The sequence below is a fragment of the Paenibacillus yanchengensis genome (genome assembly GCF_042684845.1).
Taxonomy (GTDB): domain Bacteria; phylum Bacillota; class Bacilli; order Paenibacillales; family Paenibacillaceae; genus Pristimantibacillus; species Pristimantibacillus yanchengensis.
In genome coordinates, this window is sequence record NZ_JBHUMH010000052.1 from 1 (window position 1) to 57,671 (window position 57,671).

62 protein-coding genes and 1 rRNA gene are annotated in these 57,671 nt (G+C 39.3%); 61 read left to right on the plus strand and 2 right to left on the minus strand.

The window, feature by feature from the left end:
* A 5S ribosomal RNA gene (rrf, locus tag ACFSTH_RS21095) occupies nucleotides 1–81 on the plus strand; the annotation flags it as partial.
* A 53-nt stretch (nucleotides 82–134) separates the two neighbouring features.
* Here rrf and ACFSTH_RS13500 read toward each other — a convergent pair.
* Nucleotides 135–665 carry a transposase gene (locus ACFSTH_RS13500; RefSeq protein ID WP_377770712.1) on the minus strand — a complete coding sequence of 177 codons (531 nt, stop codon included), beginning with the start codon at nucleotides 663–665 and terminating at the stop codon, nucleotides 135–137.
* Nucleotides 666–875: 210 nt separating this feature from the next.
* Between ACFSTH_RS13500 and ACFSTH_RS13505 the strand changes: the two genes are divergently transcribed.
* From ACFSTH_RS13505 to rsmI, 10 genes are all read left to right on the plus strand, one after another.
* A complete protein-coding gene (locus ACFSTH_RS13505; RefSeq protein ID WP_377770710.1) occupies nucleotides 876–1,073 on the plus strand; it encodes a sigma factor G inhibitor Gin in 198 nt (65 codons plus the stop codon).
* Between the two features lie 135 nt (nucleotides 1,074–1,208).
* Entirely contained in the window at nucleotides 1,209–2,792 is a 1,584-nt protein-coding gene (locus ACFSTH_RS13510; RefSeq protein ID WP_377770708.1) for an aminotransferase class I/II-fold pyridoxal phosphate-dependent enzyme, read from the plus strand.
* A 108-nt stretch (nucleotides 2,793–2,900) separates the two neighbouring features.
* Nucleotides 2,901–3,572: a dTMP kinase gene (gene tmk, locus ACFSTH_RS13515; protein WP_377770706.1), complete on the plus strand. Its 672-nt coding sequence runs from the start codon at nucleotides 2,901–2,903 to the stop codon at nucleotides 3,570–3,572.
* A 33-nt stretch (nucleotides 3,573–3,605) separates the two neighbouring features.
* The gene (locus ACFSTH_RS13520) at nucleotides 3,606–3,935 is read left to right on the plus strand and encodes a cyclic-di-AMP receptor (protein ID WP_377770704.1); all 330 of its coding nucleotides are present in this window, start codon (nucleotides 3,606–3,608) and stop codon (nucleotides 3,933–3,935) included.
* A 16-nt stretch (nucleotides 3,936–3,951) separates the two neighbouring features.
* A complete protein-coding gene (locus ACFSTH_RS13525) occupies nucleotides 3,952–4,395 on the plus strand; it encodes a YaaR family protein (protein ID WP_377770702.1) in 444 nt (147 codons plus the stop codon).
* A gap of 42 nt (nucleotides 4,396–4,437) precedes the next feature.
* Nucleotides 4,438–5,415 carry a DNA polymerase III subunit delta' gene (gene holB, locus ACFSTH_RS13530; RefSeq protein ID WP_377770700.1) on the plus strand — a complete coding sequence of 326 codons (978 nt, stop codon included), beginning with the start codon at nucleotides 4,438–4,440 and terminating at the stop codon, nucleotides 5,413–5,415.
* A gap of 3 nt (nucleotides 5,416–5,418) precedes the next feature.
* Nucleotides 5,419–6,222 (plus strand): PSP1 domain-containing protein, encoded by an 804-nt coding sequence (locus ACFSTH_RS13535; RefSeq protein ID WP_377770698.1) that lies wholly within the window; start codon nucleotides 5,419–5,421, stop codon nucleotides 6,220–6,222.
* A 65-nt stretch (nucleotides 6,223–6,287) separates the two neighbouring features.
* Nucleotides 6,288–6,707, plus strand: a complete 420-nt coding sequence (locus ACFSTH_RS13540; RefSeq protein ID WP_377770696.1) for an initiation-control protein YabA — start codon at nucleotides 6,288–6,290, stop codon at nucleotides 6,705–6,707.
* Between the two features lie 87 nt (nucleotides 6,708–6,794).
* The gene (locus ACFSTH_RS13545; protein WP_377770722.1) at nucleotides 6,795–7,511 is read left to right on the plus strand and encodes a tRNA1(Val) (adenine(37)-N6)-methyltransferase; all 717 of its coding nucleotides are present in this window, start codon (nucleotides 6,795–6,797) and stop codon (nucleotides 7,509–7,511) included.
* On the plus strand, nucleotides 7,508–8,404 hold the full coding sequence (rsmI, locus tag ACFSTH_RS13550) for a 16S rRNA (cytidine(1402)-2'-O)-methyltransferase (RefSeq protein WP_377770694.1): 897 nt from the start codon (nucleotides 7,508–7,510) through the stop codon (nucleotides 8,402–8,404). The genes ACFSTH_RS13545 and rsmI overlap by 4 nt, the downstream gene beginning before the upstream one ends.
* 101 nt (nucleotides 8,405–8,505) lie before the next feature.
* Here rsmI and ACFSTH_RS13555 read toward each other — a convergent pair whose 3' ends face one another.
* Nucleotides 8,506–8,760 carry an AbrB/MazE/SpoVT family DNA-binding domain-containing protein gene (locus ACFSTH_RS13555; protein WP_377770692.1) on the minus strand — a complete coding sequence of 85 codons (255 nt, stop codon included), beginning with the start codon at nucleotides 8,758–8,760 and terminating at the stop codon, nucleotides 8,506–8,508.
* A 272-nt stretch (nucleotides 8,761–9,032) separates the two neighbouring features.
* Between ACFSTH_RS13555 and ACFSTH_RS13560 the strand changes: the two genes are divergently transcribed.
* From ACFSTH_RS13560 to dusB, 50 genes are all read left to right on the plus strand, one after another.
* Nucleotides 9,033–10,328 (plus strand): HD domain-containing protein, encoded by a 1,296-nt coding sequence (locus ACFSTH_RS13560; protein ID WP_377770690.1) that lies wholly within the window; start codon nucleotides 9,033–9,035, stop codon nucleotides 10,326–10,328.
* Nucleotides 10,329–10,394: 66 nt separating this feature from the next.
* A complete protein-coding gene (locus ACFSTH_RS13565) occupies nucleotides 10,395–11,168 on the plus strand; it encodes a TatD family hydrolase (RefSeq protein ID WP_377770688.1) in 774 nt (257 codons plus the stop codon).
* A 325-nt stretch (nucleotides 11,169–11,493) separates the two neighbouring features.
* Nucleotides 11,494–12,642, plus strand: coding sequence for a ubiquitin-like domain-containing protein (locus ACFSTH_RS13570; RefSeq protein WP_377770686.1), 1,149 nt, complete (start codon nucleotides 11,494–11,496; stop codon nucleotides 12,640–12,642).
* Between the two features lie 112 nt (nucleotides 12,643–12,754).
* A complete protein-coding gene (rnmV, locus tag ACFSTH_RS13575) occupies nucleotides 12,755–13,309 on the plus strand; it encodes a ribonuclease M5 (RefSeq protein ID WP_377770684.1) in 555 nt (184 codons plus the stop codon).
* Nucleotides 13,306–14,220, plus strand: coding sequence for a 16S rRNA (adenine(1518)-N(6)/adenine(1519)-N(6))-dimethyltransferase RsmA (gene rsmA, locus ACFSTH_RS13580; protein ID WP_377770682.1), 915 nt, complete (start codon nucleotides 13,306–13,308; stop codon nucleotides 14,218–14,220). The genes rnmV and rsmA overlap by 4 nt, the downstream gene beginning before the upstream one ends.
* Before the next feature lie 64 nt (nucleotides 14,221–14,284).
* Nucleotides 14,285–15,154 carry a sporulation peptidase YabG gene (gene yabG, locus ACFSTH_RS13585; RefSeq protein ID WP_377770680.1) on the plus strand — a complete coding sequence of 290 codons (870 nt, stop codon included), beginning with the start codon at nucleotides 14,285–14,287 and terminating at the stop codon, nucleotides 15,152–15,154.
* 160 nt (nucleotides 15,155–15,314) lie between these two features.
* Nucleotides 15,315–15,587, plus strand: a complete 273-nt coding sequence (veg, locus tag ACFSTH_RS13590) for a biofilm formation stimulator Veg (protein WP_377770678.1) — start codon at nucleotides 15,315–15,317, stop codon at nucleotides 15,585–15,587.
* 179 nt (nucleotides 15,588–15,766) lie between these two features.
* Nucleotides 15,767–15,955, plus strand: coding sequence for a small, acid-soluble spore protein, alpha/beta type (locus tag ACFSTH_RS13595; RefSeq protein ID WP_377770676.1), 189 nt, complete (start codon nucleotides 15,767–15,769; stop codon nucleotides 15,953–15,955).
* A gap of 109 nt (nucleotides 15,956–16,064) precedes the next feature.
* Nucleotides 16,065–16,922 carry a 4-(cytidine 5'-diphospho)-2-C-methyl-D-erythritol kinase gene (ispE, locus tag ACFSTH_RS13600; RefSeq protein ID WP_377770720.1) on the plus strand — a complete coding sequence of 286 codons (858 nt, stop codon included), beginning with the start codon at nucleotides 16,065–16,067 and terminating at the stop codon, nucleotides 16,920–16,922.
* A gap of 79 nt (nucleotides 16,923–17,001) precedes the next feature.
* Nucleotides 17,002–17,826 carry a pur operon repressor gene (gene purR / locus ACFSTH_RS13605; protein ID WP_377770674.1) on the plus strand — a complete coding sequence of 275 codons (825 nt, stop codon included), beginning with the start codon at nucleotides 17,002–17,004 and terminating at the stop codon, nucleotides 17,824–17,826.
* Between the two features lie 16 nt (nucleotides 17,827–17,842).
* On the plus strand, nucleotides 17,843–18,235 hold the full coding sequence (locus tag ACFSTH_RS13610; protein WP_377770672.1) for a RidA family protein: 393 nt from the start codon (nucleotides 17,843–17,845) through the stop codon (nucleotides 18,233–18,235).
* A 129-nt stretch (nucleotides 18,236–18,364) separates the two neighbouring features.
* A complete protein-coding gene (spoVG, locus tag ACFSTH_RS13615) occupies nucleotides 18,365–18,646 on the plus strand; it encodes a septation regulator SpoVG (RefSeq protein ID WP_377770670.1) in 282 nt (93 codons plus the stop codon).
* Nucleotides 18,647–18,766: 120 nt separating this feature from the next.
* Complete coding sequence (gene glmU / locus ACFSTH_RS13620) at nucleotides 18,767–20,176, plus strand: bifunctional UDP-N-acetylglucosamine diphosphorylase/glucosamine-1-phosphate N-acetyltransferase GlmU (RefSeq protein WP_377770668.1); 1,410 nt, start codon at nucleotides 18,767–18,769, stop codon at nucleotides 20,174–20,176.
* Between the two features lie 89 nt (nucleotides 20,177–20,265).
* On the plus strand, nucleotides 20,266–20,883 hold the full coding sequence (locus ACFSTH_RS13625) for a 50S ribosomal protein L25 (protein WP_377770666.1): 618 nt from the start codon (nucleotides 20,266–20,268) through the stop codon (nucleotides 20,881–20,883).
* A 153-nt stretch (nucleotides 20,884–21,036) separates the two neighbouring features.
* Complete coding sequence (gene pth, locus ACFSTH_RS13630) at nucleotides 21,037–21,597, plus strand: aminoacyl-tRNA hydrolase (RefSeq protein WP_377770664.1); 561 nt, start codon at nucleotides 21,037–21,039, stop codon at nucleotides 21,595–21,597.
* Between the two features lie 75 nt (nucleotides 21,598–21,672).
* Complete coding sequence (locus ACFSTH_RS13635; RefSeq protein ID WP_377770662.1) at nucleotides 21,673–21,903, plus strand: anti-sigma-F factor Fin; 231 nt, start codon at nucleotides 21,673–21,675, stop codon at nucleotides 21,901–21,903.
* Nucleotides 21,904–22,067: 164 nt separating this feature from the next.
* Nucleotides 22,068–25,574, plus strand: a complete 3,507-nt coding sequence (mfd, locus tag ACFSTH_RS13640; protein ID WP_377770718.1) for a transcription-repair coupling factor — start codon at nucleotides 22,068–22,070, stop codon at nucleotides 25,572–25,574.
* An 87-nt stretch (nucleotides 25,575–25,661) separates the two neighbouring features.
* Entirely contained in the window at nucleotides 25,662–26,798 is a 1,137-nt protein-coding gene (locus ACFSTH_RS13645; protein ID WP_377770660.1) for a peptidylprolyl isomerase, read from the plus strand.
* A 165-nt stretch (nucleotides 26,799–26,963) separates the two neighbouring features.
* Nucleotides 26,964–27,836, plus strand: a complete 873-nt coding sequence (locus ACFSTH_RS13650) for an SPFH domain-containing protein (protein WP_377770658.1) — start codon at nucleotides 26,964–26,966, stop codon at nucleotides 27,834–27,836.
* Nucleotides 27,837–27,845: 9 nt separating this feature from the next.
* Nucleotides 27,846–28,025, plus strand: a complete 180-nt coding sequence (locus ACFSTH_RS13655; protein WP_377770656.1) for a hypothetical protein — start codon at nucleotides 27,846–27,848, stop codon at nucleotides 28,023–28,025.
* A gap of 171 nt (nucleotides 28,026–28,196) precedes the next feature.
* Nucleotides 28,197–28,739, plus strand: a complete 543-nt coding sequence (gene spoVT / locus ACFSTH_RS13660) for a stage V sporulation protein T (RefSeq protein ID WP_377770654.1) — start codon at nucleotides 28,197–28,199, stop codon at nucleotides 28,737–28,739.
* Nucleotides 28,740–28,907: 168 nt separating this feature from the next.
* Nucleotides 28,908–30,581 (plus strand): putative polysaccharide biosynthesis protein, encoded by a 1,674-nt coding sequence (locus tag ACFSTH_RS13665; RefSeq protein ID WP_377770652.1) that lies wholly within the window; start codon nucleotides 28,908–28,910, stop codon nucleotides 30,579–30,581.
* Nucleotides 30,547–32,067 (plus strand): bifunctional methyltransferase/pyrophosphohydrolase YabN, encoded by a 1,521-nt coding sequence (locus ACFSTH_RS13670; RefSeq protein ID WP_377770650.1) that lies wholly within the window; start codon nucleotides 30,547–30,549, stop codon nucleotides 32,065–32,067. Before ACFSTH_RS13665 ends, ACFSTH_RS13670 begins: the two co-directional genes overlap by 35 nt.
* Before the next feature lie 209 nt (nucleotides 32,068–32,276).
* A complete protein-coding gene (locus ACFSTH_RS13675) occupies nucleotides 32,277–32,549 on the plus strand; it encodes an HU family DNA-binding protein (protein WP_377770648.1) in 273 nt (90 codons plus the stop codon).
* 2 nt (nucleotides 32,550–32,551) lie between these two features.
* Nucleotides 32,552–32,857 carry an RNA-binding S4 domain-containing protein gene (locus tag ACFSTH_RS13680; protein ID WP_377770646.1) on the plus strand — a complete coding sequence of 102 codons (306 nt, stop codon included), beginning with the start codon at nucleotides 32,552–32,554 and terminating at the stop codon, nucleotides 32,855–32,857.
* 173 nt (nucleotides 32,858–33,030) lie between these two features.
* Nucleotides 33,031–33,315: a sporulation protein YabP gene (gene yabP, locus ACFSTH_RS13685; protein WP_377770644.1), complete on the plus strand. Its 285-nt coding sequence runs from the start codon at nucleotides 33,031–33,033 to the stop codon at nucleotides 33,313–33,315.
* Nucleotides 33,312–33,932 (plus strand): spore cortex biosynthesis protein YabQ, encoded by a 621-nt coding sequence (gene yabQ / locus ACFSTH_RS13690; RefSeq protein WP_377770642.1) that lies wholly within the window; start codon nucleotides 33,312–33,314, stop codon nucleotides 33,930–33,932. Before yabP ends, yabQ begins: the two co-directional genes overlap by 4 nt.
* Before the next feature lie 5 nt (nucleotides 33,933–33,937).
* A complete protein-coding gene (locus ACFSTH_RS13695) occupies nucleotides 33,938–34,246 on the plus strand; it encodes an FtsB family cell division protein (protein WP_377770640.1) in 309 nt (102 codons plus the stop codon).
* Between the two features lie 98 nt (nucleotides 34,247–34,344).
* On the plus strand, nucleotides 34,345–34,842 hold the full coding sequence (locus tag ACFSTH_RS13700) for a S1 domain-containing RNA-binding protein (RefSeq protein ID WP_377770638.1): 498 nt from the start codon (nucleotides 34,345–34,347) through the stop codon (nucleotides 34,840–34,842).
* Between the two features lie 452 nt (nucleotides 34,843–35,294).
* Nucleotides 35,295–37,733 carry a stage II sporulation protein E gene (gene spoIIE / locus ACFSTH_RS13705; protein ID WP_377770716.1) on the plus strand — a complete coding sequence of 813 codons (2,439 nt, stop codon included), beginning with the start codon at nucleotides 35,295–35,297 and terminating at the stop codon, nucleotides 37,731–37,733.
* 287 nt (nucleotides 37,734–38,020) lie between these two features.
* Nucleotides 38,021–38,743 carry a vWA domain-containing protein gene (locus ACFSTH_RS13710; protein WP_377770636.1) on the plus strand — a complete coding sequence of 241 codons (723 nt, stop codon included), beginning with the start codon at nucleotides 38,021–38,023 and terminating at the stop codon, nucleotides 38,741–38,743.
* Nucleotides 38,730–39,653: a protein kinase domain-containing protein gene (locus tag ACFSTH_RS13715; RefSeq protein ID WP_377770634.1), complete on the plus strand. Its 924-nt coding sequence runs from the start codon at nucleotides 38,730–38,732 to the stop codon at nucleotides 39,651–39,653. Before ACFSTH_RS13710 ends, ACFSTH_RS13715 begins: the two co-directional genes overlap by 14 nt.
* Before the next feature lie 16 nt (nucleotides 39,654–39,669).
* Nucleotides 39,670–41,091: a tRNA lysidine(34) synthetase TilS gene (tilS, locus tag ACFSTH_RS13720; RefSeq protein ID WP_377770632.1), complete on the plus strand. Its 1,422-nt coding sequence runs from the start codon at nucleotides 39,670–39,672 to the stop codon at nucleotides 41,089–41,091.
* Nucleotides 41,092–41,140: 49 nt separating this feature from the next.
* Complete coding sequence (gene hpt, locus ACFSTH_RS13725) at nucleotides 41,141–41,680, plus strand: hypoxanthine phosphoribosyltransferase (protein ID WP_377770630.1); 540 nt, start codon at nucleotides 41,141–41,143, stop codon at nucleotides 41,678–41,680.
* A 98-nt stretch (nucleotides 41,681–41,778) separates the two neighbouring features.
* Nucleotides 41,779–43,773 carry an ATP-dependent zinc metalloprotease FtsH gene (ftsH, locus tag ACFSTH_RS13730; protein WP_377770628.1) on the plus strand — a complete coding sequence of 665 codons (1,995 nt, stop codon included), beginning with the start codon at nucleotides 41,779–41,781 and terminating at the stop codon, nucleotides 43,771–43,773.
* A 326-nt stretch (nucleotides 43,774–44,099) separates the two neighbouring features.
* Complete coding sequence (gene nadA / locus ACFSTH_RS13735) at nucleotides 44,100–45,038, plus strand: quinolinate synthase NadA (protein WP_377770626.1); 939 nt, start codon at nucleotides 44,100–44,102, stop codon at nucleotides 45,036–45,038.
* 33 nt (nucleotides 45,039–45,071) lie between these two features.
* Nucleotides 45,072–46,685 carry an L-aspartate oxidase gene (gene nadB, locus ACFSTH_RS13740; protein ID WP_377770624.1) on the plus strand — a complete coding sequence of 538 codons (1,614 nt, stop codon included), beginning with the start codon at nucleotides 45,072–45,074 and terminating at the stop codon, nucleotides 46,683–46,685.
* Nucleotides 46,678–47,553 carry a carboxylating nicotinate-nucleotide diphosphorylase gene (nadC, locus tag ACFSTH_RS13745; protein ID WP_377770622.1) on the plus strand — a complete coding sequence of 292 codons (876 nt, stop codon included), beginning with the start codon at nucleotides 46,678–46,680 and terminating at the stop codon, nucleotides 47,551–47,553. The genes nadB and nadC overlap by 8 nt, the downstream gene beginning before the upstream one ends.
* Nucleotides 47,554–47,557: 4 nt before the next feature.
* Nucleotides 47,558–48,334 (plus strand): type III pantothenate kinase, encoded by a 777-nt coding sequence (locus ACFSTH_RS13750; protein WP_377770620.1) that lies wholly within the window; start codon nucleotides 47,558–47,560, stop codon nucleotides 48,332–48,334.
* Nucleotides 48,334–49,233, plus strand: a complete 900-nt coding sequence (gene hslO / locus ACFSTH_RS13755) for an Hsp33 family molecular chaperone HslO (protein ID WP_377770714.1) — start codon at nucleotides 48,334–48,336, stop codon at nucleotides 49,231–49,233. The genes ACFSTH_RS13750 and hslO overlap by 1 nt, the downstream gene beginning before the upstream one ends.
* A 15-nt stretch (nucleotides 49,234–49,248) precedes the next feature.
* Complete coding sequence (locus ACFSTH_RS13760) at nucleotides 49,249–50,208, plus strand: peptidylprolyl isomerase (protein ID WP_377770618.1); 960 nt, start codon at nucleotides 49,249–49,251, stop codon at nucleotides 50,206–50,208.
* A 94-nt stretch (nucleotides 50,209–50,302) separates the two neighbouring features.
* On the plus strand, nucleotides 50,303–51,241 hold the full coding sequence (gene cysK / locus ACFSTH_RS13765; protein WP_377770616.1) for a cysteine synthase A: 939 nt from the start codon (nucleotides 50,303–50,305) through the stop codon (nucleotides 51,239–51,241).
* Between the two features lie 128 nt (nucleotides 51,242–51,369).
* Nucleotides 51,370–52,989 (plus strand): anthranilate synthase component I family protein, encoded by a 1,620-nt coding sequence (locus tag ACFSTH_RS13770; protein ID WP_377770614.1) that lies wholly within the window; start codon nucleotides 51,370–51,372, stop codon nucleotides 52,987–52,989.
* Nucleotides 52,986–53,564 (plus strand): aminodeoxychorismate/anthranilate synthase component II, encoded by a 579-nt coding sequence (gene pabA / locus ACFSTH_RS13775; protein ID WP_377770612.1) that lies wholly within the window; start codon nucleotides 52,986–52,988, stop codon nucleotides 53,562–53,564. Before ACFSTH_RS13770 ends, pabA begins: the two co-directional genes overlap by 4 nt.
* Complete coding sequence (locus ACFSTH_RS13780) at nucleotides 53,561–54,517, plus strand: aminotransferase class IV (RefSeq protein WP_377770610.1); 957 nt, start codon at nucleotides 53,561–53,563, stop codon at nucleotides 54,515–54,517. Before pabA ends, ACFSTH_RS13780 begins: the two co-directional genes overlap by 4 nt.
* A 6-nt stretch (nucleotides 54,518–54,523) precedes the next feature.
* Entirely contained in the window at nucleotides 54,524–55,378 is an 855-nt protein-coding gene (folP, locus tag ACFSTH_RS13785) for a dihydropteroate synthase (protein WP_377770608.1), read from the plus strand.
* Nucleotides 55,379–55,437: 59 nt separating this feature from the next.
* Entirely contained in the window at nucleotides 55,438–55,806 is a 369-nt protein-coding gene (gene folB / locus ACFSTH_RS13790; RefSeq protein WP_377770606.1) for a dihydroneopterin aldolase, read from the plus strand.
* A 1-nt stretch (nucleotide 55,807) separates the two neighbouring features.
* The gene (gene folK, locus ACFSTH_RS13795) at nucleotides 55,808–56,359 is read left to right on the plus strand and encodes a 2-amino-4-hydroxy-6-hydroxymethyldihydropteridine diphosphokinase (RefSeq protein WP_377770604.1); all 552 of its coding nucleotides are present in this window, start codon (nucleotides 55,808–55,810) and stop codon (nucleotides 56,357–56,359) included.
* Nucleotides 56,311–56,514: a helix-turn-helix domain-containing protein gene (locus tag ACFSTH_RS13800; RefSeq protein ID WP_377770602.1), complete on the plus strand. Its 204-nt coding sequence runs from the start codon at nucleotides 56,311–56,313 to the stop codon at nucleotides 56,512–56,514. Before folK ends, ACFSTH_RS13800 begins: the two co-directional genes overlap by 49 nt.
* Before the next feature lie 15 nt (nucleotides 56,515–56,529).
* Complete coding sequence (dusB, locus tag ACFSTH_RS13805) at nucleotides 56,530–57,519, plus strand: tRNA dihydrouridine synthase DusB (RefSeq protein ID WP_377770600.1); 990 nt, start codon at nucleotides 56,530–56,532, stop codon at nucleotides 57,517–57,519.
* Nucleotides 57,520–57,671 lie beyond the last annotated feature (152 nt).

The following is a 57,671-nucleotide window of genomic DNA, read 5'->3' on the forward strand; positions in this document are numbered from 1 at the left end:
ATCTCGAACACGACCGTTAAGTCCTCCAGCGCCGATGGTACTTGAACCGCAGGGTTCTGGGAGAGTAGGAGGCTGCCAAGCGACGAAGGGCCTGTCACAGTTACTGTGACAGGTTTTTTGTTTTGTTATTTTATTTACCTACTATAATAAGAGGCTTCAAATGATTGCAAACGAATTACGCCGTTTTTCGGTTGTTTGCGGAAGAAGAAAGCTAATAATAATCGAGGAACTATAAGCCATATGTGCCAAAAAAACATACTAATAGTTAAAGCAGCTGGTACCCACGGATACATCATCGCTATAATGAGCAATCCAATCCAAAATAAGTGACGATGTACACGTCGGAATAATAATAGATTAATATCATTGGCTGGCTTAAATCCAACCCAGGGTGGGTTAATCCGCCATATCCATTTGCGATCGGTTGCTTCCTCCACACGAATGAAAGTGATTAATAAGACGAACAAATGCAGTAGCTGTACAATAGTAAAACCAGCTAACCAGCCAAATAGTCCTCCAATATTATAGATCCATAAGAGAAAGCCAGTAAAAATAGCTAACGTTAAAAAATGACTTTGGATAAGCTCGCGGCTAATGACTATCCGTTTTGTCAATTTATACTGGTATATCGTTGCATGTTCTTGTTCCGATAATTTTGAGCGCATGAGCACTTTCCTTCCTTTCGTAATACGAATAACCCTCTAATAGTATATCGACATTTCTTCGAAAAAGAATGAGGTGGTTAAGCACTTATAGAAAGGTGCCGGCATACGATATATAAATATTTGAAATAGGCTATGAAAATGAATGAAATATGAGAGATTAGGTTATACTATAGTATTAAATAGATTATAAAAAAACAAGGTGGGATTATAATGCAAAATGATGCAGTTAGCCAACCGGAATGTATGATATGTGGTTTTTCTAAAAGTGAAAAAGAAGGATTTTATATCGTTTCAGAATTTGTATGTCAATCGTGTGAGTCGGAAATGATAAAAACAGATGTTACGGATGAAAAATATCCTTTTTTTATATATCGAATGAAACAACTTTTACTTAATAGTAATGTTTAATGAAGAGTAATAAACGCCTGCTTACCTGAATTAATTAGGTATGGGCGTTTTTTACTTGTTGTATTCGGATAGCATGGTATGATTGTTTTAGACAAAAATGAGTATATATGGAGATTAATTAGGAGCAAAATACAAATGAACTTATTTTATGCACCATTAGCGAAGCAATTAATGGAATTTATAGCGTCTACTCCGACTACATTTCATGTACCGGGGCACAATTATGGTCAAGTTTTAAATAAAATGGAACGTATATTGCAAGAGGAAAAGTATTTATCTACAAATAAAAATGGGTTTAGTGATGGGCAATATGAAAAAGTATTAGCACTGTTGAAAGCTATAATGATGCTGGATACAACAGAGTTAAATAGTACGGATGATTTACATGATCCCGTTGCTGGTATTGCAGAAGCTCGAAAATTAGCAGCGAAAACCTTTGGTGCTGATCAAAGTTATTTTCTAGTTGGAGGTAGTACTGCTGGTAATATAGCACTGTTGTTAGCCACTTGTGAGCCTGGTGATACGATATTAGTACAAAGAAATGTTCACAAGTCAATTATTAATGGGTTGAAATTAGCTGGAGCGAATGCGGTCTTTTTAATGCCTGAATATGAACCAGTAACCAAATTAATGACGATACCTTCACTGATACAATTAGAGAAAGCATTACAGTTATATCCTCATGCAAAAGCAGTGTTTCTCACTAACCCTAATTATTATGGGATTGGCTATCGTTTGGAGCAGTGGGTGGAATTAGTACATCGTTTCGATATTCCACTATTAGTGGATGAAGCACATGGCGCTCACTACTCGTTACATGAGCAAGTACCGTCTGGCGCTTTAGAAGCAGGTGCTGATGCTGTTGTTCAGTCCACACACAAAACACTAACTGCAATGACAATGAGTGCTATGCTTCATATTCAAGGCGATCTGATCGATAGGCAACAAATTTCAGATTGTTTGGCAATGATTCAAAGCTCAAGCCCATCGTTTCCTCAAATGATTTCGTTGGATATTGCTCGGGCAATAATTGATGTTGCAGGGAAACAATTGCTGGAGCAAAGTTTAAATACCGTTCAACAATTGACTGAGTGGATAGAACACAAGACGGAATATTTAAAAATTGTTGCTGATGAAAATATAAGGATGACGACAAACGACTTGCAAAAGGATCCATTACGAATTTTAATGTACGATACATCAGGAAAATTCAGTGGTTTACAGCTACAGCGATTATTTGAAGCACAAAATTGTTGGGTTGAAATGGCTGATTTGACGTACGTTGTTTTTGTTATACATCTCGGTACAGAGGTTGCGGATATAGATAAGTTGAAAGCAGCTATCGAACAAATAGATCAGCAATTAAGCGAAAAAAAGCAAGCAACAGCGAGCGCAAACAAAGGAATTATTAAAGAAGTAATGATAAATAAAGAAGTGCTCCCAGATGTAGAAACAGAATTAGCGATAAGTTTACCAGTATCATTCGATCGTAAAAGCAGTAGTAGTAAGACTGTGCGATTAGTTCATTTGGAAGAGGCAGTAGGAAAAGTAGCAGCTGAAGCTATTATACCGTACCCACCAGGAATTCCTTTATTATATGAAGGGGAAATTTGGACCGATGCACATAGCCATTTAGTAAAGCAATTCATCGAAAATGGAGCGAAATTTCAAGGATCAGCTGTAGCAAATTTACAAAAAGTAAAAATATTTGGTGATTAAACATTGTACGCATCTGATGCGTTTGATAGTATAGATATACGTAGGAGCGAATACAGTATATTTATTGTATTAGTTATAGGATAATATTAATGAGTAGGGGAAATAGCCTTGGACAAAGGGATCTTTATAACGTTTGAAGGTGGCGAAGGTGCAGGAAAGACAACGATGCTGGAAGCTCTAGCAAATTTGTTAACGAGCAAAGGATATACGGTTACTGTTACAAGAGAACCTGGAGGTATCTCTATTTCAGAACAAATACGTGAAGTCATTCTTAATCCAGCACACACTTTAATGGATGCACGAACAGAAGCTTTGTTATATGCTGCATCACGCCGACAACATTTAGTTGAAAAAGTAGTACCAGCTTTAGAAAATCAGCATATTGTGTTATGTGATCGTTTTATTGATAGTAGCTTAGCGTATCAAGGTTATGCTCGTGGGCTTGGCATAGAAGATATTTTAATGATTAATCAATTTGCCATTCAAGATTTGTGGCCAGACCTTACGATATTTATGGATATTGATCCTGTTATTGGGTTAAACAGAATAGAAGAAGCAGAACAAAGAGAAATTAATCGATTAGATATGGAAGCCATTGCATTTCACCGTAGTGTGCATGCCGGATATATGAAATTGTTAGAGTTATATCCTGATAGAATGGTACATGTAGATGCAAATCGAGAACAAAAAGAAGTGTATGCTGAAATAGTCGCTCTTGTGAAAGATCGGTTTGCAGGATTTTTGGCACAACATGTCAAACCTTATTATAAGAAGGAATAGAAATAGAATACAATAAAAAGAGGAGGAATGAATATGAAACTGGTAATAGCGATCATTCAAGACAAGGATAGTAATCGTCTATCTAATGCTCTAGTACAAGAAGGATTTCGAGCGACAAAATTAGCGAGTACAGGTGGCTTTCTACGTGCCGGTAATACGACGTTTATGATCGGGATAGAAGATGAGCGCGTGCACGAAGTATTTAAAGTGATAAGTGCCAATTGTAAAGTTAGAGAGCAGTTAGTAACGCCGATTTCACCAATGGGTGGATCTACAGATTCGTATATTCCATTTCCAGTAGAAGTACAAGTGGGTGGAGCAGCGGTATTTGTAGTGCCAGTGGAACGTTTTGAACATTTTTGATTGGACGTGACGAGCAATGAGAGTAGATCAAGGATGGCGTCCTATAGGGCAAAATAGAATGAATCACGAGCAAGCTACTAAACCATTACAACAAGTTAATTTTGCCGATGTACTTGTGCAACGAGATGCAGAACGAACACATGAACAACTACAACAAAAGCTTATGGAAATACATCAGCAAGGCGAAAAGTTAACAAAGTTAATGTCTGTGCGGGAACTAAAATTATATCGACAAATGGTCAAGCAATTTTTGGAAGATACGATTAAACGTGGAGTAGCAATAAAGGAAGTCCGCAGTTTTGATCGTAGAGGCCGTGTAAAGCGGTATAAATTGTTGGACCAAATCGATGAAATGTTAGTTACAATGGCAGAAGAATTATTAGATAGCGAAGAAGGAAGATTACAAATATTGCATAAGGTTGGAGAAATTAGTGGTTTGTTGATCAATCTTTTGTTCTGAAATGTTGACAATAGTGGCAACAGATTAGAAAGGTATTGAAAGATGAATATAGAGCAATTATCTCAGCAAAGAAAAGCATATCAAGTGATGAAAAACTCACTAATCAGCGGGAAAATATCGCATGCCTATTTGTTTGAAGGACCGTCAGGTACTGGTAAAATGGCAATGGCATTAGCATTTGCTAAAGCATTATTTTGCAAAGAACCAGGATATGATGCATGTGGACGTTGTTTGGATTGTCGAAAGTTAGAAAATGGTAATCAACCAGATGTAGTAACGATATCGCCTGAGGGACAATCCATCAAAATAGATCAAATTAGACATTTACAAAAAGAATTATCATATCGGAATCGTGAGGAAAGACGAAAAGTATATATTATGGAGCAAGCTGAAAAAATGACTCCACCAGCAGCAAATAGCTTGCTCAAATTTTTAGAAGAACCTCAAAGTGATATTGTAGCTATTTTAGTAACTACTAACGGACAAGCAATGTTGCCAACTATTAAATCGCGTACGCAGCTCGTTCCCTTCCTGCCAATGGATGCAGAACAGATGTTGAAAATATTGGTAGATGAAGGGCATTCTGAACTATTATCTAGAGCAGCAGTGCATTTAACCGCTGGTCTAGATGAAGCAAGAGCGGTTGTTATGCAGAATCAGTTTGCAGAAATCAGAAGCCTAGTGATACAATTAGGTAAGGAGAGCATTACCCGATTCACCGCAGCGATGATTACTGCACAGCAACAAGTTTTCAAAACGGATATGGCAGCGCAAGCAGAATTGCTGCTATCATTACTTGTCGTTTGGTTTAAAGATTTTGTACAATATCAAGTTAACAGGCATGAGCATATTGTTTTTATAGATCAGATAGATTGGATAAGAAACTATGCGTTCGAACGTTCGATTGCTGAGTGGATCAGTTGCGTGGAGCATGTGCTTCAAGCAAGTAAAAAAATACGGGCTCACGTAGCGCCACAGCTAGCTTTTGAACAACTTTTCGTAAAACTTCAGGAGGGCTAATTCTTGTATAATGTCATTGGTGTACGCTTCAAAAAAGCGGGCAAAATATATTACTTTGATCCTGTCGAACATCCCGTTGAGAAAGAACAAAGCGTTATTGTGGAAACAGCGCGTGGGATTGAGTATGGTAAAGTAGTAGTAGGGCAAAAGCAGGTTGGTGAATCGGATGTCGTTCTCCCGCTCAAAAAAGTTATTCGCATCGCCAATGAAGATGATGCGTTAATTGTAGAAGAAAACCGTAGTGCTGCTCAAAACGCATTTCATACTTGTATAGAAAAGATTAAATTACATCAACTACGGATGAAATTAGTTGACGTTGAATTTACCTTTGATCGCAATAAAATTATTTTTTATTTTACTGCTGAAGGAAGGGTTGATTTTCGAGAGCTTGTAAAAGATTTAGCTAGTGTTTTTCGGACTCGAATTGAACTTCGACAAATTGGAGTGAGAGATGAAGCCAAAATGCTAGGTGGTATAGGACCTTGTGGTAGAATATTGTGTTGTTCTTCTTGGCTTGGTGACTTCGAACCGGTATCCATTAAAATGGCCAAAGATCAGCATTTATCACTTAATCCAACCAAAATATCAGGTTTATGCGGTAGATTAATGTGCTGCTTGAAGTATGAACATGATAATTATGAAAGTGTGAAGGAAGAACTTCCGAGTGTTGGAAAAATCGTAATAACTTCGTTAGGTGAAGGAAAAGTAACAGGAATTAATGCATCTGACAAGACGATATTTGTGCAATTATTTGAAGTACCTGGTAAACCAAAAGAATTGTCTCTGGATGATGTTGTCCTAAAATAATAGAGACGTAAACTATGACTGACTAGTGAAGATTATCTTCACGATAGAAACTCTGGGGTGGGAACTTGGAGAAAAATAATCTTTTTTCACAGATGGACGATTTGGAAACAAGGTTGGGCGTATTTCATACCGAGGTAGGGCAATTAAAGTTACAAGTCAAACGATTGTTAGAAGAAAACAAGCAATTAAGTTTAGAAAACAATCAATTAAGGCAAGTGTTAAAAAGTGAATTACAACAGTTTGTAGTGGAAGAAGCATCCACACAACTAGAAGCTAATATAGCTGATCAACCAAAGTCAAAAAAGGTGAATCAGTCAAAAAAAGCAAAACAAACAAAAAAAGATGCGACGGAAGCTGCTGTAGGCGAAGGATATGACAATTTAACTCGTTTATATCATGAAGGTTTCCATATATGTAACGTGTATTATGGTCATTTGCGTACAGAAGGAGATTGTTTGTTTTGCCTATCGTTTTTAAGTAAATAAAAAAAGTAACTTGTAGACAAGCCGTCCCTCTAGAGAGGACGGCATTGTTTCTTTTTAAGTACATTAAAAGGGGGAGTTTTAAGGTTGATGCAAAGTAGGGAATTGCATAGCAATGAACGACTGGATGATTTAATGACCTCATCTGGTCTCAAAATAATTCAAAGTAAGGAAGTATTTAGTTTTTCTTTAGATGCAGTATTGTTAGCACGTTTTGCTAATGTTCCGACAAAAGGAAAAATTGCAGATCTATGTACAGGTAATGGAGTCATTCCTATCTTGTTATCTGATCGTACAACTGCATCCATCGATGCGATTGAAATTCAGCCACGTTTAGTAGATATGGCAAGACGAAGTGTTGCTTGGAACAATTTAAGTGAGCAGATTACAGTAATTGAACATGATTTGCGTACATATCCGTCTACAATAGGAAATACTGTTTATGATGCAGTTACTGTTAATCCTCCATATATGACAGTTCAATCAGGAGAAATAAAAGGCAATGAACATTATGCGATCGCACGTCACGAAGTATTGTGTACGATTGACGATGTAGCCAACACATGTAACAAAATATTACGCCCCGGGGGAAAGCTATTTATGGTGCATCGCCCATCGCGCTTGCTTGATATTATGGAAGCGTTACGGAGATGGCGATTAGAACCGAAAAAAATTCAGTTTGTCCATCCGAATGAGCAGACGCCAGCGAATATTGTTTTAATAGAAGCTTTACGGGATGGAAAGCCAGAACTAAAAGTAATGCCTCCGATTGTAGTATACGATCAAAAAGGAGTTCAACAAATATGAATAAGCAACAAAGCTTTAAACAACAGCAACGTGAAGAAGGAACGGTCGGCACATTATATTTGGTAGGAACACCGATTGGCAATTTAGAGGATATGACGTATCGTGCTATTCGTACATTGCAAGAAGTCGATATTATAGCGGCAGAAGATACAAGACAAACACGCAAGTTATTAACCCATTTTGATATTCATACGAAAATGACAAGCTATCATGAACATAATAAGCATGAACGTACTGCGGAGTTAATAAATAGATTGTTGGATGGCGTGTCCATTGCGATTGTTAGTGATGCTGGTTTGCCAGCCATATCTGATCCAGGAGAAGATTTGGTGAAAGCAGCTATTGCTGAGCAAATAGCAGTTGTACCTATACCAGGCGCTAATGCTGCGCTATCTGCCTTAATTATTTCTGGTTTGTCTACGGAACGATTCACATTTGTTGGATTTCCACCACGAGAGCGCAAATTACAACAAAGCTGGGTAGAATCGATCGCCCAACTTCAAACTACACTTATTATCTACGAAGCACCACATCGCATAAAAAAGACGTGTCAACTGTTATATGAAGCTTTAGGCGATAGACAAGCAGCGATAGCTAGAGAATTAACGAAACGACATGAGGAAGTATTGCGTGGTACACTGGAGGAAAGTGTCCAATGGTTTGCTGAAAACGATCCAATTGGAGAATATGTGCTTATCATCGAGGGAGTATCAGAGGATACGGTTCAGAAAGAGGAAAAGGATAGCTGGTGGCAATTGCTTAGTTTAGAAGAACATGTGGCAACTTATGAACAAACGATGAGTCGAAAAGAGGCTATTAAACAAACTGCAGTAGATCGTGGAGTAGCGAAGCGGGATGTATATAATATTGTAAATAGAGCTGAAATTAACTAAAAAAAGACCTTCCTGCGCAAATAAAAATTGCAGGAAGGCATCAAGGAGTATAAAAAGGTTAGAATTAATAAAGTCGATAGTATGATTATAACCTAATTTATTTAATTTGTCACAGGAGTAGGCATTTCTTCGATACAAACGTGACAAACAATTTTACCTTTGAAGTAAGAAACGTTTTCAGCATTGCCACAGAAAATACAAGCTGGCTCATATTTTTTCAGCATGATACGTTCACCATCAACATAAATCTCCAAAGCATCCTTTTCTCCAATACCAAGTGTACGTCTCAATTCGATAGGAATAACAACGCGGCCTAGCTCGTCTACTTTTCTAACAATACCGGTAGATTTCATCATTACTAAATCAGCCCTCTCGAGAAATTTTAAATGTCATTATTCGACAAAAAAATAATTTAACTTTTAAGTATATAATACCAAGTCTTGGCAAAACAGTCAACCTAATTAATGATTGCAATGCCTATAATTATAGGTGTTTAAACAGAATTAGGAACTTATTCTACATTCTATAGAATACAATAAAACGGTTCAGATGGGAACAGTTTTACGACATTATTCGACATGTAACGCGTAAATTGTGTCAAAAAAATGAACAAAGGAGTGGAATATTAGTGTGTGCACAGTTGTTAGAAGAAAAAGTATTTAAAGATCCGGTACATAATTATATTTATGTACAAGATAAAGTTATCTGGAATTTAATAAACACAAAAGAATTTCAACGTTTACGGCGAATTCGTCAATTAGGAACTTCTTATTTAACCTTCCATGGTGCTGAACATAGTCGCTTCTCTCATTCATTAGGAGTATACGAAATAACAAGAAAAATAATTTCTCGTTTTGAAAGAAATAAATATGAGGATTGGCCTCCAGAAGAAAGATTGGTTGCGTTGTGTGCAGCTTTATTACATGATGTCGGTCATGGACCATTTTCTCATTCATTAGAAGAAGTATTTGATACAGATCACGAGCAATGGACATGTGAAATATTACTAGGTGATACGGAAATTAATAATGTACTACAACAAGTGTCCGAAGGATTTGCACAGGATGTCGCAAGCGTTATTCAAAAAACTTATCATCAATCGCTAGTTGTTAGTTTAATATCGAGTCAAATGGATGCTGATCGAATGGATTATTTATTACGAGATGCCTATTTTACCGGTGTTAATTATGGTAATTTTGACTTGGAGCGCATTATTCGGGTATTACGTCCGTATAAAGGAAAAATAGTTGTCAAAGAAAGTGGTATGCATGCGGTAGAGCATTATTTAATGTCACGTTACCAGATGCACTGGCAAGTTTATTTTCACCCTGTTACTCGTAGTTCAGAAATTATTTTGCGGCAAATATTTCGTAGAGCAAAACAATTATATGAAGCAGGTTATCGTTTTAAATGGCTAGTACCATCTTTAGAACAATTATTTACAAATCAATTATCACTGGAACATTATTTGAAATTAGATGAGGCGTTAGTTCAAACAGCATTTTCGCAATGGGCTGACGAATCAGATAATATTTTGAGTGATTTGTGTAACAGGTTTTTGCACCGGAAGCTATATAAGTATGTAACTGTTACGAAACCTGAGCCTGAACAATATTCCGCTATAATAGAAGAAATGCATCAGCTTGGATTACATCCTGACTATTATATGGAACTCGACTTTCCTTTTGACAAACCATACGATGTTTATGAACCTGATAGACACGAAGCCAAATTAACGGTAAAAACGCCAATATTATTGTTAGATGAGCATGAACAAATTTGTGAGATATCACAAAAATCAGACATCGTTCGTTCTATATCGGGATTGCGACAAGGGCAGTATCATTTGTACTTTCCATTGGAAATTATAAAGAAGGAAGAGAGACGAATGTCACCAAGATTAAAACAATGGTTTAAACTATAATCATCCAGCAACTATACAAGTGGTTCATAAATATACAAATAGCAAATAAATAGGAGATGCGATAAAATGACAGCATTATTTGACACACATATACATATGGATTCTACAAAATACAACGAAGACCGCCACGAAATGATTGCACGGGCAAAAGAAGCGGGAGTAGAACTATTTTTGAATATCGGATTTAATCGTGAAACGATTGCGACAACACTTGCGTTAGCTGACCAATATTCAGAAGTTTATGCAGCAATAGGATGGCATCCAGTAGATACAATTGATATGAAAGATGATGATTTGAACTGGATAGAAGAGCAAAGCAAACATCCAAAAGTAGTTGCGATTGGAGAAATTGGGCTTGATTACCATTGGGATACGTCACCCAAAGATCTACAACAACAACGATTCAGAGAACAGATTAGATTGGCAAAAAAAATAGGTAAACCGATTGTTATTCATAATCGTGATGCACATGCAGATGTTGTCCAAATATTGCGAGAAGAAAATGCAGCTGAAGTAGGTGGAGTGATGCATTGTTTTTCCGGAAGCTGGGAAATAGCCAAAGAATGTCTGGCTATGAATTTCTATATTTCATTCGGTGGACCGGTTACTTTTTTAAATGCAAAAATGCCAAAAGAGGTACTTGCGAATACTCCAATAGATAAAATTTTGATCGAAACAGATGCCCCTTATTTAACACCACATCCATTTCGTGGAAAGAGAAATGAGGCTGCTTATGTAGCACTAGTAGCAGAGTCTGTTGCCCAGATTAAAGGATTATCCGTCGAAGAAATAGGGGAGATAACGATGAGAAATGGTAAAAAATTATTTGGAATAGTATAAAAAAGTTAGATATATCGAGGTAAATGGTGTATTTGAGAGGTAAATATAGTTTTTGTTGTTGAAAACTATGGACTTTTGCTTGAAAAATCATCTATTTCGCAAAAAATGTGTTTTATCTCATCTTTACAAGTTGATGCGAGTGAGGTTATGATTCATTTCAGAGCTTTACATTTTCTAATTAATTTCTAATGTTGGGCATGCATTTTTGATCGTTGAATATGCTTAATATTGGACAGCGTGTTAATGGCACGTTAACAAAATATAGTCACGTCAGTTGTAACATGCGTAACACTTGGCGACGGGGCTATGAAGGAGGACCGATGAAGTGGGATCAGTCAAGCAAGAGGAAACCCATGGGAAACGATCATCCAGCATGTCTTTCGCAATGCGATGGAAGCATGGAAATTTGCGTTTGATTACTTTGAGCGCTGCGATTTCGATCGCTATGACTTTCATGTTTTTGGTGTTGTTGTACGGAACTGCTGTCAAAAGCGTAACCGTAGTAGTGAATGGAGAAGAAACTGTTGTTGAAACTAGACAATGGGATCTACAACGCCTACTGGATGAACAAGCTATTGCAATTGGACCTCATGATGAGGTATCCGTCCCATTCGATTCGTCGATCAAAGATGGGGATCGGATTGTATTAACACATGCAATACCAGTTTCAATAAAAGCTGATGGCAAGATAGAAACAGTGCATACGACGAATAAAACAGTTGAAGGAGCGATTCAAGAAGCCGCAATAGCAATTGGCGATGAAGATAAAGTAAGTCCTGCAATGGATACGGTACTTCAAGCAGATGAAGAAGTGACAATTGTCCGTGTAGATACAAAACTAAAAAAAGCAGAACACATCATACCTTTTTCAGTTGTGAAAACAGAAGACGCCGATTTGGAAGTTGGTAAGGAAAAATTGGTGCAGACTGGTCAAAAAGGTTTAAAGATCGAAAAAATTGAAGAGAAGTATGAAGATGGTGTTCTTGTTTCTAATAAGTCAATCAGTGAAATAGTGGAACGAAAAGCACAGGATCAAATCGTAGCTATTGGAACGAAAAAACCAGAACCTAAAGTAACGATACTCAGCAACTCCAGTCCAAGCATTGCGAAAGTAAGCAAGGATGGAGAAGATTTTAATGCCAAAAAAGTGTTGAAAAACGTTACGCTTACAGCTTATCACGCTGGTAAGGAATCAACAGGCAAAGGGCCGGGCGATCCTTATTACCGAAAAACAGCCTCTGGTACGGAGGTAACAGAAGGTAAAACAATTGCTGTAGATCCCAAAGTTATTCCTATGGGTTGGTGGGTCTATATCGATGGTATTGGGTTTAGACGTGCAGAAGATAAAGGTGGAGCAATTAAAGGTAATAAAATAGATGTCTTTTTTGAGAGTCCAAGTAAAGTGAAAAAATTTGGGCGCAAAAAAGGGTATACTGTATATGTTATAGGTCCTAAGAAACCTGTTTCTAGTTAACTATTTTTTTGGTATAATTGTTAATCATAATTGTATATGTCATGATGAAGAAGAGGTGAAGCCTCTTCTTTTTATCTTTTTATAGCAGTATTGCGTGGAAGGTGCGATCCCGATGATTAAAGAAATTATAGTAGTGGAAGGTAAGGATGATACAGCTGCAATAAAACGAGCGGTAGAAGCAGATACTATAGAAACGAATGGTTCCGCTATAGGCGAGGAAGTGTTGCGCAAAATCGCACTTGCTAATGAACGTAGAGGAATCATTATATTTACCGATCCAGACCATGCAGGCGAGAGAATTCGTAAAATTGTTGCGGAACATGCTCCTGGTTGTAAACATGCGTTCTTACCGCAAGAGCTTACGATCTATAAAGGGGATATCGGCATTGAAAATGCTAGCCCTGAAGCGATCAGGGAAGCGTTAGAACATTTACGTACGGAAACTGCTGCAACCGAGGGAGAAGTAACATGGAACGATATGATGGAAGCAGGGCTTGTTGTTGATGCTAATGCAGCAGCAAGGCGTTTGGAAATGGGAAAGACGCTTGGCATCGGTTATGCGAATGGTAAGCAGTTTTTTAAACGTTGTACTAGCTTCCAAATTACTAAAGCAGAGTTTCTAGCAGCAAGGCATGCAATGGAACGTAAACTGGAGGAGTCGGAGTGAGCAAGGAAAATAGTGGTTTAAATATTAATAAAAATATACAAACGAGCGTGGCAACTCCTGCAAGAACAAAAGATATTATTGCCAAGCACCATTTCACGTTTAAAAAGAGCTTAGGGCAAAATTTTCTGATTGATCAAAATGTACTTCAAAAAATAGTAAATGCTGCCGAATTGGATAATGAGCAAGCAGTGCTTGAGATTGGTCCTGGTATTGGTGCATTAACGGAGCGTTTGGCGGCTGTAGCGAGTGCTGTAACGGCAGTAGAGATTGATCAGCGATTAATTCCAATACTGCAAGAGCAGTTTAGTAATGATGAACATGTATCAATTGTACATGGGGATATATTGAAACTGGATTTACCAACATTTTTTGAGCAGCAATTTGCATCTTATGAGACTGTGAACGTTGTTGCTAATTTACCTTATTACGTAACTACTCCAATTTTAATGAATTTGTTAGAAGCTAATTTACCATTACATCACATTGTAATTATGATTCAAAAAGAAGTAGCGCAGCGGATGGCTGCAAAACCAGGTGGAAAAGATTATGGTAGCTTATCTGTTGCAGTTCAATATTACTGTACGACAGAATTAGTTGGCATTGTGCCAAACACTGTGTTCATTCCAAAACCGAATGTAGATTCAGCTGTAATTAAATTAACGAAAAGAACAGAACCTGCCGTAAGTGTAGAGGATGAATTACATTTTTTCAAAACGGTTCAAACTAGTTTTTCACAACGACGTAAAACATTAGCTAATAATTTGATTGCGATGGCTGGAAAAGATAATAAACAAGCGATGTTAGAAATGCTTGAATCGATAGGTATTGATGCTGGAAGACGCGGAGAAACGTTGACATTGCACGAGTTTGCTTTAATTAGTGATTCTTTCTTAAAAGTTGGTTGGGTATAGGTTTAAAAAGACACTCACCATTCGCTTATTGCTCCCATAAGATAGACGAAGAGGTGATTGGCCTATGAAGCAAGGTGATTTTGTTGTCCGCAAATCGTATGGCGGTGACTTACTTTTTCGTGTGCAAGCAATTAGACCTTATGATTTGCAGGCACTGTTAAAAGGGGCGGATTTTCGTTTAGTAGCGGACTCTCCAATGGATGATCTAGAGACGATTGAAGATCCGGAGCAAATGACCGTAAGGCAAGAAGTACGTCAGAAAGTAAATGAGACGATTAAAAAAATTCAATCGGAACGACAAAGACAAATGCAAGTAGCAGAACATCGCGTTCGGTTATTCCAACCTGCACGAACAACTCCTTATTTTGAAGTACCCGGAAAAGTGCTTCATCTTGATGGTGATGCTAATTATTTGAAAAAAAGTATGCAGATGTATCAAACAATGAATGTTCCGGCATACGGTGTTCACGCCCATGAATCGCAAATGGCTGATCTGCTATATAGATTACTACCAGAAGTAAAACCGGACATCGTTGTCATTACAGGGCATGACGGTGTTATTAAACATCGCTCGAGTAGAGATCATTATAGTTTGACTAGCTATAAAAATTCACAAAACTTTGTTAATGCTGTGCGTACTGCTCGGCAATATGAAAAGAACAAAGATAATCTCATCGTTATTGCTGGTGCGTGTCAATCGCATTTTGAAGCTTTGATGCACACTGGGTCGAATTTCGCCAGCTCGCCAGGGCGTATACTTATTCATGCGTTGGATCCAGTATATATTGCTGTCAAAGCAAGCTTTACTCCAATTCGTGATTCGATTAATTTGTCAGATGCGATCGAAGGAACGATTAGTGGAATTGATGGTGTTGGCGGATTGGAGACTTTAGGAAAATATCGGGTGGGATTACCTAAAACTACGTCGATTTAATGTGAAAAAAATATGAACTTTATAGTATTCGGGGAAAATCTAAAAAATATGTAAAATGACCGTTGACAAAGTTATTGCTCCACTGATATAATATTTTGTCATGTTTGACAAAACCTCTTTTTTTAGTTATAATGGACAAGGAAAGAGGTGGTAGTGGACAATGGCTAAAAATGTGCTATTGGATATCAAACGCAGTTTGGAAGCCCACGTGGGTTCCAAAATCCGTCTCAAAGCTAATGGTGGTCGTCGTAAGACAATAGAACGTACTGGAACGTTAGAAGAAACCTACCCTTCTGTATTCATTGTTAAGCTGGATGAAGAGCAACATGCTTTCAAGCGTGTTTCGTACAGTTATGCGGATATTTTAACAGAATCTGTTGAAGTGACCGTATGCAATGAAGAAGGGCAAGTGCGTATCAGTCTTGAGTCATAAAACAAGAGATATAGTAATCGATTCATTATATTTAACGCAGACAAATTTGTCTGCGTTTTTTGTTATGAAACAAATCGTGAATTGTAAGAAAACGGTCAGCATGAATTGATTTTGTCTGCTACATACTAAAGAAGCTACAACGTAAATGTAAATTACTCGGATGGGAAAGGATGATGAATATGTCTAGAAGACGAGGAACAACGATGTCTGAAGATCTGAAATATGAAATAGCCAAAGAACTTGGATTTTTTGATACGGTACAAAAAGAAGGCTGGGGTGGCATTAGAGCAAAAGATGCAGGTAATATGGTAAAACAAGCGATTAAAATGGCAGAGCAAGCTTCACAAAACAAATCAAAAGATGAATAAATCAATTGGAAGTGCCTGTCGTTTTTTTTATTGTGCAGGCACTTCGCAATTATAGCTTTCGTTTGTTATAATGAACCTTAAGTTTATGACGAACGGGTGGATCTAGATGATGAGAATTTATGAAAAAGCTCCTGCGAAAATTAATTTAGTACTGGATGTGCTAAGTAAAAGAACCGATGGCTTTCATGAAGTTGAAATGATTATGACCATGGTTGACTTAGCCGATCGTTTAGAAATGGAACCACTCGATCGAGATGCCATTATAATATCGAGTCAAGCTGGTTATATTCCGTTAGACGAGAAAAATTTAGCTTTTCAAGCAGCAAGATTGTTGAAGGATAGATATGATGTAAGTCAAGGGGTATACATTCATTTGGACAAAAAAATACCCGTAGCAGCTGGACTAGCAGGAGGTAGCAGCGATGCAGCAGCAACGTTACGTGGTTTAAATAGATTATGGCAGTTAAATATACCAGAACAAGAGTTATGTACTTTAGGAGCCGAATTAGGATCGGATGTTCCATTTTGTGTGACAGGCGGTACTGCTATTGCTAGAGGCAGAGGTGAGAAACTAGAAGTGATAGCTTCACCGCCGCAATGTTGGGTTGTACTTGCTAAACCGCCAATTAACGTTTCTACCGCAGATATATATGGTAAATTTCGTTTACACGAACAGAGAGAACGTCCGTCAATTACGCAAATGCGACAAGCATTAGAAAATAAATCATTTGCTCAAATGTGTACAAAGTTAGGTAATTCTCTAGAGAATGTTACGTTGCAACTGTATCCAGAGGTAAAGCAATTGAAAGAAAGTATGATTAAACTCGGAGCAGATGGTGTATTAATGTCAGGCAGTGGTCCGACGGTATTCGGATTAGTATCCAAAGAAGCAAAGCTGGCACGCATTTATAATGGTTTGAGAGGTTTCTGTAAAGAAGTGTATGTCGTGAGGATGTTATCTAACTAATGGTTTCTTCTTGCTAGAATCCGTATAAAGATGATATATTTACATTATAATATTCGGATTTAGGACGGAGGAATGACAGTTGAGGAAAGTGAAGCGCAGCTCAAGACTAGTAGAAATGACGCAATATTTATTGTCTCAACCATATGCTATTATTTCCTTGACTACTTTTGCAGAACGATATCAGTCGGCGAAGTCTTCAATTAGTGAAGATTTGGCTATCATAAAAGAAGTGTTTGAAGAACAAGGATTAGGACAATTACAAACGATAGCAGGAGCTGCTGGTGGAGTTATTTATATGCCGGCGATGAGCAAAACTACTGCTTTAGAAAAAATTCAGACGATTTGTAGTGAGCTAGAGCAGCCAGAGCGAGTATTACCTGGTGGTTATCTCTATATGACCGATATGTTAGGTCAACCAAGTTTGATTGCAGATTTGGGTAGAATGTTCGCTACCGCTTTTGCAGGTCGAAAAATTGATGTGGTGATGACAGTAGAAACAAAAGGAATTTCACTTGCTTATGCAACAGCCGCTTGTCTCAACATTCCAGTTGTCATTGTGCGGCGAGATAATAAAGTGACTGAAGGTTCTGCTGTAAGTATAAATTACGTGTCTGGATCAACGAAACGAATTCAAACGATGTCGCTAGCGAGAAGAGCGCTTAAAGAGCAAGCGAATGTTTTAATTATTGATGATTTTATGAAGGCTGGCGGTACAATACGCGGAATGATGGATTTATTGTTAGAATTTAAAGCATCCGTAGCTGGCGTAGGCGTATTTGTAGAATCTGGTGAAATTGACCAAGAAGAACGTTTATTTGAAGATTATATTTCTTTAGCAAAATTAACAGCAGTTGATATGAAAACCAAACAATCGACGGTTATACCAGGAAACTATTTTAATTAATAAAGGATGGATGGAAATGACAGACAAACTACGAATCGTTAGTACAGATCAAGCCGCAGCAGCTATCGGACCATATTCGCAAGCAGTTACTTTTGGACAACTTGTTTTTACTTCAGGTCAAATCCCACTATTACCCAATGGACAATTGGTAGTAGGTGGAATTGAAGAGCAGACACATCAAGTATTTGCCAACTTAAAAGCAGTGTTAGAAGAAGCGGGAAGTTCGTTACAACACGTCATCAAAGCTACTATATTTTTGAAGGATATGGGTCAATTTTCGATAGTAAATGATATTTATGCTTCATATTTTGGAGACCATAAACCAGCTCGTTCGACAGTAGAAGTTGCTAGATTACCGAAAGATGTTCTTGTCGAAATAGAACTCATTTCCACAAAAGTTGTCGAATAATAGCGAAATTAATACATAAACAAAAAAAATTTTAAAAATAGCATCAAATTTCCAAATTAATAGAAGGAATTTGCAATTTTACGTGGAATATTACACCAAGTCTTTATGGCCAAAAGGTGGTGAACACAAATGCAAATTACCGATGTCAGACTCCGCCGAGTAAATTCGGAAGGTCGTATGAAAGCTATTGCCTCAATTACTATTGATAATGAATTCGTCGTTCACGATATTCGTGTAATCGATGGTAATAATGGTATGTTCGTTGCAATGCCGAGTAAGCGGACGCCAGATGGCGAATTTAGAGATATCGCTCATCCTATTTCCTCAACAACTCGTGAGAAAATTCAAGCAGCAGTTCTGGAAGAATATGAACGTGCTGCTGAAGACACTGCAATTGAAGAAGGTGCTTAATTGCACGCAATTATTGAAACCGTTTTATTAGAAAAGAGAGCAGAAGCTCTCTTTTCTTTTGTTTAAAATTGCGTTATATTATGTGAGAAATCCGTTTGTAATAGCGAGGAGCTGACCATAGTGAAAAAATTAGCGATTGTGCTTGCTGCTGGGCAAGGTAAGCGAATGAAATCTAAATTATATAAAGTGATGCATCAAATTTGTGGCAAGCCAATGATTGAACATGTAGTTGATGTAACGGAGGCAATTGACTGCGAGCGTACGGTTGTTGTTGTTGGGCATGGTGCAGAAGCAATTCAAGCTCATTTAGGCAATAGAGTAGATTATGCGATGCAAGCGGAACAGCTTGGAACGGGTCATGCGGTATTGCAAGCCAAACAACAATTGGGTGCGGAAGAAGGTATCACTATTTTACTTTATGGTGACACACCATTAGTACGTGCTTCTACGATAGAAACGATGATAGTTACCCATCAAGCAGAAGGTGCGGCTGCGACCTTGTTAACTGTTGCTTTTGATGATCCGACAGGATATGGACGTATTATTAGAGGTGAAGATGGAACCGTTGAAAAAATAGTAGAGCATAAAGATTGCTCAGAACAAGAAGCGACTGTTAAAGAAATCAATACTGGAACTTATATATTCGACAATCAAAAGTTATTTGCTGCACTTGCACAAGTAACCAATGATAACGCACAAGGGGAATATTATATTACAGATGTTATATCGATAATGAAACAAGCGGGTGAGACCGTATTAGCGTACCGTACTGCCGATCAAGCAGAAGCAGCGGGCGTTAATGACCGAGTAGCTTTAGCAGAAGCAGAGCAGTTGATGCGACAGCGTATTAATCAGCAGCATTTGCTTGAAGGAGTTACTATTATTGATCCAGCTAATACCTATATTGAAGCTGATGTTACTATAGGGGCGGACACTATTGTTCATCCTGGAAGTTATTTGCGTAAAGGAACGGTTATTGGTTCAGACTGTATTATTGGACCACAAACAGATATTACCGCTTCGATTATAGGTGATCAAGTACACATTCAATATTCATCAGTCGAAGAGTCTAAAGTAGATGCTGCATGCTCCATAGGACCATATGCGCGCTTGCGTCCAGGAACGGTACTTGGTGCCCGTTGTAAAGTGGGTAACTTCGTAGAATTAAAAAATGCAGTCGTCGCTACAGATAGCAAAATATCACATTTAAGCTATGTTGGCGATGCAGAAGTAGGGAAAGAGGTTAATATTGGTTGCGGAGCTATAACGGTTAATTATGATGGCTTTAATAAGCAGCTGACCAAGATCGCTGACCATGCATTTATTGGCAGTAACGTTAATTTGATCGCACCAGTACATGTTGGAGAAGCAGCTTATGTTGTAGCGGGTTCAACAATAACGCATGATGTGCCAGCAGGAGATCTAGCCATTGCTAGAGAAAAACAAGTAAATAAAGAAGGGTACGCCGATAAAATTAAAGCACGTGCTAAAGCGAAAAAGGAAAGAATACAGTCCTCTTCTGATCAATAAAGAAATATATTAAGTGACAAATGATGACTAAGGATGACGATGTAAGGGAACAGCTATATAAAAACAGAAGATTATTAGGAGGTTTTTATATGGCTATTTCTATGCAAGTCCAAAATAGAACATGTACGACTAAAGGACAACTACGTAAGTTGAGAGCAGAAGGGCAAGTGCCTGCTGTTGTATATGGGAAACAAATGTCGAATCCAGTAGTTATTAGCGTATTAGAAAAAGAACTAGATATGATGATGCGCACGCAGCCTAATGCTGTTATTGAATTTCGCAACCCAGCATTTGATAAACAGACAGTGATGGTTAGTGAAATCCAGCGTGATCCGATAAGCGGAAAACTGCTACATGCTGATTTTCAACAAATTAATATGTCAGAAGAAATACGTGCTAATATTCGGATTGAACTAAGTGGTGATAGTGTAGGTGCAAAGGCTGGCGGTATTCAGCAATTGATATTGCATGAATTGGAAGTCCAATGTTTACCTGGTCAGATACCAGACGCTATCGTTGCCGACGTTACTAATTTGGCTATTGGGGAAAGTTTAATGGTAAGTGATTTGTTTTTGCCAGAAAGTGTAGAAGTAAAAACAGATCATGATGCAGTAGTAGTTACTATTTTGGCACCACAAAAAGAAGAAGAGAGTATAACGGAAGAAAATAATCAACTTCAAGCAGAGCAAGAGAAGCAAGAAGTATAAAACTGAGGTAGTTGGTTTACGAATTGCATATTAACTGAAAACCGCTGATTGCTTATTGGTGTTACGTACGTTGTAACTACATAGGCATAGCGGTTTTTATTTACGCCTGTCGATGTTTATGCTACATTGGTTCGTAGAGGAGTGAATAGTCAGATGAAATGGTTTGTCGGTTTAGGTAATCCAGGAAAAGCATATGAGCAAACGAGACATAACATCGGATTTATGGTTATTGACGAATTAGCTAGTAAGTGGAATATAAAAGTGACACAAACAAAATGTAAATCACTCATTGGCGAAGGAATGATTAATGGTCAGAAAGTTGCATTAATCAAACCAATGACGTATATGAATTTGTCCGGCGAAGCGGTTCGAGCTTTTATGGATTACTATAAAGCAGATTTATCCAATGCTACGATTATTTATGATGATTTGGATACAGAAACGGGTAAATTACGATTGCGCTACAAAGGAAGTGCCGGTGGTCACAACGGTATTAAGTCGCTTATTCAACATTTGAATACACAACAATTTAATCGTATTCGTATGGGAGTTTCTCGTCCAGAGCCAGGCTATGATATTGCCGATTATGTCTTATCAAAGTTTCCAAAGGCAGAAAAAGATGTCGTACGTCAAATGATAGAACTGGCGTGTGACGCGGTTGAATTTAGTATAAAGGCTCCCTTTGAAGAAACGATGGCTAAATTTAATGGATAATCTAGCGGTATAGTTATTAAAAACGGGGAAATTGGGGCAAGCTGTCATATATCAAACTCTTTTAGGAGGTATATTATGGCGGTAAATTATGTGTGCAAACATTGTCAAATGACGCTAGGCTCGATCTTTCAAACGGACCTTACGGAAGAGCAATTAGGATTCCATTTCTTGACCGCTGAGGAACGCAGCGATATAATAGCGTATAACTCGAATGGTGATATGATAGTGAAGTTAGTTTGTCATTATTGCGCAGAAGCAATTGATGCGAATCCGGATTTACTACTTGTAGAAAATCCATTGCAGTAGTTAGTGAAGCGAATCGTTATCCATACGAGCTAATGAGCTTGTTTGCTGTAATTAGCTCTTTTCCCCGTTCTTTATAAATTTATAAAGGCTGAATAATATTCAGCCATCTTTTCGTTTGAACTAGAATAGAGGTGACGCTTGCGTTGAAAACGCTAGTAGAAAAAATGATAGCGGATACCGATGTACAATCGATACTATCTGGTATTCGTTCTGGCATGAAGGAACAGATGTTGTCTGGCCTGGCGGGTTCTTCTCGGCAGGTGTTTGTTGCTGCACTGCATCAGGAATTAGACAGACCGTTAATGATTGTAACCCATAATATGTTTTCCGCTCAAAAGATAGCAGAGGATTTGCAGGAATGTTTGCCTGCAGGGCAAGTGCTGTTATATCCAGCCAATGAGCTGTTAGCAGCAGAATCAGCTGTATCTAGTAAAGAAACCATAGAACAGAGAATTGGTGCTTTATCGCAGCTTGCAGAAGGGTTTCGTGGAGTGGTAGTAGCGCCATATGCTGGCGTACAACGATTTTTACCAGCGAAAGAAGCGATGAAGAATGCGAAGTTTTCGATTCGTGTAGGCGAAGAAATAGCGCTTGAAGCATTTTTAAGAAAATTAACAGCCATTGGTTATGAACGCACAGATCGTGTAGAGGCCAAAGGTGAATTTAGCGTGCGCGGTGGTATTGTAGATATTTATCCTTTAATATCTTCTGTTGCCTATCGTATGGAGTGGTTCGGAGATGAAATAGATTCGATCCGTTCGTTTGACCCGATCGATCAGCGTTCGCAAGAACAACTGCAAGAGCTTGTCGTTACTCCTTGCCAAGAGATTATTGCGGATGCACCGCGCCGAGAAGCGGCAGCTAGCCAAGCGAGTCATATGCTAGAACATCAATTAGACAAAATGACAGATCGAACGGCAAAAGAACGATTGCGCTCTGAGATTGGCAATGAAATTGATAAGTTAAAAGAACATACTCATTTTACTGAAATTTATAAATATATTGCACTACTCTATCCGGAACGGCAAACGTTGATCGATTATATGCCAGAAGATACGCTATTAATATTTGAAGAACCTACCCGTTTACTGGAAACATCCAAACAATTTGAGCGCGACGAGGCGGAGTGGGCGACCCACCTGCTTGCGACAGGCAAATCATTGCCGCAATTTGCGCTTGCACGAAATACGGATCAAGTATTTTATCAGCGTCCTTTTCAAACGGTATTTTTATCGTTATTTTTAAGACAAGTTGCGCACATCCAACCGCAAAATATTTTGAATATGACTAGTCGAACGATGCAAAGCTTCCACGGACAGATGAATGTGTTGAAAGCGGAGATGGAACGCTGGAATAAAGTTGGCAACACTATTATTATGCTGGCTAGCAATCAAGAGCGAATGGAACGCATCCGTCGTGTGCTAGATGATTATGATATTGAAACGCCGATATTTGCGGAAGGTAATTTGCAACAAGGGTTTGAATTACCGTCTTCACAACTGGTCGTAATTACAGAAGGCGAAATATTTACCCAAAAACAACGGAAAGCTCGACGTGTAGAACAGAAAGTGGATAATGCAGAACGGATTAAAAGCCATACAGAGCTAAAAGTAGGCGATTATGTCGTTCATCAAAACCATGGAATTGGGAAATATGTTGGAATTGGCACGTTAGAAATTGGTGGTATTCACCGCGATTATTTGCATATCGTTTATGCTGGTGGAGACAAACTATCTGTACCGATAGATCAAGTAGATCTGATTCAAAAATATGTCGGATCGGAAGAGAAAGAGCCAAAAGTTAGTAAACTGGGCGGTTCTGACTGGGTAAAAGCGAAGAAAAAAGCCCGCGCTTCCGTCCAAGATATAGCAGATGATCTTATAAAGTTATATGCGGAAAGACAAGCAGCAGTAGGCTATTCCTTCGGGAAGGATACTTCTTATCAACAAGAATTCGAAGCAATGTTCCCTTATGAGGAGACACGTGATCAACTACGTGCCATTGAAGAAATTAAACAAGATATGGAACTAGCCCGTCCGATGGATCGATTGCTTTGTGGTGATGTTGGTTATGGAAAGACAGAAGTGGCCATTCGAGCTGCTTTCAAAGCGACGATGGATGGCAAACAAGTAGCTGTTCTTGTACCAACTACGATATTGGCGCAGCAGCATTATGAAACGTTCCGTGAACGCTTTGCTGGTTATCCAATTAATGTGCAAGTGCTGAGCCGTTTTCGCTCACGCAAAGAGCAGAATGAAGCGATCAAAGGAATCAAAAATGGAACAGTAGATGTCGTCATTGGGACGCATCGATTACTGTCACAGGATATTATTTTTAAATCGTTAGGTATACTTATTGTCGATGAAGAGCAACGTTTTGGTGTGTCACATAAAGAAAAACTGAAAAAATTGAAAACGAATGTCGATGTATTAACATTAACAGCTACGCCAATTCCGCGTACGCTGCATATGTCTATGCTTGGTGTGCGGGATCTATCGGTTATTGAAACACCTCCAGAAAATCGTTTTCCTGTGCAAACGTATGTTATTGAACATAGTCCAGCACTTATTCGAGAAGCTATTGAACGAGAATTGTCACGTGGTGGGCAAGTGTATTACTTATACAATCGAGTGCAAGGTATATATCAAATGGCAGAGCAGATTAATGCCCTTGTGCCAGATGCCAAAGTAGTTGTTGGTCACGGACAAATGTCGGAACAAGAACTGGAAAAAACGATATTAGACTTTTTGGATGGCGAATCAGATGTACTAGTCAGTACTACTATTATTGAAACAGGGGTAGATATACCGAATGTAAATACTTTAATTGTGCATGATGCGGATAAAATGGGGCTATCTCAGCTTTATCAGCTACGAGGCAGAGTTGGGCGTTCGAATCGAATCGCTTATGCTTATTTTACTTATCAACGTGATAAAGTATTGACGGAAGTAGCAGAAAAGCGATTGCAGTCGATTAAAGAGTTTACCGAGCTTGGTTCCGGCTTTAAAATTGCGATGCGAGATTTATCTATTCGTGGAGCAGGTAATTTGCTCGGTGCTGAGCAGCATGGTTTTATTGCTTCTGTCGGTTTTGAAATGTACTCTCAAATGTTGGCGGAAGAAATAGCGAAGCGTAAATTAGCGATTGATGGCACGGAAGTAGTAGAAGAACAACCAGTAGTAACAACGATAGATTTGAATGTGGATGCCTACTTGCCAGCGGAATATATATATGACAGTATTCAAAAAATTGAAATCTATAAAAAGGTTTCTGTTGTTAGTACAATTCAAGAAGCGGATGACCTATATGACGAGTTGCTAGATCGCTTTGGAGAACTGCCACAAGCAGTACTTAGTTTGTTGTCAGTAGCTAAATTAAAAGTGTTTGGAAAACAACTTGGTATAGAACAAATCAGTCAACGTGGAGATGATTGGACGTTCAAATGTGTAGCGAAACTTCCCTACCGTATCGAGTTTAGAAAAGTGGAGAAGCTATGCTTACAATTTGAAAATCGTTTCAAACAAAGTGCGGCTAGTGAAACGCCAAAAACGTTGTTATTGCGTGGAAAAGGGCTCAATGAAGAGCAAAAATTACATTTGAGCGAAAAGTTTTTACAAGCTTATTTGGAATTAATTCAACCAAATGCTACGTTGGAAAATGTGTCCTCTTAATCGGATTAGCTTTTTATTACATAATTCTGTTAGAATAAAAGGATGCAATAATTAATAATGCAAGGAATCGAAAGGGGATTGTATATTGTGTATCAAGTAAATAATAAAAAATGGCGTAAAAGTACACTGCTCGTATTAACAGCAGTTTTAACAATGGCTTTACTTGCGGGGTGTGGAAAAGTAAAAAAAGAAGATTATTCTTTGCAATTCAAAGATGTTGACAAAGGTGATGTAGTTGCCACATATGAAGGCGGTCAAGTGACGAAGGATGAATTTGACAAGTTTCTAGCACTACAAACACTACAAAACCCGGAAGCAGCGATGTTGTTACAAATTCCACAGTACCAAGAAATGATTATGCAACAGTATATTACATTTAAAGTGTTAACTGCTCAAGCATCGGAAGAAACAATTGCCAAAGCGCGTGATCTTACCCATGAAGAAATGACAAATTTCAAGAAGTTCAAAAAAGAGAATAAAGATTTTCAAAAAACGATGAAAGATAGCAACATAACAGAAAATGATATGGCAACTTTACTCATGTTAACTACGACGATGAGTACGCATTTGAATAGCAAAGTGACAGACGAAGATGTAAACAAAGCATATAAGGACTTGTCACCTAACTTTGCGACTACATCTGCACGTCATATTTTAGTGAAAACAACAGAGCAAGATCCGGAAACGGGAGCACCTAAAGAAGTTCGTCCACAAGAAGAAGCATTAAAGATGATTAACGAAATAAAAGAAAAGTTACAAGCAAATGAAGATTGGGATGCACTAGCAAAACAATATTCAGAAGATCCGGGTTCTAAAGAAACGGGCGGATTGTATGAAAATACTGATGCAAGTGATTGGGATCCAGCTTTTAAGCAAGCAGCATTTGATCAAGAAATCGGTGTAATTGGTGAGCCGGTTCTATCGTCCATGGGATACCATATTATTAAAGTAGAAAAGAGAGAAGTCAAAGCGTTAGACCAATTGACAGAAGAACAACGTGCAGCAGTAGATAACACAGCTTCGTACAGCTATTTAGAGAAATTTATGGCAGAAGAAGTAGAGAAGTTAAATATCGAAATTAATTTGCCACAGCCAGAACCAAGCCCAAGTGACGCTCCAGCAGAAGGAGCAGGCGAGGGAAATAAAGAAGCAGAACCTGATGCAGAGCAACCTGCTGAGACTGATAACGAAGCAGAAAAAGCAGAAACTCCTGCAGCTAAATAAAACATTAGCAACCCAAATGAAATAGCTAAATATAAGAAGCGTATTGTTAACTCTCATCTATAAACAGATGAGTGCTAACAAATACGCTTTTTTTATGAATAAATATTGAATAAAATTGTAAAAAGTGATATCATTAATATATCAAAAGAATATGAGGTGTTGTGTATGAAAGAGAGAAAAGCATGGCATGTAAGCGGATATTTAGCTTTGTTAATCGCATTGATATCAGCTGCCGGAGGATTTTATTTGTTAATTAATACAATCGTTTTGGAGACCAATTCCAGTGCAGCTATTATTTCGGGGATAATTCTTATTATATTTGCAGCAATATGCTCGACATCGATTGTTATCGTACAGCCGAACCAAGCGAAAGTTATTACTTTTTTCGGGACGTATACAGGAACAATAACGAATAGTGGTTTATGGATGGTAATGCCTTTTACCAATAAAAGGAACGTATCGTTAAAAGTTCGTAATTTTAATAGTCAAAAATTAAAAGTCAACGATGCTGATGGAAATCCAGTAGAAATTGGCGCGGTAGTTGTATTTAAAGTAAGTGACACAGCAAAAGCTACGTTTGATGTTGATAATTATGAAGTGTTTGTAGAAATTCAAAGTGAAACAGCTTTGCGTCACATTACAGCACAATATCCTTATGATAATTATGGAAATGCTGATCTTCCGTCTTTGCGTGGCAATGCGGATGAAGTAGCAAATGAGTTAATGAGAGAATTACAACAACGATTAGAAGTAGCTGGAGTAGAAATTATGGAGACAAGATTAGCACATTTAGCATATGCTCCTGAAATTGCAAGTGCGATGTTGCAAAGACAACAAGCGAATGCTATTGTGTCCGCGCGACAAAAAATTGTGGAAGGTGCAGTTGGAATGGTAGAAGCTGCCTTGAATCAGATGGAAGAAAGTGGTATAGAGTTGGACGCTGAGCGGAAAGCGGCGATGATTAATAATTTGATGGTTTCGATTGTATCAGATAGAGCGGCGACACCAGTCATTAATACCGGATCGTTGTACAGCTAGGTTACAGAAATGAATAAACCCAAAAAAGCATTTCCGCTACGACTTGATCCACATCTGCATCAAGCATTGGAACAATGGGCAGCGGATGAATTCCGCAGTGTAAATGGACATATCGAATATTTATTGCGTGAAGCATTAGTGAAAGCTGGTAGGTTCAAAACGGTACATGAGCAAAAAGAAAATAAGTGAATATATGATGTGAAAGATCGGATACAATTAGTGGCAAAATAAACTTGTTACTATTTTGTTCGATCTTTTTATGTTGCGTGCATAAGAAATTGGAAACCGAAGAATACTATGGCTAGTGTATCCCATTACATTTACTATAAAATCTTCAAGTGAAAGCGGGGCAACATAATTATGAAAGCAACTGGTATTGTACGTCGTATCGATGATCTCGGTCGAGTGGTTATACCGAAAGAAATACGTAGAACATTACGAATTCGAGAAGGTGACCCATTAGAAATATTTGTAGATCGCGATGGCGAAGTAATATTGAAAAAGTATTCACCAATCGGAGAATTGGGTGATTTTGCAAAAGAATATGCGGAATCATTGTTTGAAAGTACAGGGCATGTCACATTAATTAGTGATCGCGATAGCGTCATTACAGTAGCTGGCGCATCAAAAAAAGATTACTTAGAAAAAAGAATTGGATCGATATTAGAAACGTGCATGGAAAATCGCCGGACAATATCGGACAATCAAGCTGGACAATCTGAAATAGTAAGAGACGGGCAAGAAAAGTTCCATGCCTTTATATGCGCTCCAATTATTGCTGGTGGTGATCCTATCGGTACAGTTGTATTGATGAGCAAAGACGAAGATGTACAGATGGGGCAATTAGAAACGAAAATGGCGGAAACAGCAGCTGGCTTTTTAGCTAAGCAAATGGAACAATAATATTAATTGTTTTCTCATACATCAAAACGAGACAGCTTCCTAATAACTTCGGTTGTTAGAAAGCTGTTTTTATTTCATAATTTGTACAGGTAGCTTTCTCCTCATGTATAATGAATTAAATATTGTGTCGTAAGTGTTATGGTGTGGAGGTTGAGGTGATACAAAATAGTGCAAGCAGATAAGTATACAGCAAAAGTAGCGGCTCAAGGTGCAATGTGGCTTACTGGTGCTGTTGTTGTAAGTAAATTAATAGGCGTGTTACAAAAAATTCCGTTACAAAATATAGCAGGTGACTACGTCTTTGGCATTTATAATGCTGTTTATCCTATTTATCAACTGATTATAGTACTTGCTACAGCGGGATTACCGACAGCAATATCTATTATTATTACAGAACAATCAGCTTCTGATTCTCGGGGTCTATCTTTCACGTTAAGATCAGCAGTTGCGTTACTTAGCATATTCGGAATTATTAGTGCATTAGCACTATGGGGAGCGAGTGACAACATAGCTATTCTTTTTGGGGAACCAGCTGCGGCTGATGCGTTACGTAGTTTGGCTCCAGCAGTAGCTTTAGCGGCTTTGGCGGCGGCATTTCGTGGCTACTATCAAGGAATAGGTAAGATGAGCGTATCAGCCATATCACAGGTGTTAGAACAGCTAGTACGAGTAACGGTAATGATAGCGGTATTGCTTAGTGCTACTGCTATTACGATAAATAATGCTGGGCGAGTAACAGCGGCAGTAATGAGTGGTTCGGCAGTAGGAGCCAGCATCGCTTGTATATTACTAATTGTCACATACTGGTGGAACCAACGGCGGCATATTCAATCAGCAAGTCATAATAGTAATCAAAAGCCCTTGATCGCCCCTTACTATGTAGCGACCAAGCGACTGCTCACCGTTGCTATGCCAGCGGTATTGGGAGCGGCAGTTGTTCCTATGCTCGGTGTAGTGGATGCTATTACTATTCCACGAATGCTGGCTGCTAGTGGTAGTACTTCTAGTGAAGCGATGACATGGTTTGGAATATATAGCCGCTCACAACCGCTTATTCAATTGATTGTGATGGTGATAGGCTCATTAGGTGCAGCACTCGTCCCTCGTTTAGTGATACAGCGTACAGCATTGCAGATGGAAAAACAGCAAGAAGCACAGACAGGTATTTCTTTTTTAATGAAGCTGACACTCGCTATTTGTGCAGCAGCAGCAATTGGACTTTTAAGTTTAGTGAATGAAATAAATGTGATGTTATATAGAAATACAGAAGGTTCAGCGATATTCGCATGGCTTGCCATAACAATATTAGGAAGTGGTTTGTTAGCGATGTTGCCGCCTTTGCTACAGTCATTAGGGGCTACACGTTCGCCCGCATTATTGTTACTATTTGCCGCATTATTAAAAGGTGTTTGTAATATTTGGCTGATGGGACATTACGGTATTATTGGTGCGGCATATGCTGGTGTCATTGCATTTACACTTACAGCAGCTTACGGTATTTGGTTGCTTTACAAAAGAACACGTATTATATTTTTGTCTACATGGAATAATCAAGGGATAAGATCCATTATTACAGTCATGCTAAAAATAGTCGTAAGTGTAGCGCTGATGGCACTATTTTTATTGTTCACGAAACTATTATTTTATCAGTGGGCAACTGCTTTTATGTTACATCGTTTAGGGATTAGCTTGTTTGTGTTAACTGTAGTTATTGGTGGAGCAGCTGTCTTTTTTTTATCAATAATGAAATTAAAGTTGTTTGATTCAGCAGAACTGCAGTGGCTCGGAATTCAGTCGAAAAGAGGTAATGATGATGTCATTAGTGGAAGAAAAAGAAAGTAAAACGGAGTTAGTCATTGTTGGTTTAGGGTCTGGTGATGTAGATCAACTGACGTTAGGAAATTTCCGGATTATCCAGTCGGCACAGGCGCTATTTTTGCGTACGAAGGATCATCCTGTTGTAGCATTATTAGATAATGATCGTATATCGTATGAAACATTTGATCGATTGTATGAGAAATATGCTACTTTTCCAGAAGTTTATGAAGCAATTGTTGTAGAAATTATGGAAAAATTACAGCGTAAACCAGAAGGAAAACAACATAACGAACCAGTTGTTTATGCTGTGCCAGGGCATCCAATGGTTGCTGAAAAAACGGTGCAAATGTTGCTAGAACGATGTCGAGAGGCGAATATCACTGTTACCGTTACTGGTGGAGAAAGCTTTCTAGATCAAACATTTACAGCGCTACAAATCGATCCAATCGACGGCTTTGTTTTGTTAGATGCATCAGATATTGCGCTGTCTCATCTTCAGCCAACATTACATACGATCGTCGCGCAAGTATATGACCAATATACGGCATCCGATGTGAAATTAGCGCTTATGGAACGTTATCCTGATGATTATGAAGTAATAGTATGCCATGCACTAGGGGTAAAAGGGCAGGAACAAATGATTAAAGTACCGTTGTACGAAATGGATCATTTGACTAGTTATAATAATTTATCGTTAATTTATATTCCAAGGTCGGATGATGATAAGCTACGCAATCGAACGCTAGAGAGATTACATGAAATTGTAGCTATACTACGTAGTCCAGAAGGCTGTCCGTGGGATAGAGAACAAACACACCAATCGATTCGCAAAAATTTTATTGAGGAATTATACGAAGCGTTAGAAGCAATTGACAATGATGATCCGGGGCATATGGTAGAAGAATTTGGTGATGTATTATTGCAAATCATGTTACATAGCCAAATGGAAGAAGAGCAAGGGATGTTTTCGGTTTATGACGTAGTCGAAGCATTAAATGATAAACTATTGTTTCGTCATCCACATGTTTTTGGTGATCAAGCAGCGACATCATCCGATCAAGCATTAGTGCATTGGGAACAAATGAAGCAGAAAGAGCAACAAATGAAAGGTACAGCACGTCAATCTATACTAGATGGTATACCGCAAGGACTGCCGGCGTTGACGAGAGCGTATAAATTACAACATAAAGCTGCCAAAGTTGGGTTCGATTGGCCTACACTGGAGCCTATTATCGAAAAGGTGCAGGAAGAACTACAAGAATTGCAATTAGCGATTTACAATAAACAGCACGCAGAGCAAATGGAAGAACTCGGAGACCTGTTATTTTCTGTAATTAATGTCGCTCGTTTCATAAAGATAGATGCCGAGGAGGCGCTTTCCTTTACAAATCGGAAATTTGCTGATAGATTTCAATATATTGAACAGCAGCTTCGTATAAAAGGAAAAAGTTTTGAACAGACTGATTTAGTAGAGATGGATCAGCTATGGACAGAGGCAAAACAACGCTAGCTGCGGTAGGTCATCATAAGTAAAATGAAATATTGTATGAAAAAACGGTGGACAAGCAGGAAAATTACGTCTACAGGCAGAATATGTATTCTTCAGGAGCATAGCAGTTAGGTAGCAGCACTAACAAGAAAAGAGTCTATGCCAAGTTATGCACTAGTCTAATATGCTAGACATCTCATTATATGTAACCATTTAGGAGGAAATAAGAAATGAATAAAACTGATTTGATTAACAATATCGCTGAGAAAAGCGGACTTACAAAACGTGATGTAGAAGCTGTTCTTAATGGCTTTTTAGGAGAAATTACAGATGCACTAGCAAGTGGTGAAAAAGTACAATTGATCGGTTTTGGTACATTCGAAACACGTACTAGAGCTGGTAGAATTGGACGTAACCCACAAACTGGTCAAGAAATCGAAATTCCAGAATCAAAAGTACCAGCGTTTAAAGCAGGTAACAAGCTAAAAGAAGCGATTAGGTAACAATGAGACTCGATAAGTTCTTGAAAGTCTCCCGCCTAATTAAACGGCGCACGGTTGCAAAAGAAATTACCGAACAAGGTCGTATATGGATTAATGATCGTGTGGCAAAACCAAGCACGGTCGTTAAAGTTGGCGATGAACTTGCTGTTCAGTATGGTCAAAAAACGGTTACGGTTCGTGTAGAAAGCTTAGTAGAATCGGTGCGCAAAGCGGAAGCAAAAGAAATGTATATTGTTTTAAAAGAAGAACAGCGTGAACGTGCGCCGCAATCTGAGGAAGCAGATTGGCTTTATCGAAAAGATGATTAGTTGAATAATACTACTAAAAAAGTTTCGCTTACGTCATAAGCGAAACTTTTTTATCATACGCTTCGATAATGGCAGGAGATACCTTCGATAAAAAATACTATTACAGTTTTTGTTCTAAATGAGAGGACTACCCCATAAGCTTAAGTAATATGAGCTAAGCGGGGGACGATTTTATGGTTGAAATGAATAAAAGTGCCAAACAGCAACAATTAAAGCTGGTCAACCGTAAACTGCTAGAATTGACTGGTGTACTACAAGTGGAAAGTTTTGATAGTGAGCAGTTTTTGTTGGAAACAAATTTAGGTTATTTGTCGGTAGAAGGGCACAATCTACACATGAAGCAATTAAGTTTAGAAGAAGGACTAGTTATTATCGAAGGATATATTCATTCTCTCGCCTATAGAGATGCCGCTACTTCTGGAAAATCCAAAGGAATATTGGGGAAGTTGTTTAAGTGACGCTTTCCGTTCAATGGTTGACGATTGCAGCGATGATGAGTGCTGGACTCGGAATGGGTATCGTATTTGATGGCTATCGGATATTTTCCAATGCGCTGAAATTTCCGCGCTGGTGGCTCCCCATTCTTGATTTGATGTATTGGATCGCAGCTGCAATTGTTGTTTTTCAGTTGTTGTACGCAAGTAATAATGGCGAGGTGCGTGCGTACGTATTTGTTGGACTAGTTATCGGAATCGTAGTATACCATTGGTTATTTCATCGAATGACAGTTGTTTTGTTTCATTGGATTATTCAAGCTGGGAAAGCTGTATTGCTATTTTTGAAACGATTGCTTCATTTTATAATTGTAAAACCTGTATATTTTATGTATAATGTATTAAAATTTGTACTTGGAATTGGGTCTGCAATCACTATTTTCATCGGAAATCTTGTGGTACAATTGATGCGTCCCTTGTGGCGGTTGTTGATGTGGTTGCTAAGACCACTCACACGATTATTACATAAGTGGCTCACACCGATATGGTCAAGAGTGTCTGAGAATAGCCAGCTAAACAAATGGATGATGAATTTAAAATCAATACCGGCACGCTGGATGAACTGGTTGAGGAGGAAATGACGTACATGGTACCCGCAGTTGGAGAAAAGAAAACAACTAATGCCGCATCAAAACGACGTTTGAAAATTTGGCTAACCTTTATTGCAATATTTGTTATATGGGCGGGCTATACGTTATTTGGTCAGTATCAGCAGCATCAGGAAGCGATAGCTAAGGTGGAAGTGTTGCAAGAACAAGTGGAAGAAGCGATCGCTATTAAAGCAGATTTGCAAAAACAGATTGATCGCTTGAACGATCCTGAATATATAGCACAATTAGCAACGAAGGAACAAGGGATGGTAAAAGAAGGAGAGCAGCAAATATTTACCGATTAAGACAGTGAACTAGGATGACTGTCTGTTGCTCTAAACTAAAGATTCGGTTATAATCACGATAGAAGTAAAAAACTTTTTGGAGAGGAACATTTTATTTTATGGCAATTGAAGTGGGCGCCAAGTTAGAAGGAAAAGTGACAGGTATTACGCATTTTGGGGCATTTGTCGATCTATCGGGAGGTGTCACGGGTCTTGTTCACATTTCAGAGATTGCCGACAACTACGTTAAAGACGTGAAAGATCATCTCAAAGTAGATGATGTTGTCAAGGTGAAGGTGATCAATGTTGATAAAGATGGCAAGATTGGATTATCCATTAAACAAGCCATTGACCGACCTGAAGGACAACCAGCACCGTCATCATCGTCTCGTGAACGTACAGGCGGAAGTGGAGGCGGGGAAAAATTCAGTCGCGGAGGTCAAGAACGAGGCGGACGTTCCTTCAATAAACCGTCGTCTAGCAGACCATCTTACGCCAAAGCACCATCATTCGAAGATAAAATGTCACGCTTTTTAAAAGACAGTGAAGAACGTATATCTTCTCTTAAGAAGAATACGGAAGGTAAACGCGGTGGACGTGGAGCTAAACGGATGTAATAAATATGATAACAGACAATGGCAGAACCAATAGGTTCTGTCTTTTTTTCGTCAAAAGAATATAAAAACTGTCGATCCATAGTTAGTTTAAACGTCACAAAAAAATATACCAAAAAACTTTCCCCTAAGCTCTGCGATTAACGACAACATATTACTTTATATTGCTAGCATTTACGTCTAGTAGTTACTTATCCAGCAGACATTATTTTTAAACTAATAATATACATAGGTGGTGCAACCCGTTGCTATTACTCGTTTTATTGCTATTGTAACGAGATGGAGCAAGATGAGAACATTTGTCGTAATTTTCTTTTTGCTACCTTCCTTTGTTTGACAAACTTTCTGAGAAACGTCCTCTATAATGAGTAACACAATCAACTCGGAAATGGTGGTGTCAGCAAGTGAAGAAAGGAATTAATCTGGTTTTTCCAGGTATGAAGGGAATTATTCGGATGCGTTCGCAATGGCATACGTGGAATAATATGCTGAAGCGAGGTACACAAGTCATTTGGTCTAAGAAAACAACTTTTTTATTAGTGGCAATTGCTTTAATGCTTGGACGAGCTGTCATCTTGGATCATTTGATGCCGTTTGCAATTGCATACTTTGCAGTCATATATTTTATGAGAAAAGATCTTGTGTTGTGGATAGGATTAGCGTTAGTAGGTGGTAGTATGCTAGCGATTAATCCAGCACCTATTTGGATCGCAATGGAATTGCTGGTGTTGTTTTTAATATTCCGCGGGTTGGAAGCTTATGAACGAGCCGACCTATCGACAGCACCAATGTTAGTGTTTACTTCTACACTTGTCGTGCAATTATTTCAAACTTTAATCGGTGATGCGTTAAGCTGGTATGCCTTTATGATGATTAGCGTAGAATCAATTCTGGCGTTTGTATTGACATTAGTTTTTGTACAAGCATTACCGGTGTTGATGATGAGCAAAAAAACGGCGGTGCTAAAAAATGAAGAAATCATATGTGTCATGATTTTATTAGCATCGATTATGACAGGTGCAGTCGGCATTACGTTGTCAGGATTATCGTTAGAACATATATTATCTCGATTTGTTTTATTACTATTTGCGGTTGCAGGAGGAGCGCCGCTAGGAGCAGCGGTCGGTGTCGTTACTGGATTGATCCTTAGTCTTGCTGATGTAGGTTCTATTGTACAAATTAGTATGTTGGCTTTCGCTGGGTTGCTAGCAGGTCTATTAAGAGAAGGGGGGAAAGTTGCTACTGCATTTGGAATGCTGCTTGGTACATCGATTATAACAGTATACATTGGTTCTCAAGCTCAGATTATGAGTTCAACGTGGGAATCTGTCGTTGCAGCAGGTTTATTGTTAATGACTCCAAAGAGTATGATCAGAGCAATTTCCAGATATGTGCCAGGAACGTTAGAGCATGTTCAGTCGCAACATGAATATGTTCGCAAAGTTAGAGATGTTACAGCTAATCGTGTTGCAAAATTTTCGGATGTGTTTTCGCAATTATCCAAAAGCTTTGGACAATTTAGTGAGGGAGTGGACTTTAGAGCAAATCGTGAGGAAGAGCTAGGCAAGTTTATGCATGCTGTATCAGAACAGAGTTGTGCAAGTTGTCATCGACAGCATAGCTGTTGGGACAAAAAGTATTTTCATACCCATCAAATGATGAGTGAAATGTTGGCAACGATCGAAGAGGATCAACCAATAACGCCAAGTAACATTAGTTCAAAATGGCGTTCCCACTGTTTAAAGCCGGAGCAAGTGGCTATAACGATAAAGCATCAATACGAACTTTATGGCTATCAGATACATTGGAAAAAACAATTACAAGACTCCAGACAATTAGTCGCGGATCAATTATATGGTGTTTCACAAATTATGGATGATTTATCGCTAGAAATAAAACGAGAGGGGCAAACGCTGCATTTACAGGAAGAACAAATTAGGGAGGCGGTTGAAGGACTAGGGTTATCTATACAAGGAGTAAACATTGTCAATTTAGAAGAAGGGAATGTGGATATTGAAGTATATCATACGTTTGATAAAGGATTTGATGAATGTCGAAAAATTATAGCACCGTTGTTATCGGATATTTTAGGAGAAAATATTGCAGTGAAAATGGAGGTGTCGCCACTTAAAAACGGTGATCCATATATGGTCAATTTTGGTTCTGCGAAACAGTATGAAGTCGAAACGGGAGTTGCTGGTGCGGCAAAAGGAGGCGATTTATTATCGGGTGACAGTTTTAGTTTAGTAGATTTGGGTAATGGGAAATTTGCGGTTGCGATTAGTGATGGTATGGGAAATGGTGAGCGGGCAAGGCAAGAAAGCAGTACTGCACTATCTATATTACAGCAATTGTTACAATCTGGCATGGATGAGAAACTAGCGGTCAAGTCGGTTAATTCGGTATTGGTGCTACGATCAGTTGACGAAGTGTTTGCTACCGTAGATTTAGCAATTATAGATTTATATTCAGCGCAAACAACATTTATGAAAATAGGATCTACTCCAAGTTTCATTAAACGAGGTAATGAGGTGATAGAAGTAGCTGCTGGCAATTTGCCGATTGGTATACTCCAAGATATTGATGTGGATATTGTCTCTGCTCAATTGCAGCCAGGTGATACGTTAATTATGATGAGTGATGGCATTTATGATGCTCCAGGGTATGCAGTAAACAAAGAAATGTGGATGAGGAGAGTGATAAGTGAATTAAAGGTAGAAGATCCACAAGAAATGGCAGATGTAATATTGGAGACAGTAGTCCGTTATCAAGATGGAGATATAAATGACGATATGACGGTGCTAGTAACAAAAATAGATAAACATCAACCAGAGTGGTCGACGTTCCGCTTTCCAGGTGTTCACCGATTGGAACGACCGCGTACGGTCAGTTAATTAAAAAAAAGCTTTCGCATAAACTAGTTTCTAGCTATATATTATTCAGCATACATGTGGCGGAAACTTAGGGAATGAGAAAGCTTTTTTGTATGTTCAAAAGGTGTCTATGGTATACTTAGCTATGATAGCTTGTAGTAATATTATGGAATAATTTTAGAAAATGTGAATCTAGTTGTTTATCTCCTCGGATAATAGGAAAAGCTGATAGAGAGTAGTTTATTTTTCAGCATCTAGCGAAGGATATTCTGTATACCTTCGATAGACGATAGAGGAGGAAATAAACAATGAAACAAATATTATTAATAACAGATGGTTGTTCGAATGTTGGAATGAGTCCGGTAGTTGCTGCGGCACATGCGAAGGCGGAAGCAATATCCGTCAACGTTATTGGCGTACTAGATGATGGTGATCTAGGAGAATTCGGCGCGCAAGAAATTGCAGAGATAGCTAGAGCTGGAGGCGGAATGAGCCGTCTAGTCAATACGAGAGATTTGACACAAACGGTACAGATGATGACTCGCAAAACAGTGGTACAAACGATTCAACAGGCTGTGCATAAGGAATTGCAGCAAGTATTAGGCACTTCAACGATTGAAGCTTTGCCACCTGAAAAACGTGGTGAAGTAGTGCGAGTGATGGAGCAGTTAACAGAAACAACAGATTTGAAGATAGCTCTATTAATTGATGCCAGTGCTAGTATGAAGCATAAACTGCCAGCAGTAGAAGAGGCTATTGCTGATTTGATGTTAAGCTTACAGGCAAGACAAGGAAATAGTGAAGTTGCTGTATTCCATTTTCCGGCGCACAAGCACGGTGGTGATTGCACGATGGATGTAGATTTTACGAATCAGTTTTCGAAATTGAATCATATTTTTCACAATTTGCCGCTTAGTGGCACTACGCCAACTGGACCTGCTATTATGTATGTGTTACAAGCTTTTGATCAATTTGCTAATCGGCGCAGGGTGGATGATGAAACGGATGGGATGATGAGTGACTACGCCTAATCAATTACAGTTGGAGCGAGGAACTACAATATTCGGTAAGTGGCAAAAGCAAAAGTATGTCGTAGAGCGTCTGTTGGGTGAAGGGGCTAACGGTCAAGTATACTTGGTGCACCATAAGCGAGAACAGTATGCGCTCAAAATAGGCTTTGATGTCGTTGACTTGCAAGCAGAGGCCAATGTGCTGCGAATGATTGCAAAGCAACAGCCAGAGCTTTATATACAGTTATTGGATGTTGACGATGTACAATTACCGACGGGAGAAAGCCACCCTTTTTACATTATGCGTTTTGTAGAGGGTGTAACCGTAACACAGTTTTTACAGCAACAATCGGTGGACTGGTTTCCGCTTATTGGTTTGCATCTGTTAGAGAAGCTGTCTAAGCTACATCAAATCGGTTGGATTTTTGGCGATGTGAAGGCTGATAATATATTAGTGTCGAAGTATGGAAAAGCGGAATTGGTCGATTATGGTGGAGCGACGGAATTTGGCAAAAGTGTTCGGCAATTTACAGAAATTTATGATCGTGGATATTGGAACGCTGGATCTCGATCGGCAGATTTCAAATATGATTTGTTTTCGTTTGCAGTCCTTGCTGTGCAATTACTGGAGCCTGAAAAACTAAATGCTATAACGAAACAATCGTTGCCACAAAATCGTTCCATTTCTAATTTACTCGACATTGCCGAGAACAACGGGCAATTGAAACAAGTTGCCCCTTGGTTACATAAAGCGTTACACGGACAGTTTGTTCATAGTGAAGAGTCGTTGGCATTATGGCGTAGTTTATTGCGACAGCATCATCGCAAAAAAGTAGCTGTCAATCGTTTACCGCTATGGCTGAAAGGGTTAGCTGCTATATCTGGGGCAATGCTCGCCGGAGCCACATTCATATGGTTTATTGGGTTATGAGGAGGGGATAGCAGCGGTGGAATTGACGAAACAACTCGTTCAATTTGCAACTGAGCAGCAAATGTGGCAAGCTGGAGATACGATAATTGTAGCTGTTTCGGGTGGTCCCGATTCGATGTGTTTGTTACATGCACTTAAACGGGTATCTCATGCAGAGCAAATTAAAATCGTAGCTGCACATGTCAATCACGGATTTCGTCCTGTGGAGTCAGCGGCTGAACAAACAATGGTCGAACAATTTGCAACTAGTTTAGAAATTCCTTTGGAAACGATACAATTGCAGATGCCTGCGATTATATTAGCTACTAAAGCAAATGCGCAAGTAGCGGCAAGGGAACAACGTTATCAGTTTCTGCAACAAGTAGCCATTTCATATGGAACCAATTTTATTGCTCTTGCGCATCATGGTGACGATCAGGCTGAAACAGTGCTTATGCACCTCATCAGAGGTAGTGGGCTTTCTGGATTATCTGGTATGCGAGCAGTTAGGCAGGAAAAACAATCGGTATTTATTCGTCCATTACTGCGTATGAATAAAATGGATATTATCTCTTATTGTGAACAACATGCTGTTCCTTTCATGATAGATAGCAGCAACCTGCAAAAAGACTACATACGCAATCAAATTAGACATGATGTGATCCCCTTTCTATCGCACTATAACCAGCAATTGCCAGATGCACTACAACGAGTGGCGGAAATTGTTAGTGCAGAAGATGAGTGGTTACAAGAACAGACGCAGCAATTTTTTAATAAATTAGTCACAATTAAGCAAGAACAATGTATTATTTCGCTGCAATCATTGAATCAATTGCATGTTGCTTTACAAAGGAGATTGATTAAACTAATATTAAGTTATCTTTCAAATGTGCCAGATGGTTTTTCCTTCGAACGTATAGAAGCAATACGAGCGATGACGAGAGCCAATACCGCTAGTACAAGTAGGATTGAAGCTGGATGGAAGATTGAAGTAAGAAAGGAATATGATCATATTCGTTTTTTATATCAACCGTCTTTTCATCAGGAAAGTGCAGTGGAAACGGTCTACCCGATATACATAGCAGAAGTTACCACTTTACAACAATTTGAATTGCCGCATGGATGGCGATTGACGTTGGAACGAGTGGCAAATACTTCGGAATATACTGCTCGAACAGGTGCTGAAGCACAGTTTGATCTGGCAGCTATTTCATTTCCATTGATGATCAGAACTCGTGAACCAGGAGACCGAATGAATGTATTAGGACTAAAGGGTTCAAAAAAAGTGCAAGATATGTTCGTAGATGCAAAAGTAACGCAATTGGAACGAGAACGATATCCACTGCTGTTTGATGCTGAAGAACGGTTGTTATGGATACCCGGAATAAGACGCTCTAGCATTGGTTTGGTGAATGTCGATACAAAGGCAATTCTACGAATAGTAGTTTATCAGCAATAACCAAATGAGCAATGATATTAATTTTGAATGTTGTGGGAGGATTCATACGTTGCAAGATGATATTAAAGCTGTCCTTTACAGTGAAGAACAAATTCAATCCAAAGTAAAACAATTAGGTGAGCAATTGAGCGAGGATTTCAACGGGCGTAATCCGCTCGTTATTTGTGTTCTTAAAGGTGCGTTTATTTTTATGGCTGATTTGGTAAAAGCTATTACCGTGCCACTTGAATTAGATTTTATGGCAGTATCCAGTTATGGGCAATCTACAAAATCATCTGGCGTTGTCAAAATTATTAAAGATTTAGATGTATCTGTTGAAGGTCGAGACGTCATTATAGTTGAAGATATTATCGATAGTGGACTTACTTTAAGTTATTTAATTGATGTATTAGAACGTCGCAATGCGAAAACGGTAACCGTAGTAGCGTTGTTTGATAAACCAGCAAGAAGAACAGTAGACTTGGAACCCGATTATAAAGGATTTTCACTACCAGATGAGTTTGTTGTAGGGTATGGTCTTGACTTTGCTGAAAAATATCGTAATATTCCTTATATTGGCATATTGAAGCCGGAAGTGTATGAAAAATAAATGATGCATCACCGTACATGCTCATCCCAAGCAACCTCTATTGTTATGGAAAGTCATGCTATGGTAGAATGTTTAAAGCGTCTGAGAGGAGGTAGGGGATGAATCGGATCATCCGAAATACTAGTTTTTATTTAATTATCTTTTTGGTTACTGTCGGTATTTTTAAAGTTTTGAGCGGATCGGGGGAAACTTCTACACCGCTTAGATATGACGAACTGAAGCGAGCTGTAGAATCAGGGGTAGTAGCAGAATTAGCAGTAAAATTTGAAAACCAAACGTATTTTGTTGAAGGTAGGTTTTCAGAAAAACCAGCTGATGCAACTAGCGATAAGTTTACTTCCAGAGTTGGGGTGGAAGCCGGAGATCGAATCATGGATTGGCAGGAGCAATTTGGCTTTGAACTTGTCAACAAAGAAATGGATCGTCCTAGTTTCTGGCTAACATTTTTCACTTCTATTATTCCGTTTATTTTAATCTTTATCTTATTCTTCTTCTTGATGAATCAAGCACAAGGTGGCGGAGGCAAGGTGATGAACTTTGGCAAGAGCCGTGCGCGATTATATAACGAGGAGAAAAAGAAAGTTACATTCAATGATGTAGCAGGTGCCGATGAAGAGAAGCAGGAACTGGTAGAAGTTGTTGATTTCTTGAAGGATCCACGCAAGTTTAACTTGGTAGGTGCAAGAATACCAAAAGGGGTTTTACTTGTAGGTCCTCCAGGTACAGGTAAAACGTTACTTGCCCGTGCTGTTGCAGGGGAAGCGGGAGTGCCATTCTTCAGCATCTCAGGTTCTGATTTCGTAGAGATGTTCGTCGGTGTCGGTGCGTCTCGTGTACGTGACTTGTTCGAAAATGCAAAGAAAAATGCGCCATGTATTATCTTTATTGATGAAATAGACGCAGTTGGTCGCCAGCGTGGTGCTGGTTTAGGTGGCGGGCATGATGAGCGTGAACAAACGCTTAATCAGTTACTAGTTGAAATGGATGGTTTTGGTGCGAACGAAGGGATTATTATCGTTGCTGCAACGAACCGCCCAGATATTCTTGACCCGGCATTGCTTCGTCCAGGACGGTTTGACCGTCAAATTACAGTAGATCGTCCGGATGTAAAAGGACGGGAAGCGGTACTGACAGTTCACGCACGTAATAAACCGTTGGAAGATGATGTGAAACTAGATGTTATTGCTAAGCGCACGACTGGATTTAGTGGTGCTGACTTGGAAAACTTATTAAATGAAGCTGCATTACTTGCAGCTAGACGCAATAAAAAAGAAATTGCGATGGTAGAAGTCGATGATGCAATCGATCGTATTATTGTAGGTACGGAGAAGCGTAGTCGGGTTGTATCTGATCGTGAGAAGCGCATTGTGGCATATCACGAAGCGGGGCATACCATTGCAGGTTACTTCTTAGAACATGCAGATGAAGTCCACAAAGTTACGATTGTACCACGTGGGCAAGCTGGCGGCTATGTTATTATGTTGCCAAAAGAAGATAGAATGCTTGTTACGAAGCCAGAGTTGCTTGATAAAGTTTCCGGATTGTTGGCAGGTCGTGTAGCTGAGGAATTATTCATCGGCGAAATCGGAACTGGCGCATACAGTGACTTTAAACAAGCGACAAGTATTGTACGCAGCATGATTATGGAATATGGTATGAGTGATAAACTCGGTCCATTGCAATTTGGTAGTTCTCAAGGTCAAGTGTTCTTAGGTCGCGATATCGGTCATGAACAAAATTACTCCGATCAGATTGCATACGAAATTGATCAAGAAATGCAAGCTATTATCGGCAGCTGTTACGAGCGAGCGAAAAACTTGCTAACAGAAAAAAGTAATGAAATGCATTTGATTGCACAGACGTTGTTGTCTGAAGAAACGCTAGAGCGTGAGCAAATTGCTTCGTTGATTGATCATGGTAAGTTGCCAGATGGCTCAACTAGTAGCTCAAAGCCAGCTCCTGAATCAAAAGCAGATCCGATCATTGATGAAATTGGTGATGTGAAAGTTCGCATTCAACCACGTGACAGTGACGGAACTAAGCAACCACCAATATCTGGTGATGATAAACCGTCTTCTGATGATACAGAGTAAGTAATAAACAGACGTAACTTTCAAAGCTTACGGCGATCCTGCTTCAGCGCGGGATCGCCTTTCTTTATAGCAACATCGCAATACTGCTATTTTATTGGTAAAGAACGCTTGTAGATATAAGAAACTTAAATTGTGACAAGAAAATGTCGAATCTTCCATTGACAGACTACGCAGGCAAGTGTACATTAGGTTTTAATCGATTAAATTTAACGAAATTGTAAACAGGTTTAATTTTTCAGGTTGTCGGGTCGCCTACTTTGTGCAAGATTTCACAATGTGCTAAAAGTTGTGTAATTAGATAATTTCTACAGGGGAGAGTGTTAATAGTGGAAGCTTTAGCGCTACAGCGTAAGCAAGAACAAAATCGTGAATTAACAGAAAGATTGCTTCAATTGAAAAAAGAACGTAACGCTATTATTTTAGCTCATTATTATCAGCGAGATGAAATTCAAGCTGTAGCTGATTTTCGAGGAGATTCTTTTTTGTTGGCACAAAAAGCTGCCGAGACAGATGCTGACGTTATAGTATTTTGTGGCGTTCATTTTATGGGCGAAAGTGCCAAAATATTAGCTCCGAACAAAACGGTTATTATACCAGATGAACGAGCGGGCTGCCCGATGGCAGATATGGTTAATGTAGATGGGCTACGTAAGCTGAAAGCGCAACATCCGAATGCAAAAGTAGTGACGTATATTAACTCTTCTGCAGAGATAAAAGCAGAGACAGATATTTGTTGTACATCAGCTAATGCTGTGAAAGTAGTGAATTCGGTAGAGAGTGATGAAGTGATTTGGGTACCGGACAAAAACTTAGGTCATTACGTTCAACAAAATACAGACAAAAAAATGATTATTTGGGAAGGCTACTGCAACACTCATGACATGTTAACCGTTAAAGATGTAGAAGAGATGAAAGCAAAGTATCCGAATGCTGAATTTGTCGTACATCCAGAATGTCGCCCAGAAGTAGTTGCCCTTGGTGATTTTGTTGGAAGCACAACAGCTATATTAAAATACTGTCGTGAATCTACGGCAAAAGAATTTATCGTTGGTACAGAAGATGGTACAGGATATCAGCTGCGGCTAGATAGCCCTGACAAAACATTTCATTTTGCTTCCAAATATTTAGTTTGCCCGAACATGAAAGTGAACAATTTGAAAAAACTAGTGAAATGTTTGGAAACGATGCAACCACAAATTTATGTACCTCCTCACGTTGCAGATCAAGCTCGTCAATCTTTGGAACGGATGTTGTTAGTAAAATAACATGACGTTTTCCTATCCGCTGGGGGAATAAATATGATTCCGAATTATTTAGTAGATATTGAACTTGATAAGCTTCCTGTAATTGAAAAAGATGTCATCGTTATTGGGGCCGGCATTGCCGGTCTTTTTACCGCTATTCATGCAAGTAAAGAGCACGCGGTACTATTGATTACGAAAAAGTCGCTACTCGATAGTAATACTCGCTATGCTCAAGGAGGGATTGCGGCTGTAACTTCTACCGATGATTCCCCACAATTTCATATGCAAGATACGTTAAATGCCGGTGCAGGGCTATGCTCTACAGAAGCAGTTAGTGTGCTTGTACATGAAGGACCGGCAGGTGTTGAGCGGTTAATGGAACTTGGTACGAAGTTCGATGAGGAAGATGGGAAGCTAGCTTTGACGAAAGAGGGAGCGCATAGCCAGCGTAGAATACTGCATGCTAATGGTGATGCGACCGGTTACGAAATTGTGCGTGCGTTATCAGAACAGGCAAGTGCAAATAGTAATATCGAAATTTGGGATAATCATTTTGTCATTGATTTAATTGTGGAGCGTGGGGAGTGCTATGGTGTTCTTGTCCAACTGCCAGATGGTCAACGATTAATTGTCCGTGGAAAGGCAACCATTCTATGTACTGGTGGTGCTGGTCAGTTATATCGCTACACGACTAATCCAGAAGTAGCTACTAGTGATGGTATCGCCATGGCATATCGAGCTGGAGCAGCTATACAAGATGCTGAGTTTATTCAATTTCACCCGACGGCACTTTGTTACCCGGGAGCTCCTCGGTTTTTAATATCGGAAGCAGTACGTGGTGAAGGTGCGGTACTACGCAACATCCGAGGCGAACGGTTTATGCACAAATATCATGAACTAGAGGAATTAGCTCCTCGTGATATTGTAGCTCGGGCGATTGTAAGTGAGATAGATCAGACGAAGTCAACGTTTGTATATATAGATATAACACATGAATCACCAGAAAAAATTAAGCATCGTTTTCCTACGATTTATGAGTATTGTTTAAAGTATGGGCTTGATTTGACGACAGATTGGATTCCAGTAGCTCCTGCGATGCATTATATGATGGGAGGCGTGAAAACCGATCTTCATGGAGAGACTAATATCAATCGTTTGTTTGCGTGTGGAGAAGTATCGTCAACTGGTGTGCATGGTGCTAATCGATTAGCAAGTAACTCTTTATCGGAAGCGATTGTGTTTGGTAATAGAATCATTGCTAAAGTAGCACAGCTAGAGCCGTTACCAGCTATGCCTGAAATCTCTACACGAACGGATCGTAAGCAAGTGATGATTCAGCCTGTAGTAGAAAAAAGATTGAAATTACAAAAATTAATGCTTCGCTATGTTGGTTTAGTTCGGCATGAACCCGGATTGCGGCAAGCGCGTCTGGAACTAGAAAGACAACTGCCTACGTTTGATATGTGTCTAGAAGACTATGAGCAATTTGAATTTGCCAATTTATTAACATGTGCGTTAATCATTACAGAAGCAGCGTTATGGAGACAAGAAAGCAGAGGCGCTCATTATCGTGAAGACTATCCGCAATTAAATGATGAAAAATGGAAAAAACATTCTCTACAACAGCGAGAATACGGTATGATAAAGGAGCGTCAGGAATATGTCTGAACAGTTATCGATAATAAATGATATAGAACTACGGAAACAAATTAGCGCTTGGCTTGCTGAAGATGTAGGTAGTGGCGATATAACGACACTAACTACCATACCAAAAAATATAGCATCTAAAGCAGTCATTCATGCAAAGGAAGCTGGTGTGTTAGCGGGAATAAAGATTGCTGAGCTTGTATTTCATACCGTTGACCCAACATTAGTATTTACAGCTTTCAAAAAAGATGGCGAGCAAGTAGCGGCTGGTACCATTATTGCAGAAGTAGAAGGTAGCGTTCATCATTTGTTGACTGGTGAAAGACTTGCACTCAATCTATTACAGCGAATGTCTGGTGTTGCTACCAAAACAAAAATGTTTGTCGATGCGTTACAAGGACTTCCTGTTCGATTGGTTGATACTCGCAAAACGACACCAGGACACCGCGCATTAGAAAAGTATGCTGTAAGAGTTGGCGGTGGAGCAAATCATCGATTCGGACTGTATGATGCAGTGATGATTAAAGATAATCATATAAAAGGTGCTGGTAGTATTACTGCCGCTGTTCAATCAGCTAGAGCAAACATTCCTCATACGATGAAAATAGAAGTTGAAGCAGAAACATTAGACCAAGTGCAAGAAGCGTTGGCGGCTGGTGCTGATATTATTATGTTAGATAATATGAGTAATATCACTATGACAGAGGCTGTTCGAGTGATAAAGCAAACGAGTCCCCATGTTATCGTAGAAGCGTCTGGAGGAGTTACACTAGAAACGATTTATGATATGGCAAAAACAGGAATAGATGTTATTTCCGTTGGAAGCCTAACATATTCTTTTCATTCCATAGATATTAGTTTGGATCTGTTTGAGAAGAAGGGTGGATAAAAAAATGATTTTGGTCATAGATGTTGGTAATACTAATATTGTTATCGGTATATTTAATGATAAAGAGCTACTACAAAACTGGCGTTTGAGCACCAATCGTTCCGCTACAGTAGATGAATATGGGATGATATTGCAAAATCTGTTCCAGCATGTAGGAGTTAAAGCAAGTCAAGTGGAGTCGGTCGTCATTTCCACCGTTGTACCGCCTTTATTGCCGGTGTTGGAACAATTATCACATAAATATATTCAACGTACTCCTTTAATCGTTGGACCTGGAACAAAAACAGGTTTAAATATCCGCTATGAAAACCCACGTGAAGTAGGTGCTGATCGGATTGTTACCTCGGTAGCTGCTATTGCGAAGTACGGTGCGCCATTAATTGTTATTGATTTTGGCACAGCTACTACATTTGATTATATCGATGTACAGGGTGATTATTTAGGCGGTGCTATTGTTCCAGGAATTGGTATATCTACAGAGGCATTATATCAACGTGCAGCAAAATTGCCAAGAATTGAACTAGTCAAACCCAAAAGTGTTATTGGTCGCAATCCTGTCACTTCCATGCAGGCGGGAATTATATTCGGCTATGCTGGACAAGTAGATGGTATCGTTAACCGAATTAAAAAAGAGTTTAAAGTAAATCCAACGGTTGTTGCAACTGGTGGTATGGCAGAGCTAATTGCCGAAGAGTCAGAATCAATAAAGGTCGTCGATCCATTACTTACGTTAGAAGGACTGCGCCTTATTTATGATCGAAATCGGGAGGGAATGTCATGATGGAAACGTTGCAAGATATATTAGTACGTGGTACAGCTTGGGGTGGGAAAATACGGGTTTTTGCAGCGCGTACTACAGCGATAGTAGAGCATTTGCGCAAACAACATGATACATATCCAACAGCGACAGCTGCGCTGGGGCGGACGCTTTCTGCTGGAGTGATGATGGGTGCTATGCTCAAAGATAAAGAAAAATTAACGATACAAGTAAAAGGTGACGGACCACTTGGACAAATCGTAGTTGATGCAGATGCCGAAGGGAAAGTGCGCGGCTATGTAGATCATCCGCATGTTCATTTGAAAAGTAATGCCATGGGGAAACTAGATGTAGCTGGTGCTGTTGGTCGTAGCGGGCATATTCACATTATTAAGGATTTGGGTCTCAAAGAGCCCTATAGAGGCAGTACTCCCATTGTGTCTGGTGAACTTGGTGAAGATTTTACGTACTACTTTGCTGTATCGGAGCAAACACCTTCGGCAGTTGGTTTAGGCGTTTTAGTCGATACGGATAATTCAGTTATGCATGCAGGTGGATTTATTGTACAAGTAATGCCAGGAGTAACTGATGAAGAAATTACAAAGTTAGAAAATGCTATTGCTGTATTACCGCCGATTACTGATTTAATGGCACAAGGTGAGACGCCGGAACAAATATTGCAGTGGGTAGTCGGTGACGATCTAGTTATTCATGATACGCTACCATTACAATTTGCTTGCCTATGTTCAACGGAGCGTGTAGAACAGACGCTAATAAGTTTAGGGGAACAAGAACTACTTCAAATTATTAAAGAAGATGGCCAGGCTGAAGTTGTTTGTCAATTTTGTAATGAAGCCTATCGATTGAACAAACTGGAGCTAGAGCAACTGCTCATACAAGCAAAACCGAAACCTGTACAATAAACGGGGCATTGTGTAATGAAGAAATATGAATGGCTTAAATTGGTAGTTGTCGTTCAGGCGATTGCGATGATCGCATTGACTGGCTTTGTTATTATTAAATGGTGGCCACAACCGAGTGAAGAGAGAAGTGAGCAGCCATCCCAAACGGATAACGTGGAACAAGGATTATTGCCGGAAGATAAAACAGATATTGTTGCGTCCATTGGCAACGAAAAAATATCGAGGGAACAACTGACTAAGGAGCTTTATGCTCATCATGGTGATACCGTATTGCGTAGTATGATGGTACAAAAAGCGTTGGAATTAGAAGCGCAAGCGCAAGGGATTATGGTAACGGAACAGGAAATGAAAGAAGAACTTCAGAGCTGGATCGCGGATTATGATAGTGAAGAACAATTTTATACGATCATGCGCGAGCAACTCAGTATGGACAAACAACAAGTTCGTGATGAAGTGAAAAGTAAATTACTACTTGATAAAATAACGATGTCGATGGTGAACATCTCGAATAGTCAAATAGAAGAATACATTGCCAACCATCCGGAACAGTTTTTGCCGGAAGTATTATTGCATATGCGTTGGATTGTAACGGAAACAAAGCAAAAATCTGATCAATTGTTATTAGAGCTTGAACAAGGCGCAGATTTTGCTCAACTAGCCAGACAATACTCGGTCGATCCTTTTACCGCTAATGATGGTGGAGATATGGGCAAAATTGCTGTAGATGATCCATTCTATGATAAGAAGCTGTTAGCTCGTACCGATGGGATGCAACCTGGTCAAATTACAGGCCCTATCGAAATAGACCAAGGTCATGCTATCGTGCAATTGCTGGGGAAAGAAGTTACAGAATCATTGTCACTCGAAAAACAGCGAGAAGAAGCACATAAACAGCTGGCTTTAATGGCAGCCATGTCTCAACAACAAGTAGAAGATGAACTCCTTAAAAAATATGATGCATTAATTACCAAATAGGTAAAAATAGCAATTGACAAATAATCAATACAATTGATAAGATGTTAGTAATCAATACCGACTATTCGAGTCGGAATAAGGAGAGATTACTGTTATGACTAAACTTGTGCAGAGTATTACAGAATTGATCGGCAATACACCGCTAGTTCGACTTAATCGACTTGTTCCAGCAGACAGCGCAGAAATATATGTGAAATTAGAGTATCAAAATCCAGGAGCTAGTGTCAAAGACAGAATCGCCATTAGTATGATCGAAGTGGCGGAGCAAGAAGGGCTATTAAAACCAGGCGATACGATTATTGAGCCTACCAGTGGAAATACAGGAATCGGATTGGCTCTTGTTGCAGCGGCAAAGGGATACAAAGCTATTCTTGTTATGCCAGAGACGATGAGTATTGAACGTCGTAACTTATTAAGAGCTTATGGAGCTGACTTGGTGTTAACGCCAGGCGGCGAAGGGATGAACGGTGCTGTAAGGAAAGCAGAAGAATTAGTTGCCGAAAACCCATCTTACTTTTTGCCACAACAGTTTAAAAACAAAGCTAATTTAAAAGTACACCGTGAAACGACAGGTCCTGAAATAGTGGAAGCTATTCAAGCACATGATGGTCAATTAGATGCCTTCGTTGCTGGGATTGGTACTGGTGGTACGATTAGTGGTACAGGAGAAGTGTTAAAACAACAGTTTCCAAATATCAAAATTGTTGCAGTAGAACCAGCGGCATCACCGATATTGTCGGGTGGCAAGCCAGGTCCTCATAAAATTCAAGGTATCGGTGCCAACTTTATTCCAGATATACTGAATCGTGATATCTACGATGAAATCATTACAGTAGAAAATGATGATGCATTTGAATATGCTCGTCGTGCTGCGAAAGAAGAAGGAATTTTATGCGGTATTTCATCTGGAGCTGCTATCTATGCTGCGCTGCAAGTGGCTAAGCAATTAGGTAAAGGAAAACGAGTAGTTGCTATTATACCAAGTAATGGAGAACGCTATTTAAGTACACCTTTGTTTAATTTCGAAGATTAATTGCAGATCCAATCCTTCATTCTTTTTTTGGATGAAGGATTTTTTGTTTTCTATCGTGATACATTTACGCTTCTCATATTTTTTTGTATACTAGGCAGAATAGATAACAACTTGAAGCGGAGGAAATAATGATGTTAATTAAGTGGCAGCAGTGGATGGAGTGGGATGAACAGCGTGCGGAGAAACGGTATAATATGTTCCCGTTCGTGCATTCATTTCGCTGGCCGCTTCACCAGCCGTACCTAAACTCATGGGAAGACGTATGGAAAGAAGCATCGCCCTACTCGCTTGTACTTGAAAGTGGAAAGGAAGGTCGTTATACCTATTTGGGATTGCATCCAGCTAGCTTAATTGAAGGGAAAAATGATCAAGCAGAAGCGTACGAATTATATCGTGCTGGCGACGGTCAATATAGCAAACAACTAAAGCATGCCTGGAAAGAGCAACCACTTCAAGCTATTGAACGTTGGATGAGTATATATAGAGCACCATCATTGCCAACAGGTCAGTTTCCGAAGTGGAAAGGTGGATGTGCCGGTTTTTTAAGCTACGATGTGGCGCGAAGCATTGAACAGTTACCTGATCTTGCTAACGATGATTTGGCGATACCTGATTACTTATTTATGCAGTTTAATGAAATCTGGGTGATTGATCATGAAGAGCAGCAAGTCTTTTGTATAATACATCAGCCTATTGCTCCCGAAACAGACAGACAACAACTAGAGCAGTATTACACAGAAGCAATGGATCGAGCTCAGCAGATGGAGATATTTTGGGAAAAACTATTGGGAGAAACGAAGCAAGTAGATGTGCGAGAGCAGCTGTACAAAGAGCGTTTTACCTTTAGTGAACAGCATTCGATAGATATTGATGCGGATACAATGTCCGGTAATACTTCACCATTCGCAAAACAAGCCTATATGGATGCCGTTACAGCGATTCAATCATATATTGCAGCTGGCGATGTATTCCAAGTCAATTTATCTTTACGTCAAAGTAGAGATGTGTCGATTACCGCGGAGGAGCTTTACGAATGGTTGAAAATAATTAATCCATCTCCTTATATGGGGCTGCTACGGACACCGCAATTTCAAATCGTGTCTGGTTCTCCTGAATTGTTAGTACAATTGGTGGATAATAAACTAGTTGCACGCCCGATTGCCGGTACACGGAAGCGAGGAATAGATGCAGCGGATGATCAGAGATTAGCGGATGAATTGCAGAACGACAGCAAAGAAAAAGCAGAGCATGTCATGTTAGTTGATTTGGAACGTAACGATCTTGGTCGAATTGCTGCCTATGGCTCTGTTGAAGTGAAAGAATTGATGGTAATTGAACGTTATTCCCATGTGATGCACCTTGTTTCGCAAGTGGAAGCGCAACTACATCATGATTATAGTCTATACGATGTCATTGCTGCTAAGTTTCCAGGAGGAACAATAACTGGTGCACCAAAAGTAAGAACGATGGAAATTATTGAAGAGCTTGAACCAGTACGCCGTGGACCATATACTGGTTCTATGGGTTTTATTGATTATAGTGGTGATATGGAGTTAAATATTATTATTCGTACCATTGTTTTGGATGGTGGCAAGGCACATATTCAAGCTGGTGCGGGTATCGTTATTGATTCTGATCCCGAAAGTGAATACTATGAGTCACTTAATAAGGCGAAAGCATTATGGCGAACTATTCAATTGAGCGAACGATTTGCGTCTAACAAAAACCAGGGAGGCAATGACAGATGATACTAGTCATCGATAATTATGATTCGTTTACGTATAATTTGGTACAATATTTGGGGGAACTTGGACAACAACTAGTCGTCAAACGAAACGATCAAATAACGCTACAACAAATAGAAGAGCTTGCTCCCGATCATATATTAATATCACCAGGTCCTTGCACGCCGAATGAAGCGGGCATTAGTTTGGATATTATTACTACTTTCCAAGGTCGTATTCCTATAATGGGGGTATGTTTGGGTCATCAAGCGATTGGACAAGCTTTTGGTGCTAACGTCGTACGCGCAGATCGATTAATGCACGGTAAAACATCGGAAATTCATCATGATGGTCAAGCGCTATTTGCTAATTTACCGCAACCAATCGTAGCAACGCGGTACCACTCTTTAATTGTGGAGCGGGCAAGTATGCCTGATTGTTTGGAAATTACGGCAGAAACAGATATCGGTGAAATTATGGGCGTTCGCCATAAGCAATATGTGATCGAAGGAGTACAGTTTCACCCTGAATCTATCATATCAGAGCATGGGCATGCGATTCTTCGTAATTTCTTGCAGCAAACTGGTGCAGTGCGATGACATTTAAATTAATGCGTAACGGAACAATTATAGAAGCTGGCGATGCTGTGATCTCGATATATGATCACAGCTTTTTGTACGGTATTGGATTGTTTGAAACATTTCGGACGTATAATGGAAAGCCTTATTTGTTGAACCGTCATCTTGACCGATTGCAGATCGGTTGTGAGCAGTTAGGTTTACAAGTGACCATATCACATGAACAGCTAGTGGAATGGATTACTACATTGTTAGCTGCCAATCGATTGGCAGATGCTTATATTCGACTAACTGTTAGCTGTGGATCGGGTGAGCTTGGTTTGCCGCAATCTGATTACGAGCAGCCAGTCGTTTGGTTGATGATGCAGCAATTGCCTGCTTATAGAAGATGGGATAGTGTTATATTTCCTGGAAGACAACTAAAATTATTGACTACGAATCGGAATACGCCAGAAGGCAAAGTGCGTTTCAAATCATTACATTTTATGAATAATGTTATTGGAAAGCGTGAATTAGAAGTTTTTAAGCGGAAAAAAGAAGAAAAAGAAACAAATCAGTATCGTACCGAACAATTACGACATCATGAGTTGCAGTTTGCAGGTATAGAAGGGCTTATGTTAACGGAGCAACATTATATAGCGGAAGGGCTTGTCAGTAATATTTTCTTTGTTCATCAGAAGGTGATTAAAACGCCCGCGATTGCGACTGGCATACTTCCGGGAATTACTAGGCAACGGGTGTTAGAATTGGCAGAGCAAGCTGGCTATGACACAGAAGAAGGGCTATATACTTGGGCGGAGTTGTTGCAGGCGGATGAAATATGGCTGACTAATTCTATTCAGGAGTTAGTTCCGGTTACGTTACTTATCGATATGAGAAATGAATCACATGTGGTTAGTGAGGGAACGATTGGTACAGTAACGAAGCAGTTACTACATCAATATCAAACAGAGGCGAATAACGGAAGGTTGTGAGTAACGATGACTGATCCAGCAGCAAAGCAGCATGTACAGAAGCGAGCATATTATTTTAACGATAATAACATGCTACAACTAGGTGAAAGAACGTTAATTATGGGTATATTGAATACTACTCCGGACTCATTTTCAGATGGAGGGCAATATGTGGCGGTTGAAGCAGCAGTGGAGCAGGCCAAACGATTACTAGATAATGGTGCTGATATTATTGACATTGGTGGTGAATCGACACGCCCTGGATCGCAGCAAGTAAGTGTGGAAGAGGAAATAAAAAGAGTCATACCAATCATTGAAGCAATTCGCGAGCAGTTACCAAGTGCAGTATTGTCGATAGATACATATAAAGCAGTTACAGCAGAGCGCGCATTGCGTGCAGGAGTACATATTATTAATGATATATGGGGGCTGCAATATGATGACCAGATGGCTACAGTAGCGGCGACATATAATTGCCCTGTTATTATTAACCATAATCGACCAACAGCTAACTATGATGCGTTATTGCCTAATATAATAGCAGATTTGAAAACAAGTATTGCTTTGGCGGAAAAAGCGGGTATAGCTGCACAGAACATTTGGCTTGATCCAGGTATTGGCTTTGCAAAAAACTATAAGGAAAACCTACAAGTGATGCAATCGCTCGAACAAATTGTAGCGCTTGAATATCCGGTCTTGTTAGGAACATCACGCAAACGATTTATTCAGCAAACGTTAGGTTTGTCGGCGCAAGAAGTAATACAAGGTACGTGTGCAACAGTAGTTATTGGTATAATGAAAGGTTGCCAAATTGTACGAGTGCATGATGTCGCAGCGGTGAAGCAAGCAGCTTTGATGACGGATGCCATTGTACATGTCTAGTGTTTCTGTTTAAAAACAATGATAGGTAATGGAAATATACTATAGGGAGAAATGACACGATGGATAAAATGTATTTGCAAGGGATGAAGTTTTATGGTTATCATGGTGTTTTTGCTGAAGAAAATAAATTAGGACAGCAGTTTATCGTGGATGTTATTTTAAACCTCGACTTGCATACAGCAGCTGAAACCGATGATTTGAACACAACGATTAACTATGCGGAAACTTATGATTATATTCAACGGATTGCGGAAGGCGAGCCAGTAAAGCTAATTGAGGCGCTAGCGGGTAAGATTGCGTCGCAATTGTTGGACGTTTATACTATGGTACATGAAGTTACCGTAAAAGTAACCAAACCTTCGCCACCATTCAAAGTATTTTTTGATGGAGTTACTGTGGAATTGACGCGGAGTAGGGAGCGGGTATAGAATGACAGATGCAAGTAGCGTACACCAAGTATATATTGCATTAGGTTCTAATATGGGGGAGAGAGAACGGCAACTCATGGAAGCCATTCATTCGATTCACCAATGGGAAAATACGAACGTTATTCGAATATCGGATATATATGAAACGGACCCGGTTGGCTATATGGATCAACCACAGTTTTTGAATATGGTCATCTACGTACAGACAGAGATGTCGCCGCTTGTATTGCTGCATCGTTTGTTGCAGTTGGAATTGCAAATGGGTAGGGAACGTGGCGAGCAAAGTGAACGGTTCGGTCCAAGAACGATTGACCTAGACATACTGCTGTATGATAATGTCATAACGGATGAACAACAATTAACATTACCGCATCCGCGAATGATGGAGAGAGCTTTTGTATTAATACCGTTATATGCTATAATGGCACATCCACACGAATTGTATCAGCAAGTTTCCGTATTAACAGCAGCGGCGCAGCGGTCTGGAAAGGAAGGTGTCAAACTATGGAAAACCACCAATTGGCACAAAGAGTTAGAGCTTTTAGAAAATTAAAAGGATACACCCAACAAGAATTGGCCAAGGAACTTGGCGTCTCGGTTGCTGTACTAGGATCATTAGAGCGAGGGACGAGAAAGAACGATCCCAAATTGCTTAACCATATAGCTAAAACATTAGGGATTAGTTACGAAGAGCTGATGTCTTTCTAGGAGGGATAAAGTTGTATGTTAAAAATTGGCGATATCCAAATGAAAAACAGAGTCGTACTGGCACCTATGGCTGGTGTATGTAATCCTGCTTTTCGCCTAATAGCAAAAGAGTTTGGTACGGGATTAGTTTGTGCGGAGATGGTCAGTGACAAGGCTAATAAAAGCACGTTAGAAATGTTATATGTAGATGAACGAGAAAAACCACTGAGTTTGCAAATTTTTGGTGGTGATCGGGATTCGCTTGTTGAAGCTGCCAAAGTAGTCGATAAACAAACAAACGCAGATATTATTGATATTAATATGGGCTGCCCCGATCCTAAAGTTACAAAATGTGATGCGGGTGCAAGATGGTTATTAGACACAAATCAAATTTATGAATTGGTATCGGCTGTTGTAGATGCAGTTGATAAACCGGTTACCGTAAAAATGCGTAACGGTTGGGATGATCAGCATATTTATGCAGTAGAGAATGCTAAAATGGTGGAACGGGCTGGCGGAAAAGCGGTTAGCGTCCATGGACGAACACGAGAGCAGCTATATACTGGGAAAGCCGACTGGGATATTATTCGTCAAGTGAAAGAGGCGATATCAATTCCGGTTATTGGCAATGGTGATGTTTTAACACCAGAAGATGCGAAGCGAATGCTTGATCAAACTGGTTGTGATGGTGTCATGATTGGAAGAGGAGCTTTCGGAAATCCTTGGATGCTCTATAGAACTATTCAATATTTGGATACAGGGCAATTGCTAGGTGATCCGACACCTCGAGAAAAAATGAAAGTGGCAGTTCTTCATATGGATCGACTTATTGCTCTTCGCAGTGAACATGTAGCCATCAGAGAGATGCGAAAACATTTGGCATGGTACTTAAAAGGTTTGCCAGGTGCTCCGCGTGTGAAGGATGCTATTATGGAAGAAGCAGATCGCGATCGTGTAGTTACTATTTTGGAACAATATGTGGAATCTTTAGATGAAGTAGTAGATGAGCAAGCAGTGGCTAACTAAATGATCGAATCGACAAAATTAGCTTGAAATGAATAAGAAATAATTGTTATATGTAGTTATTTGCTGGATTTTGACGATAGCTGCATTGTAATATGTGAAAAGTATGCATAAATTGAAACGGTTTCATTTTGAAAAGATAAGTTAATTGACAT

Bases quoted from the DNA above. Each gene is read 5' to 3' on its own strand.
- ACFSTH_RS13500 (WP_377770712.1), bottom strand. From the start codon at position 665: ATGCGCTCAAAATTATCGGAACAAGAACATGCAACGATATACCAGTAT.
- ACFSTH_RS13505 (WP_377770710.1), top strand. From the start codon at position 876: ATGCAAAATGATGCAGTTAGCCAACCGGAATGTATGATATGTGGTTTT.
- ACFSTH_RS13510 (WP_377770708.1), top strand. From the start codon at position 1,209: ATGAACTTATTTTATGCACCATTAGCGAAGCAATTAATGGAATTTATA.
- ACFSTH_RS13520 (WP_377770704.1), top strand. From the start codon at position 3,606: ATGAAACTGGTAATAGCGATCATTCAAGACAAGGATAGTAATCGTCTA.
- ACFSTH_RS13525 (WP_377770702.1), top strand. From the start codon at position 3,952: ATGAGAGTAGATCAAGGATGGCGTCCTATAGGGCAAAATAGAATGAAT.
- holB (WP_377770700.1), top strand. From the start codon at position 4,438: ATGAATATAGAGCAATTATCTCAGCAAAGAAAAGCATATCAAGTGATG.
- ACFSTH_RS13545 (WP_377770722.1), top strand. From the start codon at position 6,795: ATGCAAAGTAGGGAATTGCATAGCAATGAACGACTGGATGATTTAATG.
- rsmI (WP_377770694.1), top strand. From the start codon at position 7,508: ATGAATAAGCAACAAAGCTTTAAACAACAGCAACGTGAAGAAGGAACG.
- ACFSTH_RS13555 (WP_377770692.1), bottom strand. From the start codon at position 8,760: ATGATGAAATCTACCGGTATTGTTAGAAAAGTAGACGAGCTAGGCCGC.
- ACFSTH_RS13565 (WP_377770688.1), top strand. From the start codon at position 10,395: ATGACAGCATTATTTGACACACATATACATATGGATTCTACAAAATAC.
- rnmV (WP_377770684.1), top strand. From the start codon at position 12,755: ATGATTAAAGAAATTATAGTAGTGGAAGGTAAGGATGATACAGCTGCA.
- yabG (WP_377770680.1), top strand. From the start codon at position 14,285: ATGAAGCAAGGTGATTTTGTTGTCCGCAAATCGTATGGCGGTGACTTA.
- veg (WP_377770678.1), top strand. From the start codon at position 15,315: ATGGCTAAAAATGTGCTATTGGATATCAAACGCAGTTTGGAAGCCCAC.
- ACFSTH_RS13595 (WP_377770676.1), top strand. From the start codon at position 15,767: ATGTCTAGAAGACGAGGAACAACGATGTCTGAAGATCTGAAATATGAA.
- ispE (WP_377770720.1), top strand. From the start codon at position 16,065: ATGAGAATTTATGAAAAAGCTCCTGCGAAAATTAATTTAGTACTGGAT.
- ACFSTH_RS13610 (WP_377770672.1), top strand. From the start codon at position 17,843: ATGACAGACAAACTACGAATCGTTAGTACAGATCAAGCCGCAGCAGCT.
- spoVG (WP_377770670.1), top strand. From the start codon at position 18,365: ATGCAAATTACCGATGTCAGACTCCGCCGAGTAAATTCGGAAGGTCGT.
- ACFSTH_RS13625 (WP_377770666.1), top strand. From the start codon at position 20,266: ATGGCTATTTCTATGCAAGTCCAAAATAGAACATGTACGACTAAAGGA.
- pth (WP_377770664.1), top strand. From the start codon at position 21,037: ATGAAATGGTTTGTCGGTTTAGGTAATCCAGGAAAAGCATATGAGCAA.
- ACFSTH_RS13635 (WP_377770662.1), top strand. From the start codon at position 21,673: ATGGCGGTAAATTATGTGTGCAAACATTGTCAAATGACGCTAGGCTCG.
- mfd (WP_377770718.1), top strand. From the start codon at position 22,068: ATGATAGCGGATACCGATGTACAATCGATACTATCTGGTATTCGTTCT.
- ACFSTH_RS13650 (WP_377770658.1), top strand. From the start codon at position 26,964: ATGAAAGAGAGAAAAGCATGGCATGTAAGCGGATATTTAGCTTTGTTA.
- ACFSTH_RS13655 (WP_377770656.1), top strand. From the start codon at position 27,846: ATGAATAAACCCAAAAAAGCATTTCCGCTACGACTTGATCCACATCTG.
- spoVT (WP_377770654.1), top strand. From the start codon at position 28,197: ATGAAAGCAACTGGTATTGTACGTCGTATCGATGATCTCGGTCGAGTG.
- ACFSTH_RS13670 (WP_377770650.1), top strand. From the start codon at position 30,547: ATGATGATGTCATTAGTGGAAGAAAAAGAAAGTAAAACGGAGTTAGTC.
- ACFSTH_RS13675 (WP_377770648.1), top strand. From the start codon at position 32,277: ATGAATAAAACTGATTTGATTAACAATATCGCTGAGAAAAGCGGACTT.
- ACFSTH_RS13680 (WP_377770646.1), top strand. From the start codon at position 32,552: ATGAGACTCGATAAGTTCTTGAAAGTCTCCCGCCTAATTAAACGGCGC.
- yabP (WP_377770644.1), top strand. From the start codon at position 33,031: ATGGTTGAAATGAATAAAAGTGCCAAACAGCAACAATTAAAGCTGGTC.
- ACFSTH_RS13695 (WP_377770640.1), top strand. From the start codon at position 33,938: ATGGTACCCGCAGTTGGAGAAAAGAAAACAACTAATGCCGCATCAAAA.
- ACFSTH_RS13700 (WP_377770638.1), top strand. From the start codon at position 34,345: ATGGCAATTGAAGTGGGCGCCAAGTTAGAAGGAAAAGTGACAGGTATT.
- spoIIE (WP_377770716.1), top strand. From the start codon at position 35,295: ATGCGTTCGCAATGGCATACGTGGAATAATATGCTGAAGCGAGGTACA.
- ACFSTH_RS13710 (WP_377770636.1), top strand. From the start codon at position 38,021: ATGAAACAAATATTATTAATAACAGATGGTTGTTCGAATGTTGGAATG.
- ftsH (WP_377770628.1), top strand. From the start codon at position 41,779: ATGAATCGGATCATCCGAAATACTAGTTTTTATTTAATTATCTTTTTG.
- nadB (WP_377770624.1), top strand. From the start codon at position 45,072: ATGATTCCGAATTATTTAGTAGATATTGAACTTGATAAGCTTCCTGTA.
- nadC (WP_377770622.1), top strand. From the start codon at position 46,678: ATGTCTGAACAGTTATCGATAATAAATGATATAGAACTACGGAAACAA.
- ACFSTH_RS13750 (WP_377770620.1), top strand. From the start codon at position 47,558: ATGATTTTGGTCATAGATGTTGGTAATACTAATATTGTTATCGGTATA.
- hslO (WP_377770714.1), top strand. From the start codon at position 48,334: ATGGAAACGTTGCAAGATATATTAGTACGTGGTACAGCTTGGGGTGGG.
- ACFSTH_RS13760 (WP_377770618.1), top strand. From the start codon at position 49,249: ATGAAGAAATATGAATGGCTTAAATTGGTAGTTGTCGTTCAGGCGATT.
- cysK (WP_377770616.1), top strand. From the start codon at position 50,303: ATGACTAAACTTGTGCAGAGTATTACAGAATTGATCGGCAATACACCG.
- ACFSTH_RS13770 (WP_377770614.1), top strand. From the start codon at position 51,370: ATGATGTTAATTAAGTGGCAGCAGTGGATGGAGTGGGATGAACAGCGT.
- pabA (WP_377770612.1), top strand. From the start codon at position 52,986: ATGATACTAGTCATCGATAATTATGATTCGTTTACGTATAATTTGGTA.
- ACFSTH_RS13780 (WP_377770610.1), top strand. From the start codon at position 53,561: ATGACATTTAAATTAATGCGTAACGGAACAATTATAGAAGCTGGCGAT.
- folP (WP_377770608.1), top strand. From the start codon at position 54,524: ATGACTGATCCAGCAGCAAAGCAGCATGTACAGAAGCGAGCATATTAT.
- folB (WP_377770606.1), top strand. From the start codon at position 55,438: ATGGATAAAATGTATTTGCAAGGGATGAAGTTTTATGGTTATCATGGT.
- folK (WP_377770604.1), top strand. From the start codon at position 55,808: ATGACAGATGCAAGTAGCGTACACCAAGTATATATTGCATTAGGTTCT.
- ACFSTH_RS13800 (WP_377770602.1), top strand. From the start codon at position 56,311: ATGGAAAACCACCAATTGGCACAAAGAGTTAGAGCTTTTAGAAAATTA.
- dusB (WP_377770600.1), top strand. From the start codon at position 56,530: ATGTTAAAAATTGGCGATATCCAAATGAAAAACAGAGTCGTACTGGCA.